Source organism: Mesorhizobium sp. M0058, from assembly GCF_040323095.1.
Classification (GTDB): domain Bacteria; phylum Pseudomonadota; class Alphaproteobacteria; order Rhizobiales; family Rhizobiaceae; genus Mesorhizobium.
Window position 1 is genome coordinate 54,562 of sequence record NZ_JAMYUQ010000019.1, and the last position, 47,642, is coordinate 102,203.

Genomic DNA, 47,642 nt, shown 5'->3' on the forward strand with positions numbered 1-47,642 from the left:
GAAGCCAGGATCATCAGCGAGCCGCCGCCGATATATTGCCACATCGTCGCCGCCACCAGGTCGCCACCCGAGGCATAGCGCTTCTGCCAGATGGTCCCGGCGCTCATGCCCAGCACCGAGACCAGCGACGCCGCCAGCGTTTCGGGCGTAACGCCGCCGCCGAGAGCGCCGAGCTTTGGCCACAGCACGATGATCACCCCCACAAGGCCGACGGCAAGGCCGGCCCAGTGGCGCGGCAGGATGGCCTCGCCGAGGAACCGGCCGGCAAGCACGGCCGTGATCAGTGGCTGCAGGCCGACGATCAGCGCCGAAAGCCCGGCGGGCATGCCCCTGTGGATCGCCCAGAACACCGCGCCGAGATAGATGCCATGCATGAGGATGCCGGAGACCGTGGCGTGAAGCGCTTCTGCCCTTGTGGCTCGCTTCGAGCCAAGCACGAGCATCAGGCCGGCGAGCAGCAAGGCGGCGATGACAAAGCGGGCCGCCAGAAAGGTGAAGGGCTCGGCCCAGGGCATGGCGTAGCGCGCGCCGATGAAACCTGTCGCCCACAGGACGACAAACGAGGCGGGGATGAACCGCTTGAGACTGTGCATTTTCGGGGAAGCCGTTTCCGGTGGAGAGGTCCGATTCGGTGAAGAGACAAATACGGCAATTGCTCTAATGCGGTTCAATCCGGCAAGCAAAGCGAAACAATTGGTACATAAGCTCATCCTGATGTAGGAGGTGGCCGAATTCAAAGGGCGGCGTCAGGGCAATCGACTTCTGTCGATGGATCCGGCGACATGGCGTTTTGGCTTCGACAGGGAGCGCGCATGCTGTTGCATCTCGACACAAGCTGGCTTTTGATGACGGTGGCCAGTGTGGCCGTGTTCGGCTTCTTCTTCGGTTCAGCGCTCGACGCCATCATGCAGGAGGACGGTTTTGGGTCGACCGGCAACACATTGCTGTTCACGCTCGGCTTTTTCGCCGCGGTCATGGCCGCGAACGAACATGGCATCGTCCTGAGAGATCTGAAGCTCGCGGTTGCCTGGGGACTGGGCGGCGCCTTCGCGTTTATAGGCGCGTTGGCGCTGCTCAAGGCGGGGCTGGCCCGGCTTTAGTCAGAGCCCGACCAGCCGCCTGACATCGTCCGGCGACATGCCTGCCTGCCTCAGCGCGGCAAGGCCGGTATCAGCAAAACTCTTCGACAGTTTGCGCCCATCCGGTCCGAGTATGAGACGGTGGTGGAAATACTGCGGCTGGCCGAGGCCGAGCAGTTCCTGCAGCAGGCGCTGGATGCCGGTCGCGGAATAAAGGTCGCGGCCACGCACGACATGGCTGACGCCTTGCAGAGCGTCGTCGACGACGACGGCCAGGTGATAGCTGGTCGGGATGTCGCGGCGCGCCAGAATGACGTCGCCCCAGTCCTGCGGACGCGCCTCGACTCGCTGCGTCGCCGAAAGCGTCTCGTTGGTGAATTCGCGCCAGGACAAATCCGTGCCGACGCGCGCCAGCGCTGCATCGATGTCGAGGCGCCAGGCGAAGGGCGCATTTTCGGCGATGCGGCGGTTGCGTTCGCTGACCGGCAGCGCCTTGTCGGCGGCGGGATAAAGCGGCACGCCGTCCGGGTCGCGCGGCCAGCCGCGGCCGCGCTTTTCGCTGTCGGCGATGAAGGCCCTGATCTCGCCACGGCTCATGAAGGCAGGGTAGACGAGTTCTTCGCGGACCAGCCGGTCGAGCACGGCCTGATAGTCGGAGAAATGCTCGGCCTGGCGCCGCACCGGCTGTTCCCATTCGAGACCTAACCATTCGAGGTCGCGAAAGATGCCGGCCTCGAATTCAGGCGTGCAGCGGATCGTGTCGATGTCCTCGATGCGCAGCAGCAGGCGGCCGCCGGCCGCACGCGCCAGTTGCTGGTTGAGCAGTGCCGAATAGGCATGGCCGAGATGCAGTTCGCCATTCGGGCTCGGCGCGAAGCGGAATGTCAGGAGCGTCATCTCACAAGCGGCAATCGGGTTGTGCAGCGGTTTTGCCAATTGCTACCGTGAGGTCGGTTCAGGAACAAGAAAACATGCAACGCATCGCGACACTGGACGATATTGCGCGCGGGCTGGATGCGCTTTGCGCAATCGATCCGCGCCTGGAAAAGGTGCGCGGCATGGCCGGCGAGGTGCCGCTGCGGCTGTCGGAGCCCGGCTTTCGAAGCCTGGCCTCCATTATCGTTTCGCAACAAGTATCCCGTGCGAGCGCCGATTCCATTTTCGGCCGGCTGGTGAAACTGGTCGATCCGCTAACGCCGCAGGCGATCCTTGCCGCCGGCGAGGACATGTTTCGTGAGGCTGGGCTGTCGCGGCCGAAGCAGCGCGGTCTGATCGCGGTTGCGCAGGCCGTGGTTGAGGGGCTCGACCTGCATCACCTCTGTTCGCTCGACGCCGAAGAGGCGATCGCGGCTATGATCGCGGTGCCGGGCATCGGCCCGTGGACGGCGGAAGTCTATCTCCTGTTTGCCGCCGGCCACCCCGATATTTTCCCCGCGCGCGACGTCGCGCTGCAGAGCGCGGTTGGCCACGCGCTCGGCATAGAGCCGCGTCCGCCGGAGAAAACGCTGATCGCCCTGGCCGAATCATGGAGCCCGTGGCGAGGCGTCGCATCGCGGCTTTTCTGGTCCTATTATCGCGAAACCAGGGGCCGGGACGCAGCACCTCCGGCCTGAAACCGTAAAAAAGCATGAAAATCCTGCATTTTTGCCGCGTTTGGCTGATGACAATCCGCTTCACATCCCTGTCATGTCGGGCTTACAGTATCCGCGCCGATCGGTTCTAGAACGAGGAGGTCAACAAGGTGACGGTTGCCGTATCTCCGGATGGGCTTCCTGCGCTGGTGCTGAATGCGGATTACCGTCCGCTCAGCTATTACCCCTTGTCGCTCTGGTCCTGGCAGGACGCCATCAAGGCGGTGTTCCTCGACCGGGTCAACATCGTCGCCGAATACGAGCATGCGGTGTCTTCGCCGACCTTTTCGATGAAGCTGCCCAGCGTCGTCAGCCTGAAGGCCTATGTGAAGCCGTCGAGGCACCCGGCATTCACCCGCTTCAACGTGTTCCTGCGCGACCGCTTCCAGTGCCAGTATTGCGGCACGCCCGAGGATCTGACCTTCGACCACGTCATCCCGCGCCATCGCGGCGGGGCCACGACGTGGGAGAATGTCGTGGCCGCCTGTTCACCCTGCAATCTGAGGAAGGGCGGCATGATGCCGGCGCACGCCAAGATGTGGCCGCTGCAGAAGCCATACCAGCCGACCGTGCACGACCTGCACAACAATGGCCGGCTGTTCCCGCCCAACCATCTGCATGAAAGCTGGATGGATTATCTCTACTGGGATGTGGAGTTGGAGCCGTAGGGATTGGCGCGATCGGCCTTGCCAGGGCAATCGCCGATGTCAGGTGCTGCCCCTCATCCGGCTGCCGCCACCTTCTCCCCCTATAGTGACGGGGAAAAGGGAATTGGCTGCAACCTCGGCGCTCGTTCTGCAACGTTGAAAATTGGCGAAAGCATGGATGAAAGTGTCTTTCTCCCAGTCGCTATACGGGGAGAAATGCCCGGCAGGGCAATGAGGGGCGGCGCAACCGTTCAAGCCCAGCCGCAGAATGGGCGGTGCGAGTTCTGTTTCTCGCGTCGCTAGATCAGTCGCGCGCCAGCGCGCCGCGGAAGGCGACGGCGGCGAGGATGAAGCTGGCTATGGCGTTCCAGCCGGCCAGCGACAGGCCGAGGATACGAAGGGCTGCCTTGTCGCAGGATGGCGGCACGAATTTGTCGAGCGCGTCGAGCACGCCCTTGCCGCCGGTGTCGACCGGGCCGGCGCCGGCCGTGCAATCGGCCGGGCCCTGCCACCAGGCCCATTCGACGCCCGAATGATAGACGCCGAGATAGAGCCCGTAGAGCATCAGCAGGCCGCCGACGGCAAGCAGGCCGCGCGTCAGCCATGCGGGCGCGCTAAGCATCGAGGCGATCACCGCCAGCAGCATCAGCGGGGCGCCGATATAATAGGGCGTGCGCTGCTCCAGGCACAGATGGCAGGGGATGTAGCCGCCTATGTGCTGGAAGGCGAGCGCGGAGCCGACCGTGGCGGCCATGGCGACGGCGAGAAACAAAGCGGTGCGCGTCCGCTGGCGTCCGGTATCGGCTGTCATCGTGGCTGTCATGTTTCGTCCGTTGAATTCGCCGTCCGCCGGCATAGTCCTGACCCACCGCCCGCCTTGGGCGGTCAGAAGGCGTATTTGACGACGATATAGAGCAAAATCAGGGCAGCGGCGCCGGCGCCGACGATCAATCCCAAACGCTTCTCGATGAATTCCTTGATCTCTTCGCCATAGCGGCGCAGCAGCCAGGCAAGAAGCAGGAAACGAGCGCCACGCGCCAGGATGGCGGAGACGATGAAGACGAAAAGATTGACGTGGAGGGCGCCTGCCAGAATGGTGACCACCTTGATCGGCGGCAGGTGGGCGGCACCCGATGTGACGAGCAGCACCAGCATCAGCCCGGTGCCGGCCGACTGCCACCTCTCGAACGCGTCAAGGCCGCCAAAGTGCTCCAGCATCGGCCGTGCTATCGTGTCGTAGGCATAGTAACCGATCAGCCAGCCGGCAATGCCGCCCAGCACGGACGCAACGGTGGCGGTCAGCGCGTAGCGATAGGCGCGTTCGGGCCGCGCCAAAGCCATGGGCAGGTACAAGACGTCGGCAGGTATGAAAAACACCGAGCTTTCGACGAAGGCGATGAAGGCCAGCCACCATTCGGCGGATTTGCGGGCCGCCAGCGACAAGGTCCAGTCGTAAAATCCGCGAAGCATCGGCTCTCCTGGATGCAGGTTGCCCAGACGCAACGCGCTTTGATGCGCGTCTGTCTAGAAAGATTTTCCGCGCCGCACAATGGCAGGAGCGTCATGAAACAGAAAGGCGGGCTTTTGCCGCAAGCAGGGCACGGCGGCGCATTTGGCTAGTTGACGAACAGGCCTCCAACCGTATAGTCCGCGCCCATCCAGGCCTTTGGGCCTGAGCCCCTATGGCGGAATTGGTAGACGCGCTCGACTCAAAATCGAGTTCCGCAAGGAGTGCTGGTTCGATTCCGGCTAGGGGCACCATTTTTGATCTCACGCCAGTTCGCTTCGCTCATGGGCTCCGATGGGGCGGCCTGACCGGCCGACGGGCGGTCGCCCTTGCGAACCCTCCGGGTTCGAACAGTGCCTCGAACACAGAGCCAACCGCGGCTGCTGAGGATGACAGCGATAGCGCCAATCAGCGGCGGCCGGTAGCCAAGCTCTACGTGCTCTCAGGCCGCCGCACGGTGTTCTTCACGGGCAGCTTCCCACACTTCCCGGGCCGCGTCGGCGTTCATGACCGCGATCCCCAATCCCACCGCCAAATCGGGCCACGCGGAATGCCAGAGCAAGGCCGTGACCAACCCTGCGGCAATAATGGCGATGTTGGCCAAGGCGTCGTTGCGGGCCGACAGGAAGGCCGCCTTTGTGAGGCTGCCGCCACGATGCCGGTGCGCGGCCAGCATGTAGGCACAGGACAGGTTGACGGCGAGGGCGCCAAGTCCCGCCAAGGTCAAGGCGATGGGCTGCGGCGGCACCGGCGCGTTGAACTTTTCCCAAGCCGTCCAGAGCGTTGCCAGACCCGGCATGAGAAGGATGAGCGCCAATGCGATCCCCACCCGCGCACGGGAGCGCACAGACCAGCCAAGTGCGAGCAGGATGAGGAGGTTCACGGAAGCATCTTCAAGAAAGTCGGTGCTGTCGGCGAACAGGGACACTGATCCAATGGCGAGCGCCACAGCGAACTCGATCCCGAAATAGGCAAGATTGAGAAGCGCGACGATGAGGACGATGCGGCGGAGGTTCATCTTCTGGCGGTATCCGAAACCAGTGTGTGGAGCTACAGCTTCGCGGTGTCCAAGGAAAGCCCCTGCTCGTTCCGGGCCGACGAGCGGTCGCCCTTTGCGACCCCTTGCGTTCGAGCGCGCCTCGAACGCGGACTTAGCGCATATTTCCCGTATGGCCTTGGGAATACCGTCCCGGTTGCGGCCACACCGTCAGGCCGTGCGGCTCTGAGCCAACCCGAAACTTGGTCACGGCGCCTGTTGTCGTGTCGATCATGTAGGCGGCACTGTCGAAGCGGCCGGACAGCCATAGTTGTTTGCCGTCGGCGCTGACATTGCCCATGTCGGGGCTGCCGCCGCCGGGGATCGGCCAAAGTGCTACGACCGCGCGGGTGGCGAAGTCGATCACGCTCACGCTGCCCGGTCCCTTTGCCTTGCCCTGCTCCATCTTGTGCGAGCCCCGGTTCGAGACATAGAGCCGCTTGCCATCGCGGCTGACGACGAAGCCATGGGCGCCGATGCCGGTCGGGATGAAGCCGATCTCCTTGAAACTGTCGCCATCGACGAGGAACACGCCGTCATTCATCATGTCGGCGACGTAAAAAACCTTGCCGTCGGGCGAGAGGCGGATGTCCTGCGGCATGCCCATTTTCGAGAAGTCGAGATGGCCAAGCACCTTCTGGTTCTTCAGGTCGATCTTTGCCAATCCGCCATTGCCGTATTCGCAGGTGAAGATCGCGTAGGCCCCGTCGACCGAGAATTCGGCGTGGTTGATGCCGGGGCAAGTGGGCGTCGGCAGGCTCGACATTAGCGCCATGGTGTGAGGATCGCGGAAATCGAGCCGCTCCAGGGCTTCGTCGACGACGATGGCCGCGCCCGGCATGAAATACAAATTGTAGGGATCGTCCACGGCGATCTGCGGGCCGGGCTTGCCGGTCATCGGGTCGATCGGCGTGAGGCTGCCGTTCTTGCCGGTGCCATTGTTGGCGACCCAGAGCGTCTTCAGGTCCCAGGACGGCACGACGTGCTGCGGTTTGCTGCCGACCGGGAACCTGTCGACTTCCTTGAGTGTCATGGTGTCGATCACCGTGACGCTGTTGGAGGAGCGGTTCGGCACATAGACGCGCGGCAGTGCACCCAGCGTGGCCGGGCTGAGATGGCTGGCGGCGGTGTGGCTGTAGATGTTGATGGACGGCGCGGGCTCGCTGCAATCCTCGGGACAGCTATCGGCCCAGGCGCGGACAGGCAGCAGCGCAAGCAGCAAAAAGGCCGCACGGGGACCGGCGTGACGCAAAAAGGTTCTGATCATCAGGATGGCTTGTCGTGAAGGCCGGCCGAAATTGCCGCCGGAGCCATAGCTGGTGTCTTGCCGTTGATCCAGTGGCTATCGCCGTCCCAGCAAACTCTTCACGCGGTTGCGCAGCAGGCGGGCCATGTTGCGGGTCTCGCGGTAGAGATGCAGCTGCGAGGCGGCCTGGCGGGCGAGGCGGTCGGCATCCGGCGTCAGTCCGATCACCAGCGAGCCCATCGGCTTGCGCTCGCTCCACAGCCGGCTCATCACCGGGTGGTCGGGCACGGCGCAGGAATCCGTCATCATGATGTTGGGGTCGTCGAGATGCTGCCTGGTCACCTCGATCATCAGCAGCGTGCCCGGCGAATAGGTCGCCAGCGTCTCGTCATAGGCGGTCTTCCAGGTGTAGGCGACGCCGGCTTCGACGAAGACGACCAGGCAGGCGATCGTGCGGCCGTCCAGCGTCAGCGAATGGATGCGGCACATGTCGTGCTCGGCCAGCCGGTGCACGGCTTCGCGGGCAAAGGCGGCGCGGTAGCGGTCGATGGCCATGGCGGTGCGCTCGCGGCCCTTCCAGCCGGCCGCCTCCAGCGTCAGGAAACTTTCGATGGCGTGGCGGATTTCGTCCGGTCCCCGCGCCACGACATGCTCCAGCCTGCCGAGATCCCCCAGGCGCCGCTTCAGGCGGCGGAATTCGCGGTAGTGGTGCGCGCGCAGCGATGCTTTCAGATACGCCTCGCCGTCGAGGGTGCTTTCGAGCACCGGCCGGTCCGCCTTGCCGGTGGTGACCATTGTCAGGCCGCGCGTCTCGGCAACGGTGGCCAGCACGCTGGCCAATGGGCCGTCGAGCCGCATGTCGGGCAGCACGAAGACCTTCGGCAGCTTGAGATGCGGCCGCGACAGCATGCCGAAGAAATCCTCGACGACGCCGATCGGGTCGTCGTGGTCGACCAGCGGTGTGCCGATCGGGCCGAACGGGCTCGACCAGGTGCGCATCACCGGAACGCCGAGCGGCACGGCCGGCCTTTCGACCGAGAACGGCACCAGCAGGCGCAGCCGGTTGCGGTATTCGTCGCCGTCGCGGATCACCGCCAGCTTGACCTCGCGATCTTCCAGCCGGGGCATGGCCGGCGCCAGAAAGCGCGGGTTGAAGAAGACGTTGGGCTCGATCGTGCGGGTGCACAGATAGTCGAGTTCCTCGACCAGTTCGAAGCCGGCCGAAGCCGGATAGATCGCCAGCTTGCGCAGCGGCCGGTTGTTGGCGAGGATCTCGAGATGCGCCGGATCGGCGTCGCGCGCCAGGCCGGCAAGGCCGGACACCATGGCGCCGGCCGGACCGCCGCTGGTTTCCTCGATCAGCGGGATGGCGGCCATCAGGCGGCTCCCTCGGCAGCGGGCACGAAGATCAGCATGACGATGCCGAGCTTGCGCCAGACGGTGAAGGACAGGGCGCTGGCCTCGAAGACCATGGCGAGGCTGGTGGCGATCGCCGCCCCCCACAGGCCAAAGAGCGGGATCAGCACCACGTTGAGGCCGATGTTGAAGGCCAGCGTCATGGCATAGACGGCGGCGCAGATGTTCTGGTTGCCGCTCATCGTCAACAGGCTTTCGCACGGGCCGACGGCGGCGCGCGCCACGACGCCGAACACCAGCAGGAACAGCAGCGGATAGCCGGCGGTGAATTCGGGGCCGAACAGCACCAGCATCGGTTCGCCGAGCGCCAGCACCAGCAGCGCCATCAGCAGCGACGGCCAGAACGTCCATGACACCGTCTCGCGGGCGAAGGCGGCGAGCTTTTCCGGCTCGCCATGGGTGAACTGCGCATAGCGCTGGGCAACGCCGGCCTTGACGGAGAAATAGACGAAATGCACCAGCGCCAGCGTCTTGACGGTGGCGAAATAGACGGCGACGTCGTTGGGCTGAAGATAGGCGCCGACCATCAGCACGTCGGCGTTGGTGAGCAGGAAGAAGAAGCTTTCGACCAGGAAGATCGGCAGCGAGACGATGAACCACTCGCTGAAATGCACCTTCATCGGCCCGGCCGGGATATTCCTGCCCATGCGCGTGGTCACGCCGATGAGCTGGCCGAGCGTGGTGGCGTAGGTGGCGGCGATCGAAGCGAAGATCGCTGTCCTGGCGTCGGGCGCATAGCCCATTGCCAGCATCAGCGCCATCAGCGCCAGGATCAGCACCGGCCGCACCAGATAGGTCGGCGACAGCGCAAACAGCGCCCAGGAATTGGCGCGTGACTGGCCTTGCAGCAGGTCGCCCATGGCGATCATCGGCAGGCAGAACAGGCCGAGGATGAAGGGCATGACATAGTAGCTCTCGATCCAGTTCGCGCACAGCCAGACGCCCAGTGCGCCTAGTCCGGCGATTGCGGTCGAGGCAATCAGCACGAACAGGCGGCTGGCGACCACGATGCCGCGCAGCTCGGCCAGCATGTTGCGTTCGCGGTATTCGGGGATGAAGCGGATGACCGAGGTGTGGAAGCCGAGGCAAGCAAGGTTGCCGACGATGACCATCGTCACCCAGACGAGGACGAAGATGCCGTATTCGAACGAGCCCATCCAGCGCGCCATCAGCACCTGGCTGATGAAGGCGATGACGGCGCTGACGATGCGGATGGCAAAGGCGATCAGCGACATGCGGCCGGCTTCGCCGCGCTCGTCGGCGGTGAACAGCACCGCATCGATGCGGTCAAGCAGAGGCCCCATGCGCAGCGCCAAACGCTGCGGCAAGAACCGCCCGGCCGTCGTCGCCGCGGAAAAGCGCACCCCGATGTCTCTCCGTTTTCCGCCTCTTTTCAAGGTTTCGATGTATCCGAAACACCTTAAGAAAGGGTGGGCAGGTGCGGGTGCGCCGAGGGGCCAAGGACGGCCGCGTGTGCAAGGTGCGTCATCGTATGCCGGGGCATAATAAAAGGCGAGCGAACGCCGGGGAAGACTGGGGAGCCGGTCGGCGTTTCGCTCGCCCCTCCCCCGCCAAGGGGGAAGGCAGGCATCGGGTGTGTCCGGTGCCGGATGTCACATCGGGAACGTTACATCCCCTTCATCGCGTCGCAGGACACGTTCGGGTTCATGTCGGCGAAGGCGCCGGTCGGGTTCTGTTTCCAGGCCCAGACATGCAGTTCGTAGAACGGGCCGAGGCCGTAGCGGTTGGGGGCGCTGTTGAAGTTGAACAGCTGGCCTTCGAGCGAGGCCGGGCCTTTCGAGGTGATGTATTCGACCGCTATCAGCTTCAGGCCGCCGTCGGCCATCGGCTCGTACATCACCGCCTCGGGCTTGGCGACATCGACGGCATCGTCCTTGAGATAGGCGCCGTTGACATAGTGGATGCCCATGGCGCCGCCGGTGATGCCGCTGGCGCAAGGGATCGGCGCGTAGCCTTCGGCGGTGGCGGTTGCCACATTCTCGAAGCGGCTGTTGGCGGCGCGCACCTTTTCGGCCAGCGGGTTGGCGTCGTGCGCCTGGGCGGCCGCACCCGCCGCGATCGAGATGGCGGCGAAAGCCGCGAAGCGTGTCGTCCAAAGAGTTATGGTCATGGTCTTCCGTCCGTTTGTTGACGCTCGAGGCGACGGCGGCCGATCAGGCTGCCCGAAACGCTGCGGCGTTGGTTTAGGATTTGGTTTGTCCGTCCCGGTTCATGCGATGCGGCTTCCGTTGCCGGGCTTTGGCCGCAGCCCTTAAAAACCGTGCAAAATCAACGATCCCAAAAGTAATATTGCCAATATTCCTGCGGGACGTCCCGCTCCGAGAGCCCGATGTCGCGCCTCAGATAGTCGCCTTCCGGGGGCAAGCGCCGCCTTTCAGACAGATACGCAGGCAGCTTCGACGCGAACCGCCATAGACGGCCGAGCACGGAGATTGGCCGGCCGGTCTTTCCCAGGACAGGCCCGATTCCACCGAGCGGCAGGCCATCAGGCAGTTCGCCACGGCCGCGAAGGACAGTTTGATGCTCATCGTCGTGGCGACCGAACGCAGGATCAGAGGTAAAAGTAAGGGTCAAGAACCCGCACCTCCGTGATCTTGTCGACCGGCAGCGAGTTTTTCTGAGCGGTGCTGCGGATCGCTTCGGGCGTCGGCGCGTCGTAGATGCAGAAGCTGTGCTTCTTGTCGGGCGTGACGAAGGACTGGATCCAGGTGACGCCCTTTTCGGCATTGCGCATGACGACGCCGCCGACCGCAGTGGCGCCGATGTCGGTCATCGGAATGTTGAGGCCGTCCGGAAATGTGCGTTCAATCAGATAGCGAGGCATGGAAGACTTCCTTTTCCATTGGTTCACGCTCGATCGGAGCGCGGCTGGACGTTGACCACGCCGGCCCGGCCCGCGCATCGGAACGATTCCCCATATTGGACGGGACGATTCCCTATATTGGCGTCGTTCTTTGTGGAAAGAGGCACGGCAATGTGTGCAAAGTCACATTGCGTCGCTTTCTTCACGGGCTAATCGTGAGCGGCCCGCCATGGTGGGAAAACTCCGATCCTGTGAGACGATGACAATGATGCTTCTGGAACGGCAGACGCAGCTGCAGCAGCTCGAGACACTGCTTGGCGGTGCAATAGGCGGCCATGGCCGAGTCGCGGTGCTGGCGGGGGAGGCCGGCGCCGGCAAGACGGCGATTGTCGAGGCGTTCGCGGCCCGTGTCGGGCAGAGCGCGGCAATGTTGCGCAGCGCTTGCGAGGATCTGTCGATCCCCGATCCGCTGGGGCCGCTTTACGATCTGGCCCGTGAGGCGCAATGGGCGCTGCCGCGCGCAATCGACGCCCGGCATGGGCAGAGACTGCCGCTGTTTTCCGATGCGCTCGACGCCTTTGCGGCCAAGGGACCGAGCCTGCTGGTGATCGAAGACCTGCACTGGGCCGATGATGCCACGCTCGATTTCGTGCGCTTCCTCGGCCGGCGTATCGTCAACACCCACATCCTGCTGTTGCTGACGGCCCGCACCGACCGCAGCGAAGGACAGATGCGGGTCCGCCGCGCCCTGGGCGAAATCCCGGCCGGCAGCGTGGCGCGCATCGACGTGCCGCTGCTCAGCGAGGCGGCCGTGCTGTCGCTCGCCGATGCGGCCGGCCGCGATGGCGACGCCATCTACCGGGCGACCGCAGGCAATGCCTTCTTCGTCACCGAATTGTTGTGCGCCGAAAACGAAATGGCGCTGCCGGCAAGCGTGCGCGACGCGGTGCTGGCGCGGGCCGAGCGGCTGTCGGTTGGCGCCCGGGCCATGCTCGACGCGGTGTCGGTGTTTCCGCGCCGCGCCGACGCCTGGGCCTTGCAAGGCCTGTGCGGCGTCGCCAGCGCCGGCCAGTTGGCCGAGTGTGTCGCCAACGGCCTGCTTGACGATCTGGGCGACGGCTACGCCTTCCGCCACGACATCGCGCGACGCGCCATCGAAATGATGCTGACGACGTCGCACAGGCGGCAGTTCAACCAGCGTGCGCTGGCGGCACTGCTCGAAAATGGCGACGTCTCCACAGGCCGCCTGGTGCATCATGCGGTCGAGGCGCACAATCTGGCGGCGGTGCGCGAACTTGCGCCAATCGCCGCGCGCGAGGCGTCGCGCGTCGGCGCCCATCGCGATGCCGCCGGCTATTACGAGATCGCCTTGCAGCAGGCCGACAGCCTGCCGGTGATCGAGCGCGCCGCGCTCTACGAAAGTCATGCCTTCGAGTGCCATCTCATCGGCAAGATCGATGATGCGCTTGCAGCGCAGGGACAGGCGCGCCGGTTGCATCAGGCAGACGGCAACAGGCTGAAGGAGGGCGACAGCCTGAGATGGCTCTCCCGGCTGAGCGAAATGGGCGATGACCGCGAGGCGGCGGCCGCCTTCGGCGCCGAGGCTGTGGCGATGCTGGAAGCGGCTCCCGCCGGTCCCGAACTCGCCATGGCCTATTCGAACCTTTCGCATCTGGCGATGCTGTCGGAGAGGGTGGAGGACACGCTGTTCTATGGCGAGAAGGCAGCGGCGCTGGCTGCGCGGATGAACCGTCCCGACATCGCGTCGCATGCCCTCAACAATGTCGGCTGCGTCGAGCAGTGGCTCAATCCGGATGCGGGACGCCTGCGCCTCGACGAAAGCCTTGAAATTGCGCTCCAAGGCAATTTCCAGGAACATGCCGCGCGCGCCTTCACCAACCGCGCCTGTTTCGAGATCACCCAGATGAGCTACGACGCGGCACGTCCGGTGCTCGAGAGCGGCATCCACTATTGCACCGAGAACGACCTCGGCACCTGGCGCGACTATCTCAGGGGCATGCTGGCCGATGTGCAACTGCGTCAGGGCCAATGGGATGAGGCCGCCGCGACGGCAAGCGATGTCATCGACAATGAGCGGACAACCACCGTGGGCCGGTTTCCGGCGCTGCTGGCACTGGCGAAACTGCGCCTGAGGCGCGGCGATCCCTCGGCCGAGCCGCTGTTCGCCGAAATGGCGCGCCTGGTCGGAAGCGGCGGCGACCTGCAGATGCTGAGCTCTTACGCGGCGCTGATGGCGGAGCAGGCATGGCTGGGCCTGGCCGACAGGCAAGAGGCGTTGGCGCTGATCACCCGCGCGGAAGCGCCGGTGCGCTCGCGTGCCCATGTCGGGGAGCTGGCTTTGTGGCGAACATTGCTCTCTCCCGATATGCCGGCCGGCGACACCGCCGACATGGCGACACCATACCGGCTGCTTCTAACCGGCGACTGGCGTTCGGCTTCGGCACTCTGGGCCGAATTGAATGCGCCATACGAGCGCGGACTGGCGCTCATCCTCGGCGACGACGAGGGGCAGCGGCTGGCATTGGATATTTTTGACGGCCTGGGGGCAAGGCCGGCAGCCCAGCGCCTGCGCGATATCATGCGCAAGAACGGCGTTGGCGGCATCGCCCGCGGCCCGCGCCGCTCGACGCGCGCCAACCTCGCCGGCCTCACCTTGCGCCAGATGCAGGTGCTGCAGCTGATCGAACGCGGCCTCTCCAACAAGCGGATCGCCGAGCAATTAACGATTTCGCCAAAGACGGTCGATCACCATGTCTCGGCGGTGCTGGGCAAGCTGGATGCGGTGTCGCGCGGCGAGGCGACAGCGACCGCGCGCGATTCGGGGTTGTTGTGAGGTTTTGACGAGGGTTGGACCGAGAGGTCGCGATCCTTCGCACCCCCCTCTGTCCTGCCGGACATCTCCCCCTCAAGGGGGGAGATTGGCTGTGATCAAGGCTTTCGCCAATTGTCGAAGTTGAAAAGGAAGTGGGGCCCGCAACTGCGTGATCTCCCCCCTTGAGGGGGAGATGGCCGGCAGGCCAGAGGGGGGTGCTGTCCCGCCGACCTAATGATCAAGCAAACGCGCCGTGGCAGTGCTTGTATTTCTTGCCGGAGCCGCAGGGGCAGGCTTCGTTGCGGCCGATCTTGCCCCAGGTCGCCTGGTTGTTCGGATCGCGGTCTTCGGGAGCGACGATGGCGTTGCTCTCCTGGCGGACCAGAAGTGCGGTCTCGCCGCCCTCGAAATCGTCCTCGCCCGTGGTGCCGTCAATGTGGCTGCCGAACATTTCAGGCGCTTCGGGCGGCGGTGCTTCGGCGGCCTGGCGGACCAGTTCGACGCGCATCAATTGCGCGGTGACGGCCTGGCGCAGATTGCCGAGCAGCGCCTGGAACAGCTCGAACGCCTCGCTCTTGTATTCCTGCAGCGGATCGCGCTGGGCGTAGCCGCGGAAGCCGACGACCGAACGCAGATGGTCGAGGTTGACGATGTGCTCGCGCCACAGATGATCGAGCGTCTGCAACACCACCGAGCGTTCGACATAGCTCATCACGTCTGGGCCGAAGCGCTCGGCGCGCTCCTTGGCGGCGGCGTCGGCGGCCTTGGTCAGGCGCTCGCGGATGTCGTCCTCGGCGATGCCTTCTTCCTTGACCCAGTCCTCGACCGGCAGGTCGAGATTGAGGAATTCGGCGACCTCGGCCTTGAGGCCGGCGACGTTCCACTGCTCGGCATAGGCGTTTTCGGGGATGTTCTTGGTGACGATCTCCTCGATGACGCCTTCGCGCATCTCGGCGATCGTCTCGGACAGGCCTTCGCCGTCCATCAATTCGATGCGCTGCTCGAACACCACCTTGCGCTGGTCGTTCGAGACGTCGTCGTATTTCAACAGGTTCTTGCGGATGTCGAAGTTGCGCGCTTCGACCTTCTTCTGCGCCTTTTCCAGCGCCTTGTTGATCCACGGATGGATGATGGCCTCGTCTTCCTTGAGGCCAAGCTTCTGCAGCATGCCGTCCATGCGCTCGGAGCCGAAGATGCGCATCAGATCGTCCTGCAGCGACAGGAAGAATTTCGAACGGCCGGGGTCGCCTTGGCGGCCGGAGCGGCCGCGGAGCTGGTTGTCGATGCGGCGCGATTCATGGCGCTCGGTGGCCAGCACGTAGAGGCCGCCGGCGGCCAGCGCCTTTTCCTTCAGGCGCTCGACATCGGCAATGATTTCCTTTTCGCGCGCCTCGCGCTCGGGACCAGCAGGCATGTCGCCCAGTTCGTCCTCGATGCGCATCTCGGCGTTGCCGCCGAGCTTGATGTCGGTGCCGCGTCCCGCCATGTTGGTGGCGATGGTGATGGCGCCGGGTTTGCCGGCCTGGGCGACGATGGCCGCTTCGCGCTCGTGATGGCGGGCGTTCAGCACTTCGAAATCCTTGAACCCTTCCTTGCGCAGGCGCTCGGCCAGCTGCTCGGATTTTTCAATGGAGGTGGTGCCGACCAGCGTCGGCTGGCCCTTGGCGCGCGCTTCCTTGATCTCCTTGACGATCGCCTTGTACTTCTCCTCGACCGTCCGGTAGACCTCGTCGTCCTCGTCCTTGCGGATGACCGGCAGATTGGTCGGGATCTCGGTGACTTCGAGGCCGTAAATGTTGCCGAACTCCTCGGCCTCGGTCAGCGCCGTGCCGGTCATGCCGGACAGCTTCTTGTAGAGGCGGAAATAGTTCTGGAAGGTGACGGATGCCAGCGTCTGGTTTTCCGGCTGGATCGCCACATGCTCCTTGGCTTCGAGCGCCTGGTGCAGGCCTTCCGAATAGCGGCGGCCCGGCATCATGCGGCCGGTGAATTCGTCGATGATGACGATCTCGTCGTTGCGGACGATGTAGTCCTTGTCCTTCTGGAACAGCCGGTGCGCCTTCAGCGCGTTGTTGACGTGGTGGACGATGGCGACGTTCTCGACGTCATAGAGCGACTCGCCCTTGAGCAGGCCGGCCGCGCGCAGCAGGTTTTCCAGCTTCTCGGTGCCTTCCTCGGTGAAGATCGAGGTCTTCTGCTTCTCGTCGATCTCGTAGTCGGCCGGGCCGAGCTGCAGCATGAAGGCATCGATGGTGTTGTACATTTCCGAACGGTCCTCGAGCGGACCGGAAATGATCAGCGGCGTGCGCGCCTCGTCGACCAGGATGGAATCGACTTCGTCGACGATCGCGTAATTGTGGCCGCGCTGCACCATCTGCGCGCGCTCATACTTCATGTTGTCGCGCAGATAGTCGAAGCCGAGCTCGTTGTTGGTGGCATAGGTAACATCGGACGCGTAAGCGACGCGGCGCTCCTCGTCGGACAGGCCATGGACGATGACGCCGACCGAGAGGCCGAGGAATTTGTAGACGCGGCCCATCCATTCGGAGTCGCGGGTGGCGAGATAGTCGTTGACGGTGACGACATGGACGCCCTTGCCGGCAAGCGCGTTGAGATAAACGGGCAGGGTGGCGACCAGGGTCTTGCCCTCGCCGGTACGCATTTCGGCGATGCCGCCATTGTGCAGCACCATGCCGCCGATCAGCTGCACGTCGAACGGGCGCATGCCGAGCACGCGGCGGGATGCCTCGCGGACGGTGGCGAAGGCCGGCACCAGCAGGTCATCGAGCGTAGCGCCGTTGGCGATATCCTGGCGGAATTTTTCCGTGCGGGCCTGAAGCTCGGCGTCGGACAGCGCCCGCATCTCGTTTTCCATGGCGTTGATCGCCTCGACACGCGGCCGGGTCGATTTTACGCGACGATCGTTGGAGGAACCGAAAACCTTACGGGCGAGACCGCCGAGACTGACCATCCGATGGTCCTTTCGATAGAATTCTCAATTTTGAGATGAGCGCCGGCCGGCCCCATCAATTCCGCGTGAAACGCGGACAAACACAAAAAGCGCCCGGAAAACGGTTCTGGACGCAAAGTCGTTGGACAGATAAGAGGGGGCTCAACTGATGTCAACGCCGCGTTAGCCCTATGGGCAGCGCCAAATTCCGCCACAATCCGGCTGATCTGCAAGCCCTACCAATCCCCCCTTGGAGTTAATCTTGATGTCCCTACTGTTTCGCCGTGCGTCGCTCGCCAGCCTTGGCCTGGCTTTCGGCCTGTCGGCTCTGTCGCTGTCTCCGCTGATGGCCCAGGAAGCCGCTCCCGCCCCGGCCGCTGCCGCAGCAGTGCCGGCGGCAGCCCCCGTCGATCCGAACGCCGTCATCGCTACCGTCAATGGCCAGAAGCTGACCGAGGCGGACCTTGGGCTTGCCGAGGGCGAGCTGTCGCAGCAGTTCTCGCAGTTGCCACCCGAGCAGCGCCGCGCCGCCGCCCTTTCGGCAGCCATCGAAATCCGCGTCATGGCCGCCCAGGCGGTCGCTACCGGGCTCGACAAGGATCCCGAATTCCAGCGCCGCATGGCGTTCCTGCAGCAGCGCGCGCTGCATGGCGAGATGGTCGAGAAGGGCGTCGTCGACAAGGTTACCGATGCCGAGGTGCGCGCCCGCTACGACCAGGAAATCGCCAGCACGCCGCCGGTCAATGAGATTCATGCCCGTCACATCCTCGTGAAGACGAAGGAAGAGGCCGAGGCGATTATCAAGCAGCTCGATGGCGGTGCCGACTTCCAGAAGCTCGCCAACGAGCATACCAGCGATCCCTCGGGCAAGACCAATGGCGGCGATCTCGGCTGGTTCGGCCCGGGGCAGATGGTGCCGGAATTCGACAAGGCGGCAGTTGCGCTCGAAATCGGCAAATACACCAAGGAGCCGGTGCAAACGCAATTCGGCTGGCATGTCATCAAGCTCGAGGACAAGCGCACCAAACAGCCGCCGGCCTTCGACGACGTCAAGGACCAGGCCAAGCAGGCGGTGATCCGCGACAAGTATTTCGCACTGGTCAAGCAGCTGCGCGGCGCCGCCAAGGTCGAAATCCCCGACGCCAATCTGAAGAAGGCCGTCGACACGATGGAAGCCGGCAAGTAAGGCCGGCACCGAAAAAACATGCAAAGGGCGCCGTTCGGCGCCCTTTTCAATTGCGGGAGATGCCTGACATCACATAGCGGACAGTGGCAAGGATTGTCGCCTCATCTTCGTCCAGCCGGTTGGTCAAAAGGTGTTTCCAGGCATAGGAAGCGATGAGGTCGGCGACCAGCGCTGCGTCGATATCGGCCGCAACCTCGCCGCGCGCTTTGGCGCGCTCGATGATCCGAGCGGTGTGGGACACGCGCCCATCGGCATAGCCAGTCAGGGCCGCGGCCGCCGCTTCGTCCGACTGGGCCTCGGCGATCAGCGAGCGGAATACGCTGCCCGAGGATGTGTCGCGCCAATGCGCGAAGAGGTTCCTCAGGAAACCGACGAGGTCGTCTTCGAGACTGCCGGTATCGGGGACGTCGACACGCTTTTGCCGCTTGTAGACCTCTAACAGCAAGGCCGCCTTGCTCGGCCACCAGCGATAGATCGTGGGTTTGCCGGCGCGCGCCCGCCGCGCCACCGCCTCTATGGAGAAGCCGGCATAGCCGGCCTCGACCAGCACCGCCTCCGCGGCCTCGAGAATGGCCTCGGCGCTGTCTGGGTTGCGCCGCGCCCCGATCGATCTGCGCGCCGGATCCTCGCCCATGTCTGTCCTCGCCAACAATCTCGCCGGCAATATAGGTGAGCTGGCAGGCAAACGAAACGGCCCGTTTCCAGCGCTTGTAGAAGCAGGTCTCACATTCGCCCTTCGCGGGCATTTTCAGTTCATCGCTTGCGAGGTTTCCGAGGCGATACGCCACTGGCCGTCGCTCTTCACCAGCCCAAGCGTGACTCGTGCCTTGCCGGTCATGCGCGCCGCCGATTTGTCTTTCGACATATAGTCGTAGCTCATCGCGAACACGGCTTCGGCGCGGTTCTCGCCCTGCGGCGTCACCTCGAGGCTGCCGGGCTCGAGACTGAACGACCAGGATGCAAATTGCGCGAACCAGTCCGTCTTGAGCTTGACGACGGCGTCGCTGTCATAGCGCGTGCCGAAGATGGTGGCGGAAGGCGCATAGAGCCGCTTGACGGTCTCGCCGATCGCCGCGGCATCGGGCGCAAGATAGTCGTCGCGCAGGAATTTCTCGATTGCGGTCTTGTCGTCGCCTACAGACCGTTCGAGTGCCGCAACCTTTGTTTCGGGCGCCGGGGGGACGGCGGGCTTCGGCTGTGCGACCGTTTCGCCGCCGGGCACAAACTCAAACCGTTCGAGCAGCGAACCCTGTTCCCATGGGCGCTGTCCCTCGCGGGTTTCGGAGACCACGTCGCGGCGCACCGCGATCATCATGTCGTTGATGCTCTGGCCGGGCTCGGCCATGTGCCGCAGCAGGGCGGCGGCGAACGGCGAATTGCGTCCGGTGCCGTCCATGGCGACAGCGCCTGGCGCCGTCGAGAAGGCGATGAAGGAGCCGCGCGTCGAATCGAACTGCGCCAGACCGGCAAGCGCCGTTGCCGAGCGCGTGGTGGCGGTGCGGCTCAGGCTGCGGGCAAAGGGATTGTTGCGGCAGGCATCGAGAAAGACCAGGCTGACCTTGGTCTGCTGCTCCATGATGTCGAGGACTTCGTCGATCGGCACGGCTTCGAGCTGCAGCTTGACCGGCATGTCGAGCCGGGCGTCGACCGGCACGATGTAGTTGCGCCCTTCCACCTGCAGGCCGTGGCCGGCGTAATAGAAAAGCCCGACGCCCGCACCTTCCAGCGCATCGGAAAATTCGCCGATCTTGCGCTCGAGTTCGCGCTTGCCGAGATCGTTGCCCTCGATGACTTCGAAGCCGATCGAGCGCAGCTTGCCGGCAATATCGAGCGCATCGTTGACCGGATTGGTGAGCGTGCCGGCTTCGGCATAGGTGCCATTGCCGATGACCAGCGCCACGCGCCGTTCCGGCTGCGCATCGGCGCTCAGGAGCAAAAGCCCCATAAACGCCACTGCCAAGATCACCAGCCTGCCCATGGCCGATATCATAACGCCAGAGGCCCCGGTGACGCCAACGGATTTGAAATGCAAGCTTAATCCCTGGTGGCTTGCCGACAGCGGCGGCCAAGAAAACGCCCTTGCGCCGGGCCGTGCTATCGGGCAAACCGGCCTTCGCCCAGCGTTTTTCCCTCGCCCGAGGTCTCCAATGTCCGCAACGATTTCGCCGCTCGCGCCGAAGAAATATCCCAAAATGCCTGCCATTGAGGGCGTGCGCATCGCCACCGCAGAGGCCGGGATCAAGTACAAGAACCGTACCGACCTCTTGGCCATGGTCTTCGATGCCGGCACAGCGGTTGCCGGCGTGTTCACGAAGTCGAAATGCCCCTCGGCGCCGGTCGACTTCTGCCGCGAGAACCTTGGCGCCGGCAAGGCGCGGGTGCTGGTCGTCAATTCCGGCAACGCCAACGCCTTCACCGGCAAGAAGGGCCGCGCCTCCACCCAACTGACCGGCGAGGCCGCGGCCAAGGCCGCAGGCTGCACGCCAGGCGAAGTGTTCCTCGCTTCTACCGGGGTAATCGGCGAGCCGCTCGACACCACCAAATTCAGCCATTTGCTCGCCGGACTGGTCAAGGACGGCAAGCCGGATCTGTGGACCGAGGCCGCAAAGGCCATCATGACCACCGACACCTATCCGAAAGTGGCGACAGCGACGGTCAAGCTCGGCGACACCGACGTCATCATCAATGGCATCTCCAAGGGCGCCGGCATGATCGCGCCCGATATGGCGACTATGCTGTCCTTCATCGCCACCGATGCGCCGATCGCCGCCCACGTGCTGCAGGACTTGTTGTCGCGCGGCACGGCCAAGACCTTCAACGCCGTCACCGTCGACAGCGACACCTCGACCAGCGACACGCTGCTGTTGTTCGCCACCGGAGCCGCTGCCAAGCGCGGCGCGCCCGCCATCAGCGATCCCAAGGATGCGCGTCTCGGCGCGTTCCGCCGGGCGCTGGGCAAGGTGCTCAAATCGCTGGCGCTGCAAGTGGTGCGCGACGGCGAGGGCGCCCGCAAGCAGGTCGAAGTCACCGTTACCGGCGCCAAATCGGCGCGCTCGGCCAAGCGCATCGCGCTGTCCATCGCCAATTCGCCGCTGGTCAAGACGGCGGTTGCCGGCGAGGACGCCAATTGGGGCCGCGTCGTCATGGCCGTCGGCAAGGCCGGCGAGCCGGCCGATCGCGACCGGCTGTCGATCTGGTTCGGCGACAACCGTCTGGCGCATGAGGGCGAACGCGACCCGGGCTACTCCGAGGAAGCGACCTCGGCCTATATGAAGCGCGACGACATTCGCATCCGCGCCGATATCGGTATCGGCCGCGGCAAGGCGACGGTGTGGACCTGCGACCTCACCAAGGAATATGTCGCCATCAATGGCGATTACCGGAGCTGATGGAGTTGGCTTCCAGGCATCCGGCAAGCATGCTCGCCATCGTGCGCCGCTACGAGGCTGCGGGGTTTCGCGCCTGGCCGGCGGCGGCCGTGCATTATGACGGCACCTGGGTGGTGCGGCTGACAGCCGGCCATCCGGCCAAGCGGCTGAACTCGGTCAACCCGCTCGATCCCGGCGACACCCAGCACATTGCCGAGCGCATCGGCCGCGCCAGCCGGCGCTTCGACGCCTATGGCAGGCCGCTGACCTTCCGCATCTCGCCGCTGTCGGGGCCGGACCTAGCCAAGCATCTCGACAATGAGGGCTGGAGCACATTCGACGAATCCCTGGTGATGCGGCTGCCGCTGGCGGACGCGCAACTGGCGCCGGCCATGGACCAGATTCCGCTGAAGGATATCAGCCGCTTTCTCGGCGCGTCGCTCAAGGTCAGCGGCTCGGATGCATCGCTGCGGCCCGGTCTTTCGGAAATCATCGGCGCCATCCAACCCGAAGTCGGGCTGTTTGCGCTGGAGGAAGGGGCCGACCCTCTGGCGGTGCTGATCTGCGTCCATGACGGCGATCTTGCCGGCCTGTTCGAGATCGCCACCGCCAAGTCGGCGCGCAATCAGGGCCATGGCCGCAACCTGATCCTGTCGGCGCTGAAGTGGGCGAGGCTGCGTGGCGCTCGCGAAGCCTGGCTGCAGGTCGAGGCCGGCAATGCGCCGGCGCTGGCGCTCTATCGCTCGCTGGGCTTCGACGAAGTCTATCGCTACCACTATCGCCGGCCGCCGGGCGCATGAGCGAGATCACCGGCAAACGCCTGCTGCTGGTCGCCGCGTGCGCGCTGGTCGATACCGATGGGCGGGTGCTTCTGGCGCAGCGGCCCGAGGGCAAACAGCTTGCCGGCCTGTGGGAATTTCCCGGCGGCAAGGTAGAGCCAGGCGAGACGCCGGAACAATGCCTGATCCGCGAACTGCAGGAAGAAATCGGCATCGAGACTGACATTCCTTGCCTGGCGCCGCTCACCTTCGCCAGCCATTCCTATGATGATTTCCATCTCCTGATGCCCCTGTTCGTCTGCCGCCGCTTCCGCGGCATCGCGCAGCCCAGGGAAGGGCAGGCGTTGAAATGGGTGCGGCCAAAGCAGATGCGCGACTATCCCATGCCGCCGGCCGACGCGCCGCTAATCCAGTTCCTCATCGACCTGTTGTGATACAAAGCCATTTCGCGGTCTGATCTAGCCAGCGTTAATGGAAGATTTATCTCGTCGTGAAAAATTGCGGCAAAGCGGGTTCGCGGGGAGCGATTGCATGAGCCTCGACAGGGAATGGGACTCGATCCGGCCAGATCGCAGCTTTCGCGCCGCCGGCGTCGGCTTATTGCGCGTCACGCTGTTGTTCGGCTCGGCCGCAGTGGCGCTGGCGCTGATCGCGGTCCCCGTGCTGGACAACCAGACGCGATCATCCAGCCGCGATGCTCTTGCAGGCGGTCTCGACCCGATGAGCACGGGTTCGATCGGCTCGCGGGCCACCTATACGCTGCGCAGAAGCGTGCTGCAGCCCTCACCGAACTCAGTCTGCATCATCCGCGCCGACGGCCAACGCAGCGGCGACTGCTGACCAACAAGGTCGACACCAGCTTGAGAACTTCCTCAACGTAGGCCCATTTCACAGCCTGTTAAGCTTGTGCCGTTAACCTTTCTTAACAGGTCGGCGATATGGTCGGGGATGAGAGGGATCGACGATCATGAAGCCATTGCTGCGCCGATTTTTGCAGGACGAAACAGGCGCCACGGCCATTGAATATGGCCTGATCGTTGCGGTGCTGTCGCTTGCCATCGTCGGGGGTGTCGGCAAGGCCAGCAATGCGATCCAGTTTCTGTTCAGCGACAACAACAGCAGGCTCGCAAACGCCTTCGCCGAGCACTGATCCGGAGCGCCGTCACCGCCCGCCGGGGTTTTGCAGTATCGTCTTCAGCGAGACCTTCGCCGAACCCGGTTTCAAGGGCTTTTGCTGCGAGGCATCGGGCGCCCAGCCCGACATCCAGACGATGGAAAAGCTTGCCCTGATGCGGCCATCAGCGTCCGAAAAGCGTTCGGCATAGATTTCGGCGGCACGGGTAAAAAGCTTTCGCGCTCCCGGTCGCCGGCTGCGATCAGTCAGCGCGCTGGTTTCGCCCATCGCCCTGAGATCGGCAATGAGGTCGAAGAGGGTATCGTAGCGGACGGTCACCGATTCGACGTCGGCCACCGGCAGCGCCAGTCCGGCGCGCTGCAGCAGTGCGCCGGCGTCGCGAACATCGGTGAAGGGGATGACACGCGGGCTGGCGCCGCCATAGAGCTCGGTCTCGGCGGCGAGCAGGCTTTCGCGCAATTCGGAAAGCGTGCCGGCGCCGGCAAAGGCGCCGAGGAAAAGCCCGTCGGGCCGCAGAGCGCGGCGGATCTGCACCAGCATGCCGGGAATGTCGTTCATCGCCTGCAACGACAGAAGTGAAACGACGAGGTCGAGGCTTTCCGGCTGGAACGGCACTGTTTCCAGCGGTGCTATCAGCCCTGGCCGGCCGTCCAGAAACGCTGGATCTGCCTCGACGCGCACGATCTCCGCTGCCTTGCCGCTTGCAGCGACCACGTCCGTTGCGTCCGGCGTCTGGCAAAACAGCACCGCGGCCTTGCCGAATTTCCGCTCGACCGCGCCGAGCCGGTCGGCAAGGTCTTCCGCCGCCCGCCGCATCAGAAAATCCGCGCCGGCTACGGGGTGGGCCAGCGCCCTGCGCTTGCGCACCAGCCAAAGTTCAGTATCGATGATCGGCTGCAACGGTAGACATCCCTGTTTGTCCGTCTAGTGATATCCTGGCGCGGACGACAAAACCACGTGGCCGATCCGGTGATGGAGATCAAGAGCCTCGCTCAAACCATGTTGAAACTGGCCATGTTGGACTGGCCGGCGCGGATGCTGTTCCCGCCGGTCTGTGCCGGCTGTCGCAGGCACGTCTCGCAACCCGGCGTTTTGTGCGGTGCCTGCTGGCCGAAACTCAGGCTGCTGGAGCGGCCATGGTGCGCGGTGATGGGCACGCCATTCACGCACGATATGGGCGAGGGATTCCTGTCGGCCGAGGCGATCGCCGATCCGCCGCCGTTCGAGCGGGCGCGGGCGGCCGTGGCCTATTCAGGTGTCGCCCGCCAGATGGTGCAAGGTCTGAAATACCAGGATCGCACCGATCTGGCGCCGTGGATGGCGCGCTGGATGCTGCGCGCCGGCGCTGAGCTAATTGCAGACGCCGATGTCGTCGTACCGGTGCCGCTGCACTGGCGGCGCTTCTTTCGCCGGCAGTTCAACCAGTCGGCGGAGTTGGCAAGGGCGGTTGCGCAGCTTAGCGGGCTGCCTTTCTCGCCCTCGGCGGTCCGGCGCGTCAAGCTCACGCGCCAGCAGGTCGGGCTGGAGCGGCAGGAGCGCGAGGCCAATGTCCGCGCCGCCTTCCGTGTGCCTGCGGAAGCCGAAATCGAGATCACTGGGCGCCGCGTGCTTCTGGTCGACGATGTCTATACCACCGGCGCCACCGTACGCTCGGTCGCCAGGGCGCTGAAGAAGGGCGGCGCCGGAGCGGTCGATGTGCTGACCTTCGCGCGTGTTCTGCCGGGGGACTTTCGGGCCGACGAGTCCGCGACTATATAAGGTCGAGGAAAGGCACGGACCGATGCTCGATGTGACGATTTACACCCGTATGATGTGCGGCTATTGCGCGGCGGCCAAGCGGCTGCTCGAACGCAAGGGCGTCGCTTACACCGAGCATGACGCTTCGTTTTCGCCGGAATTGCGCCAGGAAATGATTTCGCGGGCTCATGGCCGCTCGACCTTTCCGCAGATTTTCATCGGCGACACGCATGTCGGCGGCTCCGACGACCTCCACGAATTGGAGGCGCGGGGCCAGCTGGACAGGCTGCTTGCCAACGGCTCGACGACAAAGAGCGGTTCGTAGGGCCGCTCTATGTCTTTGTTTTTATGCAATTTCGGACGGAAAACCGGTACACACTTTTCCTGGAATTGCTCAAAGAGGACGTGACGATGGGTGTTTTCAAGGCGGCGGCGATCCAGATGCGTTCGGGCGAGAGCCCCGAGCGCAACGCGGTCGATCTCGAACGGCTGGTTCGCGAGGCGGCAGGCCTCGGTGCAACCTACATCCAGACCCCGGAAATGACCGGAGCGCTGATTCGCGACAAGGAAGCCAGGGCTGCTTCCTTCACCTCGGAAGACAAGGACATCGTCGTGGCGACCGCGCGCAAGCTCGCCAGCGAACTCGGCGTCTTCTTGCATATTGGCTCTACCGCCATCCTGCGCGCCGACGGCAAGCTCGCCAACCGGGCGCTGCTGTTTGGGCCGGATGGCGCGACGCTCGCCACCTATGACAAGATCCACATGTTCGACGTCGATCTCGACAATGGCGAAAGCTGGCGCGAATCCGCCGCCTATGAGCCGGGCACCGAAGCGGTCGTCACCGAGATCGACGGCGCCAGGCTGGGCTTTGCCGTCTGCTACGATCTACGCTTTCCGCAGCTGTTCCGCGCCGAGGCGATGGCCGGCGCCGACCTCTTGTCGGTGCCTGCCGCCTTCACCCGCCAGACCGGCGAAGCGCACTGGCATGTGCTGCTGCGAGCCCGCGCCATCGAGAACGGCGCCTATGTGGTTGCTGCAGCACAAGGTGGCCTGCATGAGGACGGCCGCGAGACCTATGGCCATTCGCTGATCGTCGACCCGTGGGGTCGCATCATCGCCGAGGCCGTCCATGCCGAGCCGGGCGTGATTATCGGCGAGATCGATACCGCACAGTCGTCGGCCGCGCGCAAAAAAATCCCCAACCTTAGGAATGCGCGCGATTTTGCCGTCAATGCCGGCACGGCTGAAGTGCCGCGGCTCAGGGGCGCGGCTTCGTGATCCGCTTTGCCCTGATCTGCGAGCACGAGCACGAATTCGAGGGCTGGTTTCGCAGCAATGACGATTTCGACACGCAGAGGAAGCGCGGTTTCGTCGATTGCCCGAGCTGCGGCTCGCACAAGGTGCAAAAGGCGCTGATGGCGCCAGCCGTCTCCACCGCGCGGAAGCAGGAAACAATTGCGCTGGCCATGGGCGAAACCCAGAAGCAGGCTTTGGCGCAACTGAAGGCGATGGCCGAGAAGGTGCGCGAGAATGCCGACTATGTCGGCGACAAGTTTGCCGAAGAAGCGCGCAAGATCCATTTCGGCGAGAGCGATGCGCGCGGCATCTATGGCGAGGCGACGTTGGACGAAGCCAAGAGCTTGGCCGAGGATGGCATCGATTTCATGCCGATCCCGAGTTTTCCCGAGGAGCGCAATTGAGCGATCAGCTGGCGCTATCGATCAATTTGCCAAGCAACTGAGCCAGTGCCCCCCGCTCCGTGCCGGTGAGCCCGGCGAGGATTTCATGCTCGTTGGCGACGTGGGCGGTCAGGGCTTCGTCGATCAAGGCCAGACCTTTTTCGGTCAGTTGCACGACAATGCCACGCCGGTCGTTGGGGTGCGGGCCGCGCAGGATCAGTCCGGCCTTCTCCAGCCGGTCGAGCCGGTTGGTCATGGCCCCAGAGGTCACCATCGTCGCCTCGTATAGAGCGGTCGGTGTCAGCGCGTAGGGCTGGCCGGAGCGGCGCAGCGTCGCCAGCACATCGAATTCGCCGGCCTGCAGCCCGAAACGGGCAAACAGCGGGGCGAGGCGCTCGCGGGCGATTAGCGACGAGGCTTCGTTCAGCCGCCCAAGCACCAGCATTGGCGACACCTCCAGGTCCGGCCGTTCCCGCTTGGCTGTTCGGCGTTGGCGCTTTCGCCCCGCTCAGGGCCGTGCCGCTGGTTGTCGTGGCGCAAGTCGCTTCGGCCTCGGCGATGTTTGCCTTCTTCTTCCGGCTGCAGGCCGTGGGCGGTCCGGTCTATCTCAGCCAGATCGGCTATGTGGCGGCGGCCGTCGGCCTGTTTGCCGGAACCATCTTCCTCGGCGAGCACTACCAGTTGCTGACTTGGGCCGGCGCGGTGATCATCACCATCGGCGTGATCATCACCACCAAGGCGCAGAGCCAGAAGGCATAGGGTCTTTGGTTTACGCAATTCCCTAGGCAAAGCGCTATGCGCTTTTCCCGGGAAAACCGCTTCACACTTTGCTCGAACTGCTCAAGCTCAAATTTGGCTCGCGTCGAGGCGCTTCCGTAGCGCCGGCGGGGCGACGTTTCGCCAGGCCGTCCGAACTGCGCTGCGGAATGTCTGTTCGTCGCAGGCTTCGAGCATAATCGACGTCCATCCCTTTTGGCCCCAGCCGCCTGTCACGGGCCTGAAAACCGATGGCTCAGCCGCGGCCATCATCTCTTGCTGGTCGCGGTCGAGCTTGACGACAGCACGGTCGGCTTCGGGCAGCGAGACGAAGATACGGTTGCGGACGCGGAAGTCAGCCTTGCCGAAATGCGATTGCTCGACCGTTTCGGGCAGATCGAGCGCCAGCTCTCGGGCCCTCATAGTGTCCACGGCCGCCCCTTCGTTCAGACCGATCGTTTTTCCGCCAGCACCATATAGTTGACGTCCATGTCCTTGGAGCGTGCCCAGCGGTCGGCGAGAGGATTGTAGGTCACGCCGGTACGGTCGATGATGGTCATGGCGGCGCTGCCGAGCGCCTTTTCAAGCTCTTCGGGCCGCACCAGCTTGCCGAACTGGTGGGTGCCGCGCGGCAGCCACCGCAGCACATATTCGGCGCCGATGATGGCCAGGCCCAGTGCCTTCAGCGTGCGGTTGATGGTAGCCACGAACATGATGCCGCCGGGCTTGACCATCTCGCCGCACTTGCCGATGAACAGGTCGACATCGGCAACATGCTCGACAACTTCCATGTTGAGGACGACGTCGAATTTCTCGCCGGAATCGGCCAAATCCTCAGCGGTCGTAGCGCGATAATCCACCGTCACGCCGCCTTCGGCCGCGTGCAGCTTCGCCACCTCGATGTTGGTTGCCGAGGCGTCGGCGCCGACCACTTCGGCGCCAAGCCTTGCCATCGGCTCGCACAATAACCCACCGCCGCAGCCGATATCGAGGAAACGCAGGCCTTCGAACGGCCGCGCCGCCCGCGGATCGCGGCCAAAGCGCGCCGCCACCTGGTCCCGGATATAGGCAAGCCGGACCGGGTTGAATTTGTGCAGCGGACGGAATTTGCCGTTCGGGTTCCACCATTCGGCGGCAAGCGCGGAAAAGCGTTCCACTTCTCCGGCATCGATTGTCGATCGTCGTGCCTCTGGCATGGGGCGGGTCTCCTCGGACGCTAGGAAGTCGGGTGCCGGGGCAAGAAAGTCAAGGACGGTTTTTGCGACTGCTGGCTAGTCGACCTATGGCCTCGAGATCACAATTGCCGAATGTTCCATCGCAACACTTGCGGGATCGATGGCCCGCATCGCTTCGCAATCGCCGATCTCGGCCATGATGCGGCCCGCGGCGGCGAGAGCCTGCTCGCGACTTCGCCAGCGCACCACATCGACCCATCCGCCATCGTCCCGCCGCGCCAGGCAGCGGTTTACGAAACCAGGTTGCCGCGCCAGCCAGTCGGCGACCAGGTTGTTGGCGGCGGCAAAGGCCGCTTCCGCTCCAGGCTTGAGGCGAAAGGTGACGATTTCCAGGGTCTCGGTCATCTTGCGTCCAGCACGTCGCGCAATTTCGCCGCCAGCTGCTCGATGGTGAAGGGCTTGGCCAGGAAATGCACGTCATGGTCGAGCACGCCATTGTGGACGACGGCGTTCCTGGTGAAGCCGGTGGTGAAGATCACCTTCAGCTTCGGCATGCGCGCCAGCGCCTCCTCGGCGAGCTTGCGCCCATTCATCACCGGCATGACGATATCGGTGAACATGAGCGCCACACCAGGGTTGTCGCCCAGCTTTTCCAGCGCTTCCTGGCCGCTTGCGGCATGAATGACGGTGTAGCCGAGTTCGCGCATGGCATCGGTGGTGGAAGCCCGCACGCGTGGATCGTCCTCCACGACAAGGATGGTTTCGGTGACCGGCACGGCAGGATTTCCGGCTCGTTCCGAAGATATGGCGGCCTCTTCCGGGCCGAAGAAGCGCGGCAGGTAGATCCTGATCGTGGTGCCTTGGCCGGGTTCCGAGTAGATCTTGACGTGTCCGCCGGACTGTTTGACGAAGCCGAACACTTGGCTCAGCCCGAGGCCGGTGCCCTTGTCGACCGGCTTGGTGGTGAAAAATGGCTCGAAAGCCCGCTCCATGACGTCCGCCGGCATGCCGGCGCCGGTGTCGCTGACCGCGATCATCACATACTGGCCGTCTTTGACCTCGGCATGGGTGGCGGCGTAGCTCTCGTCGAGGTGGCTGTTGGCGGTCTCGATGGTCATCTTGCCGTCCTCGCTCATGGCGTCGCGCGCATTGACCGCCAGATTGAGAATGGCATTTTCGAGCTGGCTCGGATCGGCATGGGTCTTCCACAGGCCGCCAGCCAGCACGGTTTCGATGCGGATGGTTTCGCCGAGCGCCCGCCGAAGCAGGTCCGACATGCCGGCGACCAGACGATTGGCGTCTACAACCTGAGGCGCGAGCGGCTGCTGGCGCGAGAAGGCAAGCAGCCGTGACGTCAAGTTTGCGGCCCGGGTCGCCGCATCGGTCGCCGCTTCGATGAATTTCATGATGTCGTGCTCGCCCCGCGCCAGCTTGCGCTGGGCGAGGTTCATGGCGCTGATGATCACCGCCAGCATGTTGTTGAAATCGTGGGCGATACCGCCGGTCAGCTGGCCCACAGCCTCCATCTTCTGCATCTGGCGGATCTGCGATTCGGCCTTTTCACGCGTCTGAATTTCGTTGCCGAGCTCGATGTTCTTGCGCATCAGCTCTTCCTGGGCGATGGCCACTGCGCGGAACCGGCGGCGCGAAAGGCGAACCGTGTAGGCGCCAAGCAGGAAGATCGCCAGCAGCGCCGCTATCGAGCCGATTCGCAGCCAGTTTTCGACCCGGTCGGTATGAGCGTCGCGCGCGGCGATGGCTGCGCCGCCAATGCGCCGGATCGTGTCCATGCTGGCCCGGATCTGGTCCATGGCGGCCTTGCCCTGGCCGCTGCGGACCAGTTCCAGAGCTTTTGCCGCATCGCCGCGATCGTAGAGTGCAATCGTCTCAGCCAATTCGGCCTGGTTTTGTGAAAGCGCGTCCTTGACGTGGTTGATCTGCTGCACGAGTTCGTCGTCCGGCGCGGTCATGCCGTCGATGCGGGCAAGCTGGCCCGGAATGGCGTCGACCGCCTGCCGATAAGGCTGGAGGTAGGATTTCTCGCCGGTCAGGAGATAGCCGCGCTGGCTGGTCTCGGCCTCCTGAGCCATCGCAAGCAAACCGGAAAGCAATTCCTGATACTCGACCGCCTCGCGCGCGGCCTCACGATTGGCTCTCTGGGTCTCGACCAGCACGGCGCGTGTGCCGACGATCAACGCCAGCACGGCGAAGCCGATGAACAGCGGCAGCGATTGCCACCGCATGGCGCGTCGAAGGCGAACAATCATTCGATATGCCGGACCAAAAAGGAGTTTCCCGCGGGCAGCATTTGGTAAGCGGCGGCGGGGCCGAACGCAATATGCCGCGATCCTGAAGCCGGCATCCGCCGCCAGCCTTGCGAAACCGTGATCATTTGGCTAAGGAGGCGCGCATTCAGCGGCCGGCTTCTGTCGAGCGCTTACTTCCCCTTTCGGTCCTGGGCCGGCTTCAGTCAAAGGCATTTCGCTTCCATGGCGCGCATCGTGATGAAATTCGGCGGAACCTCCGTCGCCGACATCGCCCGCATCCGCAATGTGGCGCGTCACGTCAAACGCGAGGTCGATGCCGGCCATGAGGTCGCTGTCGTGGTTTCGGCGATGGCGGGCAAGACCAACGAACTGGTTGGCTGGACGCGCGAAGCCTCGCCCATGCACGACGCGCGCGAGTATGACGCCGTGGTCGCCTCGGGCGAGCAGGTGACTGCCGGCCTGCTGGCGATCACACTGCAGAATATGGGCGTCCATGCCCGCTCCTGGCAGGGCTGGCAGATCCCGATCAAGACCGACAACGCGCATGGCGCGGCGCGCATCCTCGACATTGACGGCGCGTTCCTGATCAAGCGCTTCGGCGAGGGCCAGGTGGCTGTCGTCGCCGGCTTCCAGGGCATCGGCCCGGACAACCGCATCGCCACGCTCGGCCGCGGCGGCTCCGACACAAGCGCGGTGGCCATTGCCGCGGCGGTCAAGGCCGACCGCTGCGACATCTACACCGATGTCGACGGCGTCTACACCACCGATCCGCGCATCGAGCCGAAGGCGCGGCGGCTCAACAAGATTTCGTTCGAGGAAATGCTCGAAATGGCCTCGCTCGGCGCCAAGGTCTTGCAGGTGCGCTCGGTCGAGCTTGCCATGGTGCACAGGGTGCGTACGTTCGTGCGGTCGTCCTTCGACGATCCCGATGCGCCCGGAATGGGGGATTTGCTCAATCCTCCGGGAACGCTCATTTGCGACGAGGAAGAGATCGTGGAACAGCAGGTCGTCACCGGAATTGCCTACGCCAAGGACGAAGCGCAGATTTCTCTGCGCCGCGTCGGCGACCGCCCGGGCGTTGCCGCCGGCATTTTCGGCCCGCTGGCCGAGGCCAACATCAACGTCGACATGATCGTCCAGAACATCTCAGAGGACGGCAAGTTCACCGACATGACCTTCACCGTGCCGTCCGGCGACGTGGACAAGGCGCTGGCCGTGCTGGAGCGTCTGAAGGCTTCGATCGGCTATGACGTGGTGCAGTCGGAAGCCGGCATGTCGAAGGTTTCGGTCATCGGCATCGGCATGCGCAGCCATGCCGGTGTGGCCGCCACCGCTTTCAAGGCGCTGGCCGACAAGGCGATCAACATCCGCGCCATCACCACCTCCGAGATCAAGATTTCGATACTGATCGACGGTCCCTACACGGAACTCGCGGTTCGCACTTTGCATTCCGTGTACGGTCTGGATAAGCAGTAGCGAGAGCGATTTGAGTTGTTGCGTGTGCGCCGGTGGCAGTGGAAACTGCGGCGGGCAAAATGCCCATTGGAGAAGAAGCCGCGATGCGTGATACGGCCAGTGGCCCGCGCGTTCTGCTGAAACGGCTCCGCGAGCTCATGCAGGAGCCGCTGGAGCCGCAGGAGCGGCTCGACCGGATCGTGCGCGACATCGCCTCCAACATGGTCGCCGAGGTCTGCTCGCTCTATGTGCTGCGCGCCGATTCGGTGCTCGAACTCTATGCCACCGAAGGTCTGAACCCGAACGCCGTCCATTTGGCGCAGCTGCGGCTGGGGCAGGGCCTCGTCGGCACCATTGCCGCCAGCGCGCGGCCGCTCAACCTCTCCAATGCGCAGGAACATCCGGCCTTCGCCTACCTGCCGGAGACCGGCGAAGAGATCTACAATTCCTTCCTAGGCGTGCCGGTACTAAGGGCAGGGCGCACGCTCGGCGTGCTGGTGGTGCAGAACAAGACCATGCGCCACTACCGCGACGACGAGGTCGAGGCGCTGGAAACGACCGCCATGGTGATCGCCGAGATGATCGCCACCGGCGATCTCGCGCGCCTGACCCGGCCCGGCCTCGAACTCGACCTGCGCCGTCCCGTCAGCTTTACCGGCCTGTCCTTCAACGAGGGTGTCGGCCTCGGCCATGTCGTGCTGCATGAGCCACGCATCGTCGTCACCAATCTGTTCAACGAGGACAGTGAGGAAGAGGTGCGCCGGCTGGAGACGTCGCTCGGTTCGCTCAGGCTTTCCATCGACGACATGCTGGAGCGGCGCGATGTCGCCTTCGAGGGAGAACATCGCGAGGTGCTCGAGGCGTATCGCATGTTTGCCAACGACCGCGGCTGGGTGCGCCGGCTGGAAGAGGCGATCCGCAACGGCCTGACGGCGGAAGCGGCGGTGGAAAAGGTGCAGAGCGACATGCGCGCCCGCATGCTGCACATGACCGATCCCTATTTGCGCGAGAGGATGAGCGACTTCGACGATCTCGCCAACCGGCTGCTGCGCCAGCTGATGGGGCGCGGGCCTGACGACGTCGCGGCGTCACTGCCGAAGGATGCCATCCTGGTCGCGCGCTCGATGGGCGCGGCCGAACTGCTTGATTATCCCAGGGACAAGCTGCGCGGCGTGGTGCTGGAAGACGGCGCTGCCACCAGCCATGTCGTCATCGTAGCGCGCGCCATGGGCATTCCGGTCGCCGGCCAGATGAAGGGCGCCGTTTCCATGGCGGAAAACGGCGATGCCATCATCGTCGACGGCGAGGAAGGCACCATCCATCTGCGGCCGCAGCCCGACCTCGAAGCTGCCTATGCCGAAAAAGTGCGCTTCCGGGCGCGCCGGCAGGAAGTCTACCGGGAACTGCGCAAGAAGCCGTCGGTGACCAAGGACGGCGTCCAGGTCGACCTGCTGATGAATGCGGGCCTGGCCGTCGACCTGCCGCAGCTGGCCGAGGCGGGTGCGGCCGGCATCGGCCTGTTCCGCACCGAATTGCAGTTCATGGTCGCCTCGACCTTCCCGCGCGCCGAGGCGCAGGAGCGGCTCTACCGCGACGTGCTGGACGCGGCGCGTGGCAAGCCGGTCACCTTCCGCACCATCGACATCGGCGGCGACAAGGTGCTGCCCTACTTCAAGGGCGCTGTCCAGGAAGAAAACCCTGCGCTCGGCTGGCGCGCGATCCGGCTGACGCTCGACCGGCCGGGTCTGCTCAGGACCCAGATCCGCGCTCTGCTGAAGGCCTGCGGCGGGCGCGAACTGAAGCTGATGCTGCCGATGGTGACCGAGCTCGGCGAAATCGCCCAGGCGCGCGAGATCATCGACCGCGAAGTGCGGCATCTCTCCCGCTTTGCCCACCATCTGCCGACCAGCCTCAAGGTGGGCGCCATGCTGGAAGTGCCGTCGCTGCTGTTCCAGCTCGACGAGTTGATGAAGGCGGTCGATTTCGTCTCGGTCGGCTCCAACGACCTGTTCCAGTTCGTCATGGCGGTCGATCGGGGGAACACGCAGCTCTCCGACCGCTTCGACACGCTGTCGACGCCGTTCCTGCGGGTTCTGAAGCAGATCGCCGACGCCGGGGTTCGCAACCACACGCCGGTGACGCTGTGCGGCGAGCTTGCCGGAAAACCCATTTCCGCCATGGCGCTGATCGGCCTCGGCTACCGCTCGATCTCGATGTCTCCAGCCTCGATCGGCCCGGTCAAGGCGATGTTGACCGAACTGCCACTGGAGGAATTGGAGGCTTTCTTTGCCGACAATCTGATGGCGCCAGCTCAAGGGCTGCCGATGCGGGCGCTGCTGCAGGCCTTCGCCGACGACCGCTCCATCCCGCTATAGCATTAGCCATGGTCAATCTTCCCCGCGAGCGTATGGATCAGGTCGTCAAGCGTTTCGAGATGCTCGAAGCGCAGATGTCGGCCGGCCCGGCAGCCGATGCCTATGTGAAGATGGCTTCCGAATATGCCGAGCTGCAGGACATGGTGGCCAAGGTCAGGGAACTGCGCTCAGTCGAGCGCGAGCAAGCCGACCTCGAGGCGATGCTTGCCGACAAGGGCACCGACGCAGAGATGCGGGCCCTGGCGGAGGCAGATTTGCCGGGCGTCGAAGCGCGAATCGAAGAGCTGCAGAAGGACATCCAGATCCTGCTGTTGCCCAAGGACGCGGCCGACGACAAGAACGCCATCCTTGAAATCCGCGCCGGCACCGGCGGCGATGAGGCGGCATTGTTCGCCGGCGACCTGTTTCGCATGTATGAGCGCTATGCCGCCGAACGCGGCTGGCGCTTCGAGACGGTGTCGGCCAGCGACGGCGATGCCGGCGGCTTCAAGGAAATCATCGCCACCATTTCCGGTAGGGGCGTCTTTGCCCATCTGAAATTCGAATCCGGCGTGCACCGCGTGCAGCGCGTGCCGGCGACCGAGGCCAGCGGGCGCATCCACACTTCGGCGGCGACGGTGGCCGTTCTGCCGGAAGCCGAAGAGGTCGACATCGACATCCGCGCCGAAGACATCCGCATCGACACGATGCGCGCCTCGGGGTCGGGTGGCCAGCACGTCAACACCACCGATTCGGCCGTGCGCATCACCCATTTGCCGACCGGTATCATGGTGGTGCAGGCGGAGAAGTCGCAGCATCAGAACCGGGCGAAAGCCATGCAGATTCTGCGTGCGCGGCTTTACGACCTCGAGCGCAGCAAGGCGGACGAGGAGCGCTCGGAGTCACGCAAATCGCAGGTTGGTTCGGGCGACCGTTCGGAGCGCATCCGTACCTACAATTTCCCGCAGGGCCGCCTTACCGACCATCGTATCAACCTGACGCTCTACAAGCTCGACCGGGTGATGATGGGCGAGCTCGATGAGGTCATCAATGCGCTGATTGCCGACCATCAGTCGAAGCTGCTCGCCGATATTGGCCTCGATGGCTGACATGTTGCCCGGCGCGCTCGGGCCGTTGTTGCGGGTGGCGCGGGAGCGGCTTGCCGCGGCCGGCCTTTCCGACCCGGCGCTGGATGCCAGGCTGATCGTCGAGCATTTTTCCGGCACGGACCGTACGCAGGCGATCGCCGACCCGCAACGGACGGTCGATGCGGGTGCGGTTGCCGCAATCGGCGCTGCTCTGCAGCGCCGCATGGCCGGCGAACCGGTGCACCGCATCCTCGGGTTTCGCGAGTTTTACGGCCTGCGGCTGTCGCTGTCGCCGGAAACGCTGGAGCCGCGGCCGGACACCGAAACGCTGGTCGAGGCGATCCTGCCTTTTGCCGGCGCGACGGCCGAAAGGCTGGGGGAATGCCGTATCCTCGATCTCGGCACCGGTACCGGCGCGATTGCGCTGGCGCTGCTCAGCGCGGTTCCGGCCGCGACGGCCACCGGGGTCGATATTTCACAAGGCGCGCTGGCAACCGCGATACGCAATGCCGAGCAACTCGGACTCGCCGGCCGGTTCGTGGGGCTGCAGTCCGACTGGTTCGAAAAAGTTTCGGGCCGATACCATGTAATTGCCGCAAACCCTCCCTATATACCGACTGGAGACATTGGAAATCTGCAGGACGAGGTCCGCGATTTCGATCCGCACAGAGCCCTTGATGGCGGTGTGGACGGTCTTGGCCCCTACAGGATCATCGCTGCCGAGGCGGCAAAGTTTCTGGAAGCACAAGGCAAGATAGCGGTCGAGATCGGCCACACGCAGCGCAATGAGGTCAAAGACATATTCGCGGCAGCCGGCTACAGGCTGGCCGGGGCATTTGTCGATCTTGGCGGAAACGACAGGGTTCTTATGTTTGAACAGGGAAAGCCTTGACGCAGTGCAAAAAAGCGCTTGGCAATGCCGGGGAATGCGGCTAGGGTCCGCCCTAACCGGATGAGACGAAGCAGGCAGTGCTCTTAGCGATTCGGTTTTCCTTGGAAATAGCTGCCTTCTTGCGCAAACGACGCCCAAGCTTCGTGCGGGAATCGTCCGGCAAGTGATGTAACCGGAACAGGATGACACGTGGCGCCAACGCAATTGATGCGGGCGAACGCCGGTGAAGAAACGAAACGGCTGGCTGCATGAGCGCCTCCGTTCGTGAAACGTTTTTCGAAAATTTCAAAATGAAGAGAGTCTTATGAGGCCACAACAGCAGAACAGGCGCATGCGCGGTCGCAACAACAATGGCGGCGGCGGTGGCAACAACAATAACAATAACAACAACCGCAAGGGCCCAAATCCCCTGACGCGCAACTACGAGAGCAACGGCCCGGACGTGAAAATCCGTGGATCGGCTCAGCAGATCGCCGAAAAATACGCCACTCTGGCCCGTGACGCGCAAAGCTCCGGCGACCGGGTTATGGCGGAGAATTACCTCCAGCACGCCGAGCACTACAACCGCATCATTGCCGCCGCACAGGCGCAGATGCCGATCCAGAATGCCCCGCAGAACCGCGACGAATTCGACGACGATGAAGATCGCGACGATTTTGACAATGCCGGCAGCGGCAATGGCGGCGAGACGCAAGCGCCGATGGCGAACCACGGCAACGGTCCGCAGCCGACGATTGAGGGCACGCCGGCCGAACTCGCATACGGCCAGGAAAACGGCCGCGAGAACAACAGTGGCCGTGACAATAATGGCCGCAACAACAACGGCCGCGACAACAATGGCCGCAACCGTGACCGCCGCCCCAATGGCGGCTATGGCCAGAACGACCAGCGTGGCGACTTTGCCCAGCGTGGCGAGCAGAACGGCCAGCGCGGCGACCAGCAGCGCTTCACCGAAACCCCGGCACAGGCGGAAACCGTTTCCGCGGTTGAGCCCGAAGCCGAGAGTGGTTTCTCCGAGCCGGCGCCGCTGTACGAAAACCTGTCGCCGGCGGCTCTTGCCGCCCGGGCCGAACTCAATGAGGCAGCCGCCGAGAGCGGCGCTGCCCGTCGCCCGCGGCGTCCGCGCCGCCCGCGCAACAATGCCGATCAGGTCGGTGACGAACAGTCTGGTGGTGGCCAGGTGGTGGATGGCGCCGGCGAGACCGCTGCCGCTGTTGACGTGGTTGATGCGGCGCCGGCCGAAAGCTCTGCCGGCGACCCGTTCGCCGTCGACGCCAACAACTGACCCACAAGACATAAGTCGATGAAACGGCGGAGAGAAATCTCCGCCGTTTTCGTTTGCTCGGCCATGCAATATCATCAGCCGGACGTCTTGAGCGGCAATGGCTTGCGCCCCATATCTGGCGTGAACTGGACCCGGCTCGGATGAGCGGGTCCGTCACCGCAATCTGATCCGGTGCCGCAAAGCGGGCCGGTGATGGAAGGAGACAGATATGAACCTCGAGAAATACTCCGAGCGCGTCCGCGGATTCATTCAGTCCGCCCAGACCATGGCGCTCTCGCGCAATCACCAGCAATTCACTCCCGAACATATGCTGAAGGTCCTCGTCGATGACGACGAGGGGCTGGCCGCCTCGCTGATAGAGCGCGCCGGCGGCAACGTGCGCGACGTCAAGCTTGGCGTCGAGACCGCCCTTGAGGCCATGCCCAAGGTGGAAGGCGGCAACGGCCAGCTTTATCTGGCGCAGCCGCTGGCCAAGGTGTTTTCGACCGCCGAGGAATTGGCCAAGAAAGCCGGCGACAGTTTTGTCACGGTCGAGCGGCTGCTGCAGGCGCTGGCGATGGAGAAGTCGGCCAAGACGGCCGATATCCTGTCCAAGGCCGGCGTCACAGCGCAGGCGCTGAACCAGGTGATCAACGACGTCCGCAAGGGCCGTACCGCCGATTCGGCGAGCGCCGAGCAGGGCTATGACGCGCTGAAGAAATACGCGCGCGACCTCACCGCCGATGCCCGCGCCGGCAAGCTCGACCCTGTGATTGGCCGTGACGACGAGATCCGCCGCACCATCCAGGTGCTGTCGCGGCGTACCAAGAACAACCCGGTGCTGATCGGCGAGCCGGGCGTCGGCAAAACGGCGATCGCCGAAGGTCTGGCGCTGCGCATCGTCAATGGCGACGTGCCCGAATCGCTGAAGGACAAGCAGTTGATGGCGCTCGACATGGGCGCGCTGATTGCCGGCGCCAAATATCGCGGCGAGTTCGAGGAGCGGCTGAAGGCCGTGCTCAACGAAGTCACCTCGGCGGCCGGCGGCATCATCCTGTTCATCGACGAGATGCACACGCTGGTCGGCGCCGGCAAGGCCGATGGCGCCATGGACGCTTCGAACCTGTTGAAGCCGGCGCTGGCGCGCGGCGAACTGCACTGCGTCGGCGCGACCACGCTCGATGAATACAGGAAGCATGTCGAGAAGGACGCGGCCCTTGCCCGCCGGTTCCAGCCGGTCTTCGTCAACGAGCCGTCGGTGGAAGATACCGTGTCGATCCTGCGTGGCCTGAAGGAGAAGTACGAGCAGCACCACAAGGTGCGCATCTCGGATTCGGCGCTGGTCGCGGCGGCGACCTTGTCCAACCGCTACATCGCCGACCGTTTCCTGCCGGACAAGGCGATCGACCTTGTCGACGAAGCCGCGTCGCGGCTGAGGATGCAGGTCGATTCCAAGCCCGAGGCGCTGGACGAAATCGATCGCCGCATCATGCAGCTCAAGATCGAGCGCGAGGCACTGAAGGTCGAGAAGGACGAGGCGTCAAAGGACCGGCTCGCGCGTCTCGAAAAGGAACTCGTCGGCCTCGAGGAGGAATCGACCGAGATCACCGCCAAATGGCAGTCGGAGAAGCAGAAGCTTGGCCTCGCCGCTGACCTCAAGAAGCAGCTCGACGCGGCCCGCAACGACCTCGCCATTGCCCAGCGCAAGGGTGAATTCCAGCGCGCCGGCGAGCTTGCCTATGGCAAGATCCCGGAACTGGAAAAGAAGCTGAAGGAAGCCGAAGCCCAGGACGGCAAGGCCGGCATGGTCGAAGAGGTGGTCACGCCCGACCACGTCGCCCATATCGTGTCGCGCTGGACCGGCATTCCGGTCGACAAGATGCTGCAGGGCGAGCGCGACAAGCTGCTGCGCATGGAAGACGAGATCGGCAAGCGAGTCGTCGGCCAGGGCGAAGCGGTGCAGGCGGTGTCCAAGGCCGTGCGTCGTGCCCGGGCCGGGCTGCAGGATCCGAACCGGCCGATCGGCTCGTTCATGTTCCTCGGACCGACCGGCGTCGGCAAGACCGAACTGACCAAGGCGCTGGCCAATTTCCTGTTCGACGACGAGAGCGCCATGGTGCGCATCGACATGTCGGAATACATGGAGAAGCACTCGGTCGCCCGGCTGATCGGAGCGCCTCCCGGTTATGTCGGCTATGAGGAAGGCGGTGCGCTGACCGAAGCGGTGCGGCGCCGGCCCTATCAGGTCGTGCTGTTCGACGAGATCGAGAAGGCGCATCCGGATGTCTTCAACGTCCTGTTGCAGGTGCTCGACGACGGGCGGCTGACCGACGGGCAGGGCCGCACGGTCGACTTTCGCAACACGCTGATCGTCATGACGTCGAACCTCGGCGCCGAATATCTGGTCAATCTCGGCGAAGAGCAGGATGTCGATGCCGTGCGCGACGAGGTTATGAGCGTGGTGAGAGCCTCGTTCAGGCCGGAGTTCCTCAACCGCGTCGACGAGGTGATCCTGTTCCACCGGCTGCGCCGGCAGGATATGGGCCGCATCGTCGAGATCCAGCTCAAGCGGCTGGAAAGCCTGCTCGTCGACCGCAAGATCACACTGTCGCTCGACCAGGAATCGATCGACTGGCTGGCGGCGAAGGGCTACGACCCGGCCTATGGCGCGCGGCCGCTGAAGCGGGTGATGCAGAAGGACCTGCAAGATCCGCTGGCGGAAAAAATCCTGCTTGGCGAGATACTCGACGGCTCGACCGTCAAGGTCACCGCCGGCTCCGACCGGTTGAATTTCCGGTCCAGGCCCACTGTGGTGCCGACCGACGCGGCAGCCTGATCCAACGCCGCGCGTCCGACCGGACGCGCGGCATTTTCTTATGAAACAACAATCCTTTGACGGGGGTGCAGATGACGCTGGACGACTACAACAGCTTCTGCGCCTCGCTGCCGCAGACGACGCACGTCGTGCAGTGGGGCGGGGCCGATGTCTGGAAAGTCGGTGGCAAGGTCTTCACCATCGCCGGCCATGACCGGGAGGGTGGCGTCTTCGTCACCTTCAAATGCTCTGAAATGGCTTATGACGTGCTGAAGGATCAGCCCGGCTGCCGGCCGGCGCCCTATCTCGCCTCGCGCGGCATGAAATGGATCCAGCGTCAGACAAGCCAGAGCATGGATGATGATGCGCTGAAGGACTATCTCGGCGAAAGCCACCGCCTCGTCGTCCTCAAGCTGACGAAGCAGACGCGCAAGGAATTGGGCCTGTAGCAACCAGTAATCCGCCATCTTCATGCCCGGTTCATGTTGGAAAGCTTATGTTGTGGTTTGCTGGCGAAGGGGTTTGCCTGCAGGCTTTTGACGATCAGGGCGTTCCTTGCGCATCCAAACGGTGGCGAGAACGTTCTGGTGGGAACACTGCGGGCGGCGGCAATTACGCATGACCCCGAAAATCGAAATTCGATTTTCGGAAAGGATCATGCGCAGACATGAAGTGTTACAGCGTCCTTTGCGCGTCCAAACGGGCGCGCGGCGCTGTAAGTACCGGAGAGTTTGACCACCATGTTCCGCACGATCCTTGCCTTTTCGGTGCTCGCCGCCGGGCTGCTCACGTCCAGCGCCATGGCATCGCCGACTGTGGACAACGCACTGCCGGCCGTCCGCGCCGCCGATAGCGGCGGCATTGTGCTTGCCCAGGACGGCAATCTCGACATCTATTACGACGCCAGGGGCAACCGCGTCATCGTCGATGCCGAGACCGGCAAGGTCATCGCCATCCAGCCGCCGCAGACCAGGCTCGACCGCCGCGCGCTGCGCCGGGAAATGCGGGCACGTGAGCTTGGACGCGCACCGGTCGAAGACGACGACCGCTACTATCTCGACGATCCCGAAGACATGGCGCGTTTCCGCCGCAGGCAACTGGACGATCAGGGACGAATCCCCGGCCCGCCGGTTGATGAATACGATCCTGAAAGCGACAGATTCCTGGGGGCCGCTCCGCAGGATGATGCCAATGACAGCGACACCTATCCGGAAGCGCCGAAATCCGCTGAACCGCGGCCCGTCAAGCGCCAGCCGCTGAACGAAGCCTCTATCGATCCCGCCGAACCGGCGGCGCCCGCCGACCAGGCCGCGCTGCCGCCGAAAGCCGGTGGCAAGACCGTGGTCGATCCCTCGCTTTCACTCGGCGCACGCCAGGATGTAGCCGCCTTGCAGGTGCTGCTCGACCGCGCCGGCGCTTCACCCGGCGTCGTCGACGGGCGCTTCGGCTCCAATGTCGACAAGGCGCTTGCCGCCTATAACCAGATCACCGGCAGCAATCTGCGCTCGACCGACGCGGTCGGCATCCAGGCTGCGCTGGCGCAGACCGGTGGCGATGCTTTCGCCAATTATACGATCACGCCCGAGGACGCGGCCGGGCCTTATGTCGCCTCGATACCGGAGGATTATAGCCAGAAGGCGCAGCTCGACCGCATGGCTTACACCTCCGTCACCGAAGCCTTGGCCGAACGGTTCCACATGGACGAGAACTACCTGAAGGGGCTCAATCCCGAGGCCGACTTCAGCCGTCCCGGCACCATCATCAAGGTCGCCAATTTCGGCAGGCTGGTGGCGACGCCGGTTGCCCGCATCGTCGCCGACAAGGACAAGAAGCAGGTGTTCGCCTATGACGCCGGTGGCAAGCTGGTCGCGGCCTATCCGGCCACCATTGGTTCAGCCGACACGCCCTCGCCGACCGGCACTCATACGGTGTCGCGCGTCGCGCTCGATCCGAACTACACCTACAACCCCAGCATCAATTTCAAGCAGGGCCAGAACGACAAGATCCTGACCATCCCGCCGGGTCCGAACGGCCCGGTCGGCTCGGTGTGGATCGCGCTGGACAAGCCGACCTATGGCATTCACGGCACGCCCGATCCCTCCAAGATCGGCAAGACCGAAAGCCATGGCTGCGTGCGCCTGACAAATTGGGATGCGCGTGAACTGGCCAAGCTGGTGTCGCCGGGCGTCACCGTCGAGTTCGTCGGCGGTCCCTCGGCCGATGATGTTGCGGAGCAAGTGAGCGCTCCAGCGCAGTGATATCGGCCTGCCCATAAGGCAGGCCGATATCCAAAGCTGGATTCATGAGCGCAGGGTGCTGGCTGGTTGTTGCCGGCCCGCAAGAAGTCTAAGCAGACGCTCATGAAGTCTCCGAGCGAAGCCGCAGCCGTTCCCCTGACCAGGTCGCTTTCCAACGGTACATTTTGCCCGCAGTCGCAGCGCAAGTTCGTGCTGGTAGCGGCGATCCTGGCGTCAGCGCTCGGCTTCATCGACGGGTCGACCCTGGCCATTGCCATGCCGGCAATGCGCGTCGACCTCGGCGCCAGCCTGGCCGAGGTCCAGTGGATTTCCAACGCCTATGCGCTGACGCTGTCGGCGCTGATTCTGGCCGGCGGCGCCGCCGGCGACCGGTTTGGCCTCAGGCGCGCCTTCGTTGCCGGCATTGCGCTGTTCATCGTCGCTTCGCTGGCCTGCGCGGTGGCGCCGAATGCGCTGGTGCTCATCGCCTTTCGCGCCATTCAGGGCATTGGTGCGGCGATCATGGTGCCGGGCAGCCTCGCCATCATCGCCAAGGCCTATCCGAAGAAGGAGCGCGGCCGGGCGATCGGCATCTGGGCCGCCGCCTCGGCGCTGACGACTGCGCTCGGTCCGGTGCTCGGCGGCTTCGTCCTGTCGGCCTTTGGCGGCGGTATCTGGCGGGCGATCTTCGCCGTCAACCTGCCGCTCGGGCTGATCTCGATCTATCTCCTGCTGGCCAAGATTCCCGCCGACGCGCCGACGGAGAAGCGAAGCCTCGATCTCGGCGGCGCCGCTCTCGCCACGCTTGCCTTCGGGGCGCTTGCCTACGGACTGACCTCGATGAGCGCCGAAGGCAGCGGGCTGATGTCGGGGCCGAGCATCGCCGCAGGCGCCGTGCTGCTTATCATCTTCATCGTCTTCGAGCTTCGGCAGCGCGAGCCGATGATCGATCTCAAGCTGTTTCGGATCGGCGCCTTTGCCGGCGCCAATCTCGCCACCTTCTTCCTGTATTTCGCCCTGTCGGCCAATCTGTTCTACCTGCCGATGCTGTTGATCGCCGGATGGGGGCTGAGCACCAAAGAGGTCGGTTTCATCTTCCTGCCGCTGTCGGCGTCGATCGCGCTGCTGTCGGGTCTCGTCGGCCAGTGGTCGGATCGCATCGGTCCGCGTTTTCCGATCGCCAGCGGCTGCCTGGTGGTTGCCATCGCCTTTGCCGGGCTGGCTTTGCTCACTCATGCCGGCATGCACAATTTCTGGACCGGTATCTTTCCGCTGATGGCCGTGATGGGGCTCGGCATGGCGCTGGTGGTGTCGCCGCTGTCGACGGCGGTCATGACCGCGGTCGAGGACAAGGATACCGGCGCCGCTTCCGGCATCAACAATGCGGTTTCGCGCATTGGCGGGCTGATTGCTGTGGCGGCGATGGGCTCGCTCGCGGCCTGGGTCTATTCGACGATGCTCGATACCAGCGCTAGGCCGGGCATTCCGGGATTCGGCGAACCGGCATTGGCCGGCCTGGCGCCAGACCTTGATGCAACACGGCTCGCCGCCAGCGATGCGGCGTTCGCGGCCGTGTCGACAGTGACGGCCGTGCTTTGCCTGCTTGCCGCTATTATCGCCTGGGCCACCGTTTCGGGGCAAAAGCTGCCTTGGTCACGAGCCGAAGAGGAGCAGTCGACCTGATTCGGAGCCGACCCGATTCGGAATGCTCTGATGGGGCGATTATGATTCGCCGGCGTCGAGTGTGACGGCTTAAAGCGCGTCGCGCTGAAACGGATTCATACGACGCGCTTTAAGTGTTTGTTTTGAGGCATGTCGTTGTCCCAGAACCGCGGCACACTTCTGGGCGACATGCATTAGCCTTCGATCTTGGCGCTCGCGACCTTCAGCGGATTGCTGTCTTCCTGCTTGAGCAGTTCATCGATGCGCTCGCGCTCGCGCTTGAAAGCGACCAGGTCGTCGCCCTTCAGCACCTTGCCGACCGGCAGGCGCACGCGCATCGGGTCGACCTTGGTGCCGTTGACGATCAGCTCGTAGTGAAGATGCGGGCCGGTGGAGAGGCCGGTCTGACCGAGGAAGCCGATGGTCTGGCCCTGGCGGACATGAACGCCCGGTTCGATGCCTTTGGCAAAGGCGCTCTGGTGATTGTAGGAGGTCTCGTAGCCATTGGCATGGCGGATGATGATCTGTTTGCCGTAGCCGCCGGCCCAGCCGGCCTTTTCGATGGTGCCGTTGCCGGCGGCGATGATCGGCGTTCCGATCGGCGCCGCCCAGTCGACGCCGGTATGCATGCGGACATACCCGAGGATCGGATGTCGGCGGGCGCCGAAGCCGGAGCGGAATTTCCCGGCGGGCAGGGGGTTGCGCAACAGGAACTGCTCGGCGCTAGATCCGTCCTCGTCGAAATAGTCGGTCGAGCCGTCCTGCATCTGGAATCGGTAGAAATTGCGCGTCTGGCCGCCGAAGGTCGACGAGACATAGAGCAGTTCCGATTCGTCGGAGGCCTGGTCGTCGCCGTCCGGCTGCGAGAACAGCACGTCGATGCGGTCCGATGGATTGAGCCTGGACTGGAAGTCGACGCCGGAGGCCAGGAGCTTGACCAGTTGCTGGGTCAGCTTCTTCGACATGCCGTAGGAATAGGCGGCGCGGTAGATGCCGTCATAGACGTTCGGCAGATTGCCGCGCACCACCACCGGCGCCGACGAATCATCGAACGCGGTCAGCAATTCGGGGTTCGGCTCCGGTTCCTGCGCCGGCACATACTGGCCGCGGTCGTCGAGCGCGATGGTGACGATGTGCGTTGTCTTGTCATAGACGCTGGTGCGAACGACCTTGGCGGCGTCGCCATGTACCTCGAGCCCGACGCGCAGCACGGTTCCGGTCTTCAGCGCCGGTGCGTTGAGCAGCTTGCCGATCGCCTCCGCCATGCCGGTGGCGTCATCGCCCGTATAGCCCGAATCAGCGAAAGCCTCGGCAATGTCGCGGTCCCTGGTGAAGGGAATGATTTCCTCGGCGAAAGCCGGCGTCTGGTCGTCGAGCGCGACGCGCGGCGCCACCGAGACGTTTTCCGGCACGATCTTGACGTCGTAGGAGCCGGCCATCGATTCGGCGAAGGCATCGCCGAATCGCTGCGGGTCGACATAATGCAGCGAGGCGACCTGCACGGCGCCGTCGCTGAGGTCGGTGCCTGCTTCGCGCACCACTTTTTCAACCTCGTCGGCGGACAGGTCGCTTTTTTCGTCGAAGGAGGCCGTCTCGACCGGGAAATCGACCGTCTTCAGGCTCATCTCGCTTTCGACCTTGGCGCCGTAGATCTGGCCGCCAACCGCGGAGGCCGTTGCCGGCTGCGCCGGCGTCGAGTCGCCATCGTCGCCGAACACCTGCATCGGGTCGAAAGGCGGATAGGCGCGGTTGGTGGTGTGGCCGGCGGCCAGCGCCATCTTGATCTGCACGAACGGCATGGTGTGGATAACGTCGCGGTCACCGACCTTGGTCACCATCGACACTTCCATGCGCCGGCGGTCCTTGGCCTTGGCGATCTGGCGCGGCGCCACCAGCCTGGTGGTCTTGGCGACCTCGCCGGAATCGCCGCCGCTTTCGAGCTGGGCCAGTTCGGCGATTTCGGGCGGGGTTGCCAACTGCTGGCGGCCGTCAAGGGCGGCAAACAACGCCACGCCCATCAGCACACTCGAGGTCACGCCGGTAAGAAAGGTGCCCGACAGCCAGCGCGCCGAAACCTCGCGCCGGTCGGGCGGGCCGCTGCGGCCATCCGCGATCAGCGGCGGCTCATTGCCGAGTTCGGCTATGACATCTTCCGTGTCTGGCATCCAGAAAGGCTGCTTCTTCCCCGGGCGGAACGGCTTTTCGCTTCTGTTGGGCCATGACATTTGCCTGTCACGGCGAGTGAAGTCAACGAAGCGGCGAAATCCCCACGCACACGCTCTGTTTTACAGCCCCTTATAGAGAGGCGACTTTATCCTCTTATAGGAGCCTCCTAAATCCTCTTGTAGGAGGGTCCGAACCGGTGATGCGCAGACCCCGCTTTGGCTCTTATAGGAAGTCACCTTGCGGGCCGCGCCGAGCCCTTCTTTGTTGGCCTTGGTGTCGAACGGCAATGCGGCGGCAATAGGGCTCCTTTTGGCAACGCCAATGTTCCCTTGGGGCAGTCCGCCGGCGCCAAAACTTCTGTCGCAAAAAGTTCAAAAACATCGTCGATGACTGTTGACAGTTCTGGTTGGTGGCGACTATATACGCCTCACGAACGAGGGCGGTGCGCCGCTGGCGGC

At 64.1% G+C, this 47,642-nt stretch carries 43 protein-coding genes, 1 tRNA gene and 1 pseudogene (1 of these 45 running past the window's edge); 25 read left to right on the forward strand and 20 right to left on the reverse strand.

What is annotated here, in order from left to right:
• Positions 1–593: the 5' portion of a DMT family transporter gene (locus NKJ75_RS27515; protein ID WP_023671676.1), read on the reverse strand. Its footprint begins 283 nt before the window's first position; the window shows 593 of its 876 coding nt (coding positions 1–593); it begins with the start codon at positions 591–593; the stop codon falls past the left edge of the window.
• A gap of 219 nt (positions 594–812) precedes the next feature.
• Here NKJ75_RS27515 and NKJ75_RS27520 point away from each other — a divergent pair, with 219 nt between their 5' ends.
• Complete coding sequence (locus NKJ75_RS27520; RefSeq protein WP_023671677.1) at positions 813–1,100, forward strand: hypothetical protein; 288 nt, start codon at positions 813–815, stop codon at positions 1,098–1,100.
• Here the strand turns inward: NKJ75_RS27520 and gluQRS are convergent, their stop codons facing one another.
• Positions 1,101–1,976 (reverse strand): tRNA glutamyl-Q(34) synthetase GluQRS, encoded by an 876-nt coding sequence (gene gluQRS / locus NKJ75_RS27525; RefSeq protein ID WP_023833373.1) that lies wholly within the window; start codon positions 1,974–1,976, stop codon positions 1,101–1,103. It abuts the gene before it with no gap.
• Between the two features lie 74 nt (positions 1,977–2,050).
• Between gluQRS and NKJ75_RS27530 the strand changes: the two genes are divergently transcribed.
• Together NKJ75_RS27530 and NKJ75_RS27535 are read left to right on the forward strand one after the other, a co-directional pair.
• Positions 2,051–2,692 (forward strand): DNA-3-methyladenine glycosylase family protein, encoded by a 642-nt coding sequence (locus NKJ75_RS27530; RefSeq protein WP_023711735.1) that lies wholly within the window; start codon positions 2,051–2,053, stop codon positions 2,690–2,692.
• 128 nt (positions 2,693–2,820) lie between these two features.
• A complete protein-coding gene (locus tag NKJ75_RS27535; RefSeq protein ID WP_008874122.1) occupies positions 2,821–3,378 on the forward strand; it encodes an HNH endonuclease in 558 nt (185 codons plus the stop codon).
• A gap of 283 nt (positions 3,379–3,661) precedes the next feature.
• On the opposite strand, the gene NKJ75_RS27540 is transcribed toward NKJ75_RS27535, so the two are convergent.
• Positions 3,662–4,180, reverse strand: coding sequence for a disulfide bond formation protein B (locus NKJ75_RS27540; protein WP_023673755.1), 519 nt, complete (start codon positions 4,178–4,180; stop codon positions 3,662–3,664).
• 62 nt (positions 4,181–4,242) lie between these two features.
• Positions 4,243–4,827, reverse strand: a complete 585-nt coding sequence (locus tag NKJ75_RS27545) for a YqaA family protein (RefSeq protein WP_352500420.1) — start codon at positions 4,825–4,827, stop codon at positions 4,243–4,245.
• Positions 4,828–5,033: 206 nt separating this feature from the next.
• On the opposite strand from NKJ75_RS27545, the gene NKJ75_RS27550 reads away from it, so the two are divergent.
• Positions 5,034–5,118, forward strand: a tRNA-Leu gene (locus tag NKJ75_RS27550).
• A 188-nt stretch (positions 5,119–5,306) separates the two neighbouring features.
• On the opposite strand, the gene NKJ75_RS27555 is transcribed toward NKJ75_RS27550, so the two are convergent.
• The 6 genes from NKJ75_RS27555 to NKJ75_RS27580 all read right to left on the reverse strand — a co-directional run bounded on the left by NKJ75_RS27555 (position 5,307) and on the right by NKJ75_RS27580 (position 11,407).
• A complete protein-coding gene (locus NKJ75_RS27555) occupies positions 5,307–5,882 on the reverse strand; it encodes a cation efflux transmembrane domain-containing protein (RefSeq protein WP_027050716.1) in 576 nt (191 codons plus the stop codon).
• A gap of 133 nt (positions 5,883–6,015) precedes the next feature.
• On the reverse strand, positions 6,016–7,167 hold the full coding sequence (locus tag NKJ75_RS27560; RefSeq protein WP_023815698.1) for a YncE family protein: 1,152 nt from the start codon (positions 7,165–7,167) through the stop codon (positions 6,016–6,018).
• Positions 7,168–7,242: 75 nt separating this feature from the next.
• Positions 7,243–8,523, reverse strand: coding sequence for a GNAT family N-acetyltransferase (locus tag NKJ75_RS27565; protein WP_023698693.1), 1,281 nt, complete (start codon positions 8,521–8,523; stop codon positions 7,243–7,245).
• Positions 8,523–9,926: a lipopolysaccharide biosynthesis protein gene (locus NKJ75_RS27570; protein ID WP_023698692.1), complete on the reverse strand. Its 1,404-nt coding sequence runs from the start codon at positions 9,924–9,926 to the stop codon at positions 8,523–8,525. Before NKJ75_RS27570 ends, NKJ75_RS27565 begins: the two co-directional genes overlap by 1 nt.
• Positions 9,927–10,189: 263 nt before the next feature.
• Positions 10,190–10,693, reverse strand: a complete 504-nt coding sequence (locus tag NKJ75_RS27575) for a hypothetical protein (protein ID WP_023698691.1) — start codon at positions 10,691–10,693, stop codon at positions 10,190–10,192.
• Positions 10,694–11,134: 441 nt separating this feature from the next.
• Positions 11,135–11,407 carry a DUF4242 domain-containing protein gene (locus NKJ75_RS27580; protein WP_023685308.1) on the reverse strand — a complete coding sequence of 91 codons (273 nt, stop codon included), beginning with the start codon at positions 11,405–11,407 and terminating at the stop codon, positions 11,135–11,137.
• Between the two features lie 244 nt (positions 11,408–11,651).
• Here NKJ75_RS27580 and NKJ75_RS27585 point away from each other — a divergent pair, with 244 nt between their 5' ends.
• On the forward strand, positions 11,652–14,240 hold the full coding sequence (locus NKJ75_RS27585) for a helix-turn-helix transcriptional regulator (RefSeq protein WP_352500421.1): 2,589 nt from the start codon (positions 11,652–11,654) through the stop codon (positions 14,238–14,240).
• Between the two features lie 217 nt (positions 14,241–14,457).
• On the opposite strand, the gene secA is transcribed toward NKJ75_RS27585, so the two are convergent.
• Positions 14,458–17,190: a preprotein translocase subunit SecA gene (secA, locus tag NKJ75_RS27590; protein ID WP_023672992.1), complete on the reverse strand. Its 2,733-nt coding sequence runs from the start codon at positions 17,188–17,190 to the stop codon at positions 14,458–14,460.
• 244 nt (positions 17,191–17,434) lie between these two features.
• Between secA and NKJ75_RS27595 the strand changes: the two genes are divergently transcribed.
• Positions 17,435–18,355, forward strand: a complete 921-nt coding sequence (locus tag NKJ75_RS27595) for a peptidylprolyl isomerase (RefSeq protein WP_023698962.1) — start codon at positions 17,435–17,437, stop codon at positions 18,353–18,355.
• A 46-nt stretch (positions 18,356–18,401) separates the two neighbouring features.
• Here the strand turns inward: NKJ75_RS27595 and NKJ75_RS27600 are convergent, their stop codons facing one another.
• Positions 18,402–18,989: a TetR/AcrR family transcriptional regulator gene (locus NKJ75_RS27600; protein ID WP_023714960.1), complete on the reverse strand. Its 588-nt coding sequence runs from the start codon at positions 18,987–18,989 to the stop codon at positions 18,402–18,404.
• Positions 18,990–19,103: 114 nt separating this feature from the next.
• Positions 19,104–20,333 (reverse strand): caspase family protein, encoded by a 1,230-nt coding sequence (locus tag NKJ75_RS27605; RefSeq protein ID WP_023731046.1) that lies wholly within the window; start codon positions 20,331–20,333, stop codon positions 19,104–19,106.
• Between the two features lie 169 nt (positions 20,334–20,502).
• Between NKJ75_RS27605 and argJ the strand changes: the two genes are divergently transcribed.
• From argJ to NKJ75_RS27630, 5 genes are all read left to right on the forward strand, one after another.
• Positions 20,503–21,744, forward strand: coding sequence for a bifunctional glutamate N-acetyltransferase/amino-acid acetyltransferase ArgJ (gene argJ, locus NKJ75_RS27610; protein WP_352500422.1), 1,242 nt, complete (start codon positions 20,503–20,505; stop codon positions 21,742–21,744).
• 29 nt (positions 21,745–21,773) lie between these two features.
• Entirely contained in the window at positions 21,774–22,523 is a 750-nt protein-coding gene (locus tag NKJ75_RS27615) for a GNAT family N-acetyltransferase (protein WP_023713717.1), read from the forward strand.
• Positions 22,520–22,936: an 8-oxo-dGTP diphosphatase MutT gene (gene mutT, locus NKJ75_RS27620; protein ID WP_023685791.1), complete on the forward strand. Its 417-nt coding sequence runs from the start codon at positions 22,520–22,522 to the stop codon at positions 22,934–22,936. The genes NKJ75_RS27615 and mutT overlap by 4 nt, the downstream gene beginning before the upstream one ends.
• A gap of 97 nt (positions 22,937–23,033) precedes the next feature.
• Positions 23,034–23,342 carry a hypothetical protein gene (locus tag NKJ75_RS27625; protein ID WP_023686679.1) on the forward strand — a complete coding sequence of 103 codons (309 nt, stop codon included), beginning with the start codon at positions 23,034–23,036 and terminating at the stop codon, positions 23,340–23,342.
• A 127-nt stretch (positions 23,343–23,469) separates the two neighbouring features.
• Positions 23,470–23,652 carry a Flp family type IVb pilin gene (locus NKJ75_RS27630; protein ID WP_023672984.1) on the forward strand — a complete coding sequence of 61 codons (183 nt, stop codon included), beginning with the start codon at positions 23,470–23,472 and terminating at the stop codon, positions 23,650–23,652.
• 12 nt (positions 23,653–23,664) lie between these two features.
• Here NKJ75_RS27630 and NKJ75_RS27635 read toward each other — a convergent pair whose 3' ends face one another.
• Complete coding sequence (locus NKJ75_RS27635) at positions 23,665–24,537, reverse strand: methyltransferase domain-containing protein (RefSeq protein ID WP_352500423.1); 873 nt, start codon at positions 24,535–24,537, stop codon at positions 23,665–23,667.
• 72 nt (positions 24,538–24,609) lie between these two features.
• Here NKJ75_RS27635 and NKJ75_RS27640 point away from each other — a divergent pair, with 72 nt between their 5' ends.
• The 4 genes from NKJ75_RS27640 to NKJ75_RS27655 all read left to right on the forward strand — a co-directional run bounded on the left by NKJ75_RS27640 (position 24,610) and on the right by NKJ75_RS27655 (position 27,074).
• Positions 24,610–25,395, forward strand: coding sequence for a ComF family protein (locus NKJ75_RS27640; protein WP_196814971.1), 786 nt, complete (start codon positions 24,610–24,612; stop codon positions 25,393–25,395).
• Between the two features lie 22 nt (positions 25,396–25,417).
• The gene (gene grxC / locus NKJ75_RS27645) at positions 25,418–25,699 is read left to right on the forward strand and encodes a glutaredoxin 3 (RefSeq protein WP_023804564.1); all 282 of its coding nucleotides are present in this window, start codon (positions 25,418–25,420) and stop codon (positions 25,697–25,699) included.
• An 86-nt stretch (positions 25,700–25,785) separates the two neighbouring features.
• Positions 25,786–26,652 carry a carbon-nitrogen hydrolase family protein gene (locus tag NKJ75_RS27650; RefSeq protein WP_023804565.1) on the forward strand — a complete coding sequence of 289 codons (867 nt, stop codon included), beginning with the start codon at positions 25,786–25,788 and terminating at the stop codon, positions 26,650–26,652.
• Positions 26,649–27,074 carry a DUF1178 family protein gene (locus NKJ75_RS27655; RefSeq protein ID WP_023685783.1) on the forward strand — a complete coding sequence of 142 codons (426 nt, stop codon included), beginning with the start codon at positions 26,649–26,651 and terminating at the stop codon, positions 27,072–27,074. The genes NKJ75_RS27650 and NKJ75_RS27655 overlap by 4 nt, the downstream gene beginning before the upstream one ends.
• A 4-nt stretch (positions 27,075–27,078) precedes the next feature.
• Here the strand turns inward: NKJ75_RS27655 and NKJ75_RS27660 are convergent, their stop codons facing one another.
• Positions 27,079–27,498: a MarR family winged helix-turn-helix transcriptional regulator gene (locus tag NKJ75_RS27660; RefSeq protein ID WP_352500424.1), complete on the reverse strand. Its 420-nt coding sequence runs from the start codon at positions 27,496–27,498 to the stop codon at positions 27,079–27,081.
• Positions 27,499–27,533: 35 nt separating this feature from the next.
• Here NKJ75_RS27660 and NKJ75_RS27665 point away from each other — a divergent pair.
• A pseudogene (locus NKJ75_RS27665) lies at positions 27,534–27,812 on the forward strand (EamA/RhaT family transporter); the annotation flags it as partial.
• An 87-nt stretch (positions 27,813–27,899) separates the two neighbouring features.
• On the opposite strand, the gene NKJ75_RS27670 reads toward NKJ75_RS27665, so the two are convergent.
• The 4 genes from NKJ75_RS27670 to NKJ75_RS27685 form a co-directional block, all read right to left on the reverse strand.
• Positions 27,900–28,232, reverse strand: a complete 333-nt coding sequence (locus tag NKJ75_RS27670; protein WP_023685781.1) for an MmcQ/YjbR family DNA-binding protein — start codon at positions 28,230–28,232, stop codon at positions 27,900–27,902.
• Positions 28,233–28,255: 23 nt separating this feature from the next.
• Complete coding sequence (gene ubiG / locus NKJ75_RS27675) at positions 28,256–29,005, reverse strand: bifunctional 2-polyprenyl-6-hydroxyphenol methylase/3-demethylubiquinol 3-O-methyltransferase UbiG (RefSeq protein ID WP_023672976.1); 750 nt, start codon at positions 29,003–29,005, stop codon at positions 28,256–28,258.
• An 84-nt stretch (positions 29,006–29,089) separates the two neighbouring features.
• On the reverse strand, positions 29,090–29,389 hold the full coding sequence (locus NKJ75_RS27680) for an antibiotic biosynthesis monooxygenase (protein ID WP_023685779.1): 300 nt from the start codon (positions 29,387–29,389) through the stop codon (positions 29,090–29,092).
• Positions 29,386–31,227, reverse strand: coding sequence for a CHASE3 domain-containing protein (locus NKJ75_RS27685; RefSeq protein WP_023712843.1), 1,842 nt, complete (start codon positions 31,225–31,227; stop codon positions 29,386–29,388). The genes NKJ75_RS27680 and NKJ75_RS27685 overlap by 4 nt, the downstream gene beginning before the upstream one ends.
• A gap of 246 nt (positions 31,228–31,473) precedes the next feature.
• Between NKJ75_RS27685 and NKJ75_RS27690 the strand changes: the two genes are divergently transcribed.
• From NKJ75_RS27690 to NKJ75_RS27730, 9 genes are all read left to right on the forward strand, one after another.
• The gene (locus NKJ75_RS27690; RefSeq protein ID WP_023685777.1) at positions 31,474–32,727 is read left to right on the forward strand and encodes an aspartate kinase; all 1,254 of its coding nucleotides are present in this window, start codon (positions 31,474–31,476) and stop codon (positions 32,725–32,727) included.
• 83 nt (positions 32,728–32,810) lie between these two features.
• On the forward strand, positions 32,811–35,081 hold the full coding sequence (ptsP, locus tag NKJ75_RS27695) for a phosphoenolpyruvate--protein phosphotransferase (protein ID WP_023672972.1): 2,271 nt from the start codon (positions 32,811–32,813) through the stop codon (positions 35,079–35,081).
• An 8-nt stretch (positions 35,082–35,089) separates the two neighbouring features.
• A complete protein-coding gene (gene prfA / locus NKJ75_RS27700; RefSeq protein ID WP_023672971.1) occupies positions 35,090–36,169 on the forward strand; it encodes a peptide chain release factor 1 in 1,080 nt (359 codons plus the stop codon).
• Positions 36,162–37,040 carry a peptide chain release factor N(5)-glutamine methyltransferase gene (prmC, locus tag NKJ75_RS27705; RefSeq protein WP_023701435.1) on the forward strand — a complete coding sequence of 293 codons (879 nt, stop codon included), beginning with the start codon at positions 36,162–36,164 and terminating at the stop codon, positions 37,038–37,040. Before prfA ends, prmC begins: the two co-directional genes overlap by 8 nt.
• 304 nt (positions 37,041–37,344) lie before the next feature.
• Positions 37,345–38,325, forward strand: a complete 981-nt coding sequence (locus NKJ75_RS27710; protein ID WP_023698975.1) for a DUF4167 domain-containing protein — start codon at positions 37,345–37,347, stop codon at positions 38,323–38,325.
• A gap of 208 nt (positions 38,326–38,533) precedes the next feature.
• Positions 38,534–41,140, forward strand: coding sequence for an ATP-dependent chaperone ClpB (gene clpB / locus NKJ75_RS27715; RefSeq protein ID WP_023685772.1), 2,607 nt, complete (start codon positions 38,534–38,536; stop codon positions 41,138–41,140).
• A 71-nt stretch (positions 41,141–41,211) separates the two neighbouring features.
• Positions 41,212–41,568, forward strand: a complete 357-nt coding sequence (locus NKJ75_RS27720) for an MmcQ/YjbR family DNA-binding protein (protein WP_023685771.1) — start codon at positions 41,212–41,214, stop codon at positions 41,566–41,568.
• A gap of 291 nt (positions 41,569–41,859) precedes the next feature.
• Positions 41,860–43,377 carry a L,D-transpeptidase family protein gene (locus tag NKJ75_RS27725; protein WP_023701438.1) on the forward strand — a complete coding sequence of 506 codons (1,518 nt, stop codon included), beginning with the start codon at positions 41,860–41,862 and terminating at the stop codon, positions 43,375–43,377.
• A 102-nt stretch (positions 43,378–43,479) separates the two neighbouring features.
• Positions 43,480–45,039, forward strand: a complete 1,560-nt coding sequence (locus NKJ75_RS27730; RefSeq protein WP_023744037.1) for an MFS transporter — start codon at positions 43,480–43,482, stop codon at positions 45,037–45,039.
• 173 nt (positions 45,040–45,212) lie between these two features.
• On the opposite strand, the gene NKJ75_RS27735 is transcribed toward NKJ75_RS27730, so the two are convergent.
• Entirely contained in the window at positions 45,213–47,183 is a 1,971-nt protein-coding gene (locus NKJ75_RS27735; RefSeq protein ID WP_023701439.1) for a M23 family metallopeptidase, read from the reverse strand.
• Positions 47,184–47,642 lie beyond the last annotated feature (459 nt).

What these genes read in the sequence shown, in the direction of transcription:
- NKJ75_RS27520 (WP_023671677.1), top strand. Translation starts at nt 813, where the DNA reads ATGCTGTTGCATCTCGACACAAGCTGGCTTTTGATGACGGTGGCCAGT.
- gluQRS (WP_023833373.1), bottom strand. Translation starts at nt 1,976, where the DNA reads ATGACGCTCCTGACATTCCGCTTCGCGCCGAGCCCGAATGGCGAACTG.
- NKJ75_RS27530 (WP_023711735.1), top strand. Translation starts at nt 2,051, where the DNA reads ATGCAACGCATCGCGACACTGGACGATATTGCGCGCGGGCTGGATGCG.
- NKJ75_RS27540 (WP_023673755.1), bottom strand. Translation starts at nt 4,180, where the DNA reads ATGACAGCCACGATGACAGCCGATACCGGACGCCAGCGGACGCGCACC.
- NKJ75_RS27545 (WP_352500420.1), bottom strand. Translation starts at nt 4,827, where the DNA reads ATGCTTCGCGGATTTTACGACTGGACCTTGTCGCTGGCGGCCCGCAAA.
- NKJ75_RS27555 (WP_027050716.1), bottom strand. Translation starts at nt 5,882, where the DNA reads ATGAACCTCCGCCGCATCGTCCTCATCGTCGCGCTTCTCAATCTTGCC.
- NKJ75_RS27560 (WP_023815698.1), bottom strand. Translation starts at nt 7,167, where the DNA reads ATGATCAGAACCTTTTTGCGTCACGCCGGTCCCCGTGCGGCCTTTTTG.
- NKJ75_RS27565 (WP_023698693.1), bottom strand. Translation starts at nt 8,523, where the DNA reads ATGGCCGCCATCCCGCTGATCGAGGAAACCAGCGGCGGTCCGGCCGGC.
- NKJ75_RS27575 (WP_023698691.1), bottom strand. Translation starts at nt 10,693, where the DNA reads ATGACCATAACTCTTTGGACGACACGCTTCGCGGCTTTCGCCGCCATC.
- NKJ75_RS27580 (WP_023685308.1), bottom strand. Translation starts at nt 11,407, where the DNA reads ATGCCTCGCTATCTGATTGAACGCACATTTCCGGACGGCCTCAACATT.
- NKJ75_RS27585 (WP_352500421.1), top strand. Translation starts at nt 11,652, where the DNA reads ATGATGCTTCTGGAACGGCAGACGCAGCTGCAGCAGCTCGAGACACTG.
- secA (WP_023672992.1), bottom strand. Translation starts at nt 17,190, where the DNA reads ATGGTCAGTCTCGGCGGTCTCGCCCGTAAGGTTTTCGGTTCCTCCAAC.
- NKJ75_RS27595 (WP_023698962.1), top strand. Translation starts at nt 17,435, where the DNA reads ATGTCCCTACTGTTTCGCCGTGCGTCGCTCGCCAGCCTTGGCCTGGCT.
- NKJ75_RS27600 (WP_023714960.1), bottom strand. Translation starts at nt 18,989, where the DNA reads ATGGGCGAGGATCCGGCGCGCAGATCGATCGGGGCGCGGCGCAACCCA.
- NKJ75_RS27605 (WP_023731046.1), bottom strand. Translation starts at nt 20,333, where the DNA reads ATGGGCAGGCTGGTGATCTTGGCAGTGGCGTTTATGGGGCTTTTGCTC.
- argJ (WP_352500422.1), top strand. Translation starts at nt 20,503, where the DNA reads ATGTCCGCAACGATTTCGCCGCTCGCGCCGAAGAAATATCCCAAAATG.
- NKJ75_RS27615 (WP_023713717.1), top strand. Translation starts at nt 21,774, where the DNA reads ATGCTCGCCATCGTGCGCCGCTACGAGGCTGCGGGGTTTCGCGCCTGG.
- mutT (WP_023685791.1), top strand. Translation starts at nt 22,520, where the DNA reads ATGAGCGAGATCACCGGCAAACGCCTGCTGCTGGTCGCCGCGTGCGCG.
- NKJ75_RS27625 (WP_023686679.1), top strand. Translation starts at nt 23,034, where the DNA reads ATGAGCCTCGACAGGGAATGGGACTCGATCCGGCCAGATCGCAGCTTT.
- NKJ75_RS27630 (WP_023672984.1), top strand. Translation starts at nt 23,470, where the DNA reads ATGAAGCCATTGCTGCGCCGATTTTTGCAGGACGAAACAGGCGCCACG.
- NKJ75_RS27640 (WP_196814971.1), top strand. Translation starts at nt 24,610, where the DNA reads ATGGAGATCAAGAGCCTCGCTCAAACCATGTTGAAACTGGCCATGTTG.
- grxC (WP_023804564.1), top strand. Translation starts at nt 25,418, where the DNA reads ATGCTCGATGTGACGATTTACACCCGTATGATGTGCGGCTATTGCGCG.
- NKJ75_RS27650 (WP_023804565.1), top strand. Translation starts at nt 25,786, where the DNA reads ATGGGTGTTTTCAAGGCGGCGGCGATCCAGATGCGTTCGGGCGAGAGC.
- NKJ75_RS27660 (WP_352500424.1), bottom strand. Translation starts at nt 27,498, where the DNA reads ATGCTGGTGCTTGGGCGGCTGAACGAAGCCTCGTCGCTAATCGCCCGC.
- NKJ75_RS27670 (WP_023685781.1), bottom strand. Translation starts at nt 28,232, where the DNA reads ATGAGGGCCCGAGAGCTGGCGCTCGATCTGCCCGAAACGGTCGAGCAA.
- ubiG (WP_023672976.1), bottom strand. Translation starts at nt 29,005, where the DNA reads ATGCCAGAGGCACGACGATCGACAATCGATGCCGGAGAAGTGGAACGC.
- NKJ75_RS27680 (WP_023685779.1), bottom strand. Translation starts at nt 29,389, where the DNA reads ATGACCGAGACCCTGGAAATCGTCACCTTTCGCCTCAAGCCTGGAGCG.
- NKJ75_RS27685 (WP_023712843.1), bottom strand. Translation starts at nt 31,227, where the DNA reads ATGCGGTGGCAATCGCTGCCGCTGTTCATCGGCTTCGCCGTGCTGGCG.
- NKJ75_RS27690 (WP_023685777.1), top strand. Translation starts at nt 31,474, where the DNA reads ATGGCGCGCATCGTGATGAAATTCGGCGGAACCTCCGTCGCCGACATC.
- ptsP (WP_023672972.1), top strand. Translation starts at nt 32,811, where the DNA reads ATGCGTGATACGGCCAGTGGCCCGCGCGTTCTGCTGAAACGGCTCCGC.
- prfA (WP_023672971.1), top strand. Translation starts at nt 35,090, where the DNA reads ATGGTCAATCTTCCCCGCGAGCGTATGGATCAGGTCGTCAAGCGTTTC.
- prmC (WP_023701435.1), top strand. Translation starts at nt 36,162, where the DNA reads ATGGCTGACATGTTGCCCGGCGCGCTCGGGCCGTTGTTGCGGGTGGCG.
- NKJ75_RS27710 (WP_023698975.1), top strand. Translation starts at nt 37,345, where the DNA reads ATGAGGCCACAACAGCAGAACAGGCGCATGCGCGGTCGCAACAACAAT.
- clpB (WP_023685772.1), top strand. Translation starts at nt 38,534, where the DNA reads ATGAACCTCGAGAAATACTCCGAGCGCGTCCGCGGATTCATTCAGTCC.
- NKJ75_RS27720 (WP_023685771.1), top strand. Translation starts at nt 41,212, where the DNA reads ATGACGCTGGACGACTACAACAGCTTCTGCGCCTCGCTGCCGCAGACG.
- NKJ75_RS27725 (WP_023701438.1), top strand. Translation starts at nt 41,860, where the DNA reads ATGTTCCGCACGATCCTTGCCTTTTCGGTGCTCGCCGCCGGGCTGCTC.
- NKJ75_RS27730 (WP_023744037.1), top strand. Translation starts at nt 43,480, where the DNA reads ATGAAGTCTCCGAGCGAAGCCGCAGCCGTTCCCCTGACCAGGTCGCTT.
- NKJ75_RS27735 (WP_023701439.1), bottom strand. Translation starts at nt 47,183, where the DNA reads ATGCCAGACACGGAAGATGTCATAGCCGAACTCGGCAATGAGCCGCCG.